The sequence below is a fragment of the Salinicoccus sp. ID82-1 genome, assembly GCF_021991715.1.
GTDB classification, from domain to species: Bacteria; Bacillota; Bacilli; order Staphylococcales; family Salinicoccaceae; genus Salinicoccus; species Salinicoccus cyprini.
This window is the reverse complement of record NZ_JAGFLY010000003.1, coordinates 285,266-342,936: the sequence shown is the minus strand read 5'-3', so window position 1 is coordinate 342,936 and position 57,671 is coordinate 285,266. Positions and strand designations below refer to the sequence as shown.

At 48.8% G+C, this 57,671-nt stretch carries 57 protein-coding genes and 3 pseudogenes (2 of these 60 running past the window's edge); 45 read left to right on the top strand and 15 right to left on the bottom strand.

All coding sequences use genetic code 11. The features are described 5' to 3' along the window. Positions 1-817, top strand: the 3' portion of a protein-coding gene (locus J4760_RS09515) for an MFS transporter (protein ID WP_145290455.1). Its footprint begins 332 nt before the window's first position; 817 of the gene's 1,149 nt are visible here — the last part of the coding sequence; its start codon lies beyond the left edge, outside the window; the stop codon is at positions 815-817. Between the two features lie 29 nt (positions 818-846). Then, the gene (locus tag J4760_RS09510; protein WP_237605530.1) at positions 847-1,758 is read left to right on the top strand and encodes a Rossmann-fold NAD(P)-binding domain-containing protein; all 912 of its coding nucleotides are present in this window, start codon (positions 847-849) and stop codon (positions 1,756-1,758) included. A 56-nt stretch (positions 1,759-1,814) separates the two neighbouring features. Here J4760_RS09510 and J4760_RS09505 read toward each other — a convergent pair whose 3' ends face one another. Then, on the bottom strand, positions 1,815-2,972 hold the full coding sequence (locus J4760_RS09505) for a LysM peptidoglycan-binding domain-containing protein (RefSeq protein WP_237605529.1): 1,158 nt from the start codon (positions 2,970-2,972) through the stop codon (positions 1,815-1,817). Between the two features lie 263 nt (positions 2,973-3,235). Here J4760_RS09505 and J4760_RS09500 point away from each other — a divergent pair, with 263 nt between their 5' ends. The 7 genes from J4760_RS09500 (at position 3,236) to J4760_RS09470 (ending at position 9,371) form a co-directional block, all read left to right on the top strand. Further along, positions 3,236-3,850, top strand: a complete 615-nt coding sequence (locus J4760_RS09500) for a Bax inhibitor-1/YccA family protein (RefSeq protein ID WP_145290464.1) — start codon at positions 3,236-3,238, stop codon at positions 3,848-3,850. A gap of 54 nt (positions 3,851-3,904) precedes the next feature. Continuing rightward, positions 3,905-4,624 carry a YebC/PmpR family DNA-binding transcriptional regulator gene (locus tag J4760_RS09495; RefSeq protein ID WP_145290466.1) on the top strand — a complete coding sequence of 240 codons (720 nt, stop codon included), beginning with the start codon at positions 3,905-3,907 and terminating at the stop codon, positions 4,622-4,624. A gap of 20 nt (positions 4,625-4,644) precedes the next feature. Next, positions 4,645-5,418 (top strand): SDR family NAD(P)-dependent oxidoreductase, encoded by a 774-nt coding sequence (locus tag J4760_RS09490; RefSeq protein ID WP_237605528.1) that lies wholly within the window; start codon positions 4,645-4,647, stop codon positions 5,416-5,418. A gap of 88 nt (positions 5,419-5,506) precedes the next feature. Continuing rightward, positions 5,507-5,899 carry a GntR family transcriptional regulator gene (locus J4760_RS09485; RefSeq protein ID WP_145290472.1) on the top strand — a complete coding sequence of 131 codons (393 nt, stop codon included), beginning with the start codon at positions 5,507-5,509 and terminating at the stop codon, positions 5,897-5,899. Beyond that, positions 5,883-6,788 carry an ABC transporter ATP-binding protein gene (locus tag J4760_RS09480; RefSeq protein WP_145290476.1) on the top strand — a complete coding sequence of 302 codons (906 nt, stop codon included), beginning with the start codon at positions 5,883-5,885 and terminating at the stop codon, positions 6,786-6,788. Before J4760_RS09485 ends, J4760_RS09480 begins: the two co-directional genes overlap by 17 nt. Further along, complete coding sequence (locus J4760_RS09475) at positions 6,760-8,766, top strand: ABC transporter permease (RefSeq protein ID WP_237605527.1); 2,007 nt, start codon at positions 6,760-6,762, stop codon at positions 8,764-8,766. Before J4760_RS09480 ends, J4760_RS09475 begins: the two co-directional genes overlap by 29 nt. Positions 8,767-8,843: 77 nt before the next feature. Further along, positions 8,844-9,371: a ribonuclease FAU-1 family protein gene (locus J4760_RS09470; RefSeq protein ID WP_237605526.1), complete on the top strand. Its 528-nt coding sequence runs from the start codon at positions 8,844-8,846 to the stop codon at positions 9,369-9,371. A 55-nt stretch (positions 9,372-9,426) separates the two neighbouring features. Here J4760_RS09470 and J4760_RS09465 read toward each other — a convergent pair whose 3' ends face one another. Beyond that, positions 9,427-10,305: an SDR family oxidoreductase gene (locus tag J4760_RS09465; RefSeq protein ID WP_237605525.1), complete on the bottom strand. Its 879-nt coding sequence runs from the start codon at positions 10,303-10,305 to the stop codon at positions 9,427-9,429. A 137-nt stretch (positions 10,306-10,442) separates the two neighbouring features. On the opposite strand from J4760_RS09465, the gene J4760_RS09460 reads away from it, so the two are divergent. The 3 genes from J4760_RS09460 to J4760_RS09450 are packed head-to-tail and all read left to right on the top strand — an operon-like array spanning position 10,443 to position 13,026. After that, a complete protein-coding gene (locus J4760_RS09460) occupies positions 10,443-11,300 on the top strand; it encodes a LysR family transcriptional regulator (protein ID WP_145290488.1) in 858 nt (285 codons plus the stop codon). 35 nt (positions 11,301-11,335) lie between these two features. Then, on the top strand, positions 11,336-12,541 hold the full coding sequence (locus tag J4760_RS09455) for an MFS transporter (RefSeq protein ID WP_145290491.1): 1,206 nt from the start codon (positions 11,336-11,338) through the stop codon (positions 12,539-12,541). Further along, positions 12,541-13,026: a DUF456 domain-containing protein gene (locus J4760_RS09450; RefSeq protein WP_145290494.1), complete on the top strand. Its 486-nt coding sequence runs from the start codon at positions 12,541-12,543 to the stop codon at positions 13,024-13,026. Before J4760_RS09455 ends, J4760_RS09450 begins: the two co-directional genes overlap by 1 nt. A gap of 38 nt (positions 13,027-13,064) precedes the next feature. Here the strand turns inward: J4760_RS09450 and J4760_RS09445 are convergent, their stop codons facing one another. The 4 genes from J4760_RS09445 to J4760_RS09430 are packed head-to-tail and all read right to left on the bottom strand — an operon-like array spanning position 13,065 to position 17,009. Continuing rightward, on the bottom strand, positions 13,065-14,159 hold the full coding sequence (locus J4760_RS09445) for an ABC transporter ATP-binding protein (RefSeq protein ID WP_145290497.1): 1,095 nt from the start codon (positions 14,157-14,159) through the stop codon (positions 13,065-13,067). Continuing rightward, entirely contained in the window at positions 14,137-15,153 is a 1,017-nt protein-coding gene (locus tag J4760_RS09440; RefSeq protein ID WP_145290499.1) for an ABC transporter ATP-binding protein, read from the bottom strand. The genes J4760_RS09445 and J4760_RS09440 overlap by 23 nt, the downstream gene beginning before the upstream one ends. A 16-nt stretch (positions 15,154-15,169) precedes the next feature. After that, the gene (locus tag J4760_RS09435) at positions 15,170-16,090 is read right to left on the bottom strand and encodes an ABC transporter permease (protein WP_237605524.1); all 921 of its coding nucleotides are present in this window, start codon (positions 16,088-16,090) and stop codon (positions 15,170-15,172) included. A gap of 10 nt (positions 16,091-16,100) precedes the next feature. Then, the gene (locus tag J4760_RS09430; protein ID WP_145290504.1) at positions 16,101-17,009 is read right to left on the bottom strand and encodes an ABC transporter permease; all 909 of its coding nucleotides are present in this window, start codon (positions 17,007-17,009) and stop codon (positions 16,101-16,103) included. A gap of 301 nt (positions 17,010-17,310) precedes the next feature. Between J4760_RS09430 and J4760_RS09425 the strand changes: the two genes are divergently transcribed. From J4760_RS09425 to J4760_RS09405, 5 genes are all read left to right on the top strand, one after another. After that, positions 17,311-18,972 (top strand): glutathione ABC transporter substrate-binding protein, encoded by a 1,662-nt coding sequence (locus J4760_RS09425; protein ID WP_237605523.1) that lies wholly within the window; start codon positions 17,311-17,313, stop codon positions 18,970-18,972. A gap of 171 nt (positions 18,973-19,143) precedes the next feature. Beyond that, on the top strand, positions 19,144-20,823 hold the full coding sequence (locus J4760_RS09420) for a glutathione ABC transporter substrate-binding protein (RefSeq protein ID WP_145290510.1): 1,680 nt from the start codon (positions 19,144-19,146) through the stop codon (positions 20,821-20,823). Positions 20,824-20,992: 169 nt separating this feature from the next. Further along, positions 20,993-21,253 (top strand): hypothetical protein, encoded by a 261-nt coding sequence (locus J4760_RS09415; RefSeq protein ID WP_237605522.1) that lies wholly within the window; start codon positions 20,993-20,995, stop codon positions 21,251-21,253. A 69-nt stretch (positions 21,254-21,322) separates the two neighbouring features. Next, positions 21,323-21,667 (top strand): hypothetical protein, encoded by a 345-nt coding sequence (locus tag J4760_RS09410; RefSeq protein ID WP_237605521.1) that lies wholly within the window; start codon positions 21,323-21,325, stop codon positions 21,665-21,667. 71 nt (positions 21,668-21,738) lie between these two features. After that, positions 21,739-22,299, top strand: a complete 561-nt coding sequence (locus J4760_RS09405) for a GNAT family N-acetyltransferase (protein WP_237605520.1) — start codon at positions 21,739-21,741, stop codon at positions 22,297-22,299. On the opposite strand, the pseudogene J4760_RS09400 reads toward J4760_RS09405, so the two are convergent. Both J4760_RS09400 and J4760_RS09395 read right to left on the bottom strand, forming a co-directional pair. Then, positions 22,296-22,886, bottom strand: a pseudogene (locus tag J4760_RS09400) (LOG family protein). The gene J4760_RS09405 and the pseudogene J4760_RS09400 overlap by 4 nt on opposite strands. 44 nt (positions 22,887-22,930) lie before the next feature. After that, a complete protein-coding gene (locus tag J4760_RS09395; RefSeq protein ID WP_237605519.1) occupies positions 22,931-23,899 on the bottom strand; it encodes a hypothetical protein in 969 nt (322 codons plus the stop codon). A gap of 134 nt (positions 23,900-24,033) precedes the next feature. On the opposite strand from J4760_RS09395, the gene J4760_RS09390 reads away from it, so the two are divergent. Next, on the top strand, positions 24,034-24,720 hold the full coding sequence (locus J4760_RS09390; RefSeq protein ID WP_145290527.1) for a DUF542 domain-containing protein: 687 nt from the start codon (positions 24,034-24,036) through the stop codon (positions 24,718-24,720). A gap of 71 nt (positions 24,721-24,791) precedes the next feature. On the opposite strand, the gene pnpS is transcribed toward J4760_RS09390, so the two are convergent. Next, the gene (pnpS, locus tag J4760_RS09385; RefSeq protein WP_237605518.1) at positions 24,792-26,573 is read right to left on the bottom strand and encodes a two-component system histidine kinase PnpS; all 1,782 of its coding nucleotides are present in this window, start codon (positions 26,571-26,573) and stop codon (positions 24,792-24,794) included. Further along, positions 26,570-27,274, bottom strand: coding sequence for a response regulator transcription factor (locus J4760_RS09380; protein ID WP_255695387.1), 705 nt, complete (start codon positions 27,272-27,274; stop codon positions 26,570-26,572). The genes pnpS and J4760_RS09380 overlap by 4 nt, the downstream gene beginning before the upstream one ends. 223 nt (positions 27,275-27,497) lie before the next feature. On the opposite strand from J4760_RS09380, the gene J4760_RS09375 reads away from it, so the two are divergent. The 12 genes and pseudogenes from J4760_RS09375 to J4760_RS09325 all read left to right on the top strand — a co-directional run bounded on the left by J4760_RS09375 (position 27,498) and on the right by J4760_RS09325 (position 39,470). Beyond that, positions 27,498-31,169, top strand: a complete 3,672-nt coding sequence (locus J4760_RS09375; RefSeq protein ID WP_237605517.1) for a nitrate reductase subunit alpha — start codon at positions 27,498-27,500, stop codon at positions 31,167-31,169. Beyond that, entirely contained in the window at positions 31,159-32,712 is a 1,554-nt protein-coding gene (gene narH / locus J4760_RS09370) for a nitrate reductase subunit beta (RefSeq protein ID WP_237605516.1), read from the top strand. The genes J4760_RS09375 and narH overlap by 11 nt, the downstream gene beginning before the upstream one ends. Next, positions 32,705-33,283: a nitrate reductase molybdenum cofactor assembly chaperone gene (narJ, locus tag J4760_RS09365; RefSeq protein ID WP_145290540.1), complete on the top strand. Its 579-nt coding sequence runs from the start codon at positions 32,705-32,707 to the stop codon at positions 33,281-33,283. The genes narH and narJ overlap by 8 nt, the downstream gene beginning before the upstream one ends. Beyond that, complete coding sequence (narI, locus tag J4760_RS09360) at positions 33,276-33,950, top strand: respiratory nitrate reductase subunit gamma (protein WP_145290543.1); 675 nt, start codon at positions 33,276-33,278, stop codon at positions 33,948-33,950. Before narJ ends, narI begins: the two co-directional genes overlap by 8 nt. A gap of 32 nt (positions 33,951-33,982) precedes the next feature. Further along, positions 33,983-34,444 (top strand): GAF domain-containing protein, encoded by a 462-nt coding sequence (locus tag J4760_RS09355; RefSeq protein ID WP_237605515.1) that lies wholly within the window; start codon positions 33,983-33,985, stop codon positions 34,442-34,444. Next, positions 34,437-35,468, top strand: coding sequence for a sensor histidine kinase (locus J4760_RS09350; protein WP_237605514.1), 1,032 nt, complete (start codon positions 34,437-34,439; stop codon positions 35,466-35,468). Before J4760_RS09355 ends, J4760_RS09350 begins: the two co-directional genes overlap by 8 nt. A gap of 11 nt (positions 35,469-35,479) precedes the next feature. After that, positions 35,480-35,861: pseudogene (locus J4760_RS13320) on the top strand (response regulator); the annotation flags it as partial. A 65-nt stretch (positions 35,862-35,926) separates the two neighbouring features. Continuing rightward, positions 35,927-36,130: pseudogene (locus tag J4760_RS13315) on the top strand (response regulator transcription factor); the annotation flags it as partial. A 15-nt stretch (positions 36,131-36,145) separates the two neighbouring features. Beyond that, positions 36,146-36,679 carry a hemerythrin domain-containing protein gene (locus J4760_RS09340; protein WP_145290555.1) on the top strand — a complete coding sequence of 178 codons (534 nt, stop codon included), beginning with the start codon at positions 36,146-36,148 and terminating at the stop codon, positions 36,677-36,679. Between the two features lie 96 nt (positions 36,680-36,775). Next, a complete protein-coding gene (locus tag J4760_RS09335) occupies positions 36,776-37,960 on the top strand; it encodes a nitrate/nitrite transporter (protein WP_237605513.1) in 1,185 nt (394 codons plus the stop codon). 4 nt (positions 37,961-37,964) lie between these two features. Next, positions 37,965-38,966: a ThiF family adenylyltransferase gene (locus J4760_RS09330; RefSeq protein WP_145290561.1), complete on the top strand. Its 1,002-nt coding sequence runs from the start codon at positions 37,965-37,967 to the stop codon at positions 38,964-38,966. Between the two features lie 9 nt (positions 38,967-38,975). Continuing rightward, a complete protein-coding gene (locus J4760_RS09325) occupies positions 38,976-39,470 on the top strand; it encodes a MogA/MoaB family molybdenum cofactor biosynthesis protein (RefSeq protein ID WP_237605512.1) in 495 nt (164 codons plus the stop codon). Between the two features lie 19 nt (positions 39,471-39,489). Here the strand turns inward: J4760_RS09325 and moaC are convergent, their stop codons facing one another. Further along, on the bottom strand, positions 39,490-39,972 hold the full coding sequence (gene moaC / locus J4760_RS09320; protein ID WP_145290567.1) for a cyclic pyranopterin monophosphate synthase MoaC: 483 nt from the start codon (positions 39,970-39,972) through the stop codon (positions 39,490-39,492). A gap of 62 nt (positions 39,973-40,034) precedes the next feature. Here moaC and J4760_RS09315 point away from each other — a divergent pair, with 62 nt between their 5' ends. The 9 genes from J4760_RS09315 to J4760_RS09275 are packed head-to-tail and all read left to right on the top strand — an operon-like array spanning position 40,035 to position 48,172. Next, a complete protein-coding gene (locus tag J4760_RS09315; protein ID WP_145290570.1) occupies positions 40,035-41,291 on the top strand; it encodes a molybdopterin molybdotransferase MoeA in 1,257 nt (418 codons plus the stop codon). Then, positions 41,288-41,755, top strand: a complete 468-nt coding sequence (mobB, locus tag J4760_RS09310; protein WP_237605511.1) for a molybdopterin-guanine dinucleotide biosynthesis protein B — start codon at positions 41,288-41,290, stop codon at positions 41,753-41,755. The genes J4760_RS09315 and mobB overlap by 4 nt, the downstream gene beginning before the upstream one ends. Further along, positions 41,742-42,185 carry a molybdenum cofactor biosynthesis protein MoaE gene (locus J4760_RS09305; RefSeq protein ID WP_145290576.1) on the top strand — a complete coding sequence of 148 codons (444 nt, stop codon included), beginning with the start codon at positions 41,742-41,744 and terminating at the stop codon, positions 42,183-42,185. Before mobB ends, J4760_RS09305 begins: the two co-directional genes overlap by 14 nt. 1 nt (position 42,186) lies before the next feature. Next, positions 42,187-42,420 carry a molybdopterin converting factor subunit 1 gene (moaD, locus tag J4760_RS09300; protein WP_237605510.1) on the top strand — a complete coding sequence of 78 codons (234 nt, stop codon included), beginning with the start codon at positions 42,187-42,189 and terminating at the stop codon, positions 42,418-42,420. Beyond that, positions 42,417-43,025 carry a molybdenum cofactor guanylyltransferase gene (locus J4760_RS09295; RefSeq protein WP_237605509.1) on the top strand — a complete coding sequence of 203 codons (609 nt, stop codon included), beginning with the start codon at positions 42,417-42,419 and terminating at the stop codon, positions 43,023-43,025. Before moaD ends, J4760_RS09295 begins: the two co-directional genes overlap by 4 nt. After that, positions 43,000-44,025, top strand: coding sequence for a GTP 3',8-cyclase MoaA (gene moaA, locus J4760_RS09290; RefSeq protein ID WP_145290586.1), 1,026 nt, complete (start codon positions 43,000-43,002; stop codon positions 44,023-44,025). Before J4760_RS09295 ends, moaA begins: the two co-directional genes overlap by 26 nt. A gap of 50 nt (positions 44,026-44,075) precedes the next feature. Next, positions 44,076-45,644 carry an ATP-binding cassette domain-containing protein gene (locus J4760_RS09285; RefSeq protein WP_237605508.1) on the top strand — a complete coding sequence of 523 codons (1,569 nt, stop codon included), beginning with the start codon at positions 44,076-44,078 and terminating at the stop codon, positions 45,642-45,644. After that, the gene (locus tag J4760_RS09280; protein WP_237605507.1) at positions 45,644-47,260 is read left to right on the top strand and encodes an ATP-binding cassette domain-containing protein; all 1,617 of its coding nucleotides are present in this window, start codon (positions 45,644-45,646) and stop codon (positions 47,258-47,260) included. Before J4760_RS09285 ends, J4760_RS09280 begins: the two co-directional genes overlap by 1 nt. Before the next feature lie 60 nt (positions 47,261-47,320). Beyond that, complete coding sequence (locus tag J4760_RS09275; protein WP_237605506.1) at positions 47,321-48,172, top strand: DegV family protein; 852 nt, start codon at positions 47,321-47,323, stop codon at positions 48,170-48,172. Between the two features lie 17 nt (positions 48,173-48,189). On the opposite strand, the gene J4760_RS09270 is transcribed toward J4760_RS09275, so the two are convergent. Continuing rightward, a complete protein-coding gene (locus J4760_RS09270) occupies positions 48,190-48,633 on the bottom strand; it encodes a MarR family winged helix-turn-helix transcriptional regulator (protein ID WP_237605505.1) in 444 nt (147 codons plus the stop codon). 356 nt (positions 48,634-48,989) lie between these two features. Between J4760_RS09270 and J4760_RS09265 the strand changes: the two genes are divergently transcribed. Beyond that, positions 48,990-50,321: a hemolysin family protein gene (locus J4760_RS09265; protein WP_145290601.1), complete on the top strand. Its 1,332-nt coding sequence runs from the start codon at positions 48,990-48,992 to the stop codon at positions 50,319-50,321. A gap of 33 nt (positions 50,322-50,354) precedes the next feature. On the opposite strand, the gene J4760_RS09260 is transcribed toward J4760_RS09265, so the two are convergent. Next, a complete protein-coding gene (locus J4760_RS09260) occupies positions 50,355-53,234 on the bottom strand; it encodes a DEAD/DEAH box helicase (RefSeq protein ID WP_237605504.1) in 2,880 nt (959 codons plus the stop codon). A gap of 135 nt (positions 53,235-53,369) precedes the next feature. Between J4760_RS09260 and J4760_RS09255 the strand changes: the two genes are divergently transcribed. Beyond that, the gene (locus J4760_RS09255) at positions 53,370-53,672 is read left to right on the top strand and encodes a hypothetical protein (RefSeq protein WP_145290606.1); all 303 of its coding nucleotides are present in this window, start codon (positions 53,370-53,372) and stop codon (positions 53,670-53,672) included. 27 nt (positions 53,673-53,699) lie between these two features. Here the strand turns inward: J4760_RS09255 and J4760_RS09250 are convergent, their stop codons facing one another. Then, positions 53,700-53,960: a GlsB/YeaQ/YmgE family stress response membrane protein gene (locus tag J4760_RS09250; protein ID WP_237605503.1), complete on the bottom strand. Its 261-nt coding sequence runs from the start codon at positions 53,958-53,960 to the stop codon at positions 53,700-53,702. A gap of 99 nt (positions 53,961-54,059) precedes the next feature. Continuing rightward, on the bottom strand, positions 54,060-55,262 hold the full coding sequence (locus J4760_RS09245; RefSeq protein WP_237605502.1) for an MFS transporter: 1,203 nt from the start codon (positions 55,260-55,262) through the stop codon (positions 54,060-54,062). Between the two features lie 397 nt (positions 55,263-55,659). On the opposite strand from J4760_RS09245, the gene J4760_RS09240 reads away from it, so the two are divergent. The 4 genes from J4760_RS09240 to recQ all read left to right on the top strand — a co-directional run. Beyond that, entirely contained in the window at positions 55,660-55,872 is a 213-nt protein-coding gene (locus J4760_RS09240; protein ID WP_145290615.1) for a hypothetical protein, read from the top strand. Positions 55,873-55,897: 25 nt separating this feature from the next. After that, positions 55,898-56,155, top strand: a complete 258-nt coding sequence (locus tag J4760_RS09235) for a hypothetical protein (protein ID WP_237605501.1) — start codon at positions 55,898-55,900, stop codon at positions 56,153-56,155. Continuing rightward, positions 56,152-57,093 (top strand): 5-oxoprolinase subunit C family protein, encoded by a 942-nt coding sequence (locus J4760_RS09230; RefSeq protein ID WP_237605500.1) that lies wholly within the window; start codon positions 56,152-56,154, stop codon positions 57,091-57,093. The genes J4760_RS09235 and J4760_RS09230 overlap by 4 nt, the downstream gene beginning before the upstream one ends. Positions 57,094-57,246: 153 nt before the next feature. Then, on the top strand, positions 57,247-57,671 hold the 5' portion of the coding sequence (gene recQ / locus J4760_RS09225; protein WP_237605499.1) for a DNA helicase RecQ. It continues 1,366 nt past the right edge of the window; the window shows 425 of its 1,791 coding nt (coding positions 1-425); its start codon is at positions 57,247-57,249; its stop codon lies off the right edge, out of view.

Sequence of the window (57,671 nt, the reverse complement as noted above, 5' to 3'; positions counted from 1 at the left end):
CCTCGTTGCCGATATATCGAAAAAGTCGGCCATCGGCCGCTCCATGGCGCTGACGGGTGTATCAATCGGAGTCGCTGCGGTCCTCGGTCCTGCACTCGGCGGTATCATCTCAAGCCAGGCAAGCTATCAGACCGTCTATTTCATCATGGCGGTCATCTTCGTCTTTGGCACCACTTTGATTCTTGCTGCGGTAAAGGAGAGCACAACTGAGCATAGCAGGGAAATCCACTACAGAACAAACTTTGGTCAGATCATTACGCGTCCTTCACTGATTGTAGCGTATATATCTGCGTTCACTCTTATGGTTTCCAACGGCTCCCTGGCTTTCGGCCTGCCGTTGAAAGTTTCAGGGATCGGCCTGTCCGAGCAGTCGACAGGGGCCATGCTGAGTGTCTTCGGCATTGTTGCCATACTGATTTTTGCCACCCCCATCAATCGTATATATTCAAAGTACAGTCCAGTGGCGCTCGTCTCGTCCGGCATTTTCATAGTGGGTCTGGCAATGGTGCTTCTGCATGTGGTGCCGACAGTCGGCCTCATCTATACTGTGATGGTGATCTATGGCGTCGGATTCAGCTTCATCTTTCCATCCATGAATAAGATCATCGGACAGAACACGGAAATGCACGAAAGAGGAAAGGCAAATGGCGTCTTCTACTCTTTCTTCTCACTTGGCTCTGTGGCAGGCTCCTATCTTTCCGGAATATTTGCCACCTACTTCGAGACACCATTTCTGTTCATCGGACTGATTCTGATCATTCTGCTCGCTGCTGTCCAGATCGCCCACAAAAAAAGTGGATTTACGCATTCCCTTTAGGGGAAACATGAAATGAAGGATGTGATACAGTGAAAAATGTTCTATTAATGGGAGTGAACGGAAGAATCGGCCAGAACCTCTATAGGGAGCTGAAAGATGTTTATAATCTCTTCGCATTCTCAAGTTCCAACCAGGATGATACCAATCTGGACATCACTTTTCTTAAAAAGGATCTTTTCATACTGCCGGAAGTTGAGAAAGCACTGGATGGCATAGATATCGTAATATTTTTCGAAGATCCCATCATGCGGCTCAACAGGCAGACCCAGGGACGGTTTGACGACCTCTATGTACTTCTGGCTGACAACATCGCCCGTGCTTCCTACGCCAATGAAGTGGAACAGATCATTTTTGTAGGGGATGAAGTCAGCAGTGACTATACTGCCGAAGTGCTTGGTGCATATGGCACAGAGGTCAAAGTTACAGAGACGCCCATCAAGAGGTACGGCAAAAACCTGTCCTATAAAGCATCCGACTATAATAATGTCAGAAGTGTGCAGAGAGCACCATTTCCGGAAGGCTGGCACATCAAGGATGTAGGCAGATACTACTTTGAATGGCTGAACAGCATCCTTTCTGATATGATCAATGTCGAGTATGAAGGGCAGTTGATCAAAATTCATTTTGCAAAAAGAAACCATCCGGCACTGGTTGTCGAATATGATGCAGAAAGCAGCTATGATGGTGTGGAAATATACAGAATCAAAGGTGGGGGTCTGTCCAGGAAGGAAATGAACAAGACACCACGGTTTGAATTCAGAGAACTTCCCGGCTGCAAGGAATTCATCATGGCATTGCACGATTTCGAGCCGAAGTCATCCTGGAGCACCTATCTGCTTACACAGGCACCACTGTATGCTCTGGTCAACCGCATCTATCAGGTGGAAATGATCATAAATAGCCAGGCCCCAAGATCAAATAACCAATCAAGCACTGATTGAACATGAAAAAGGGAGCGAAATCTTTAAGATTTCGCTCCCTTTTTCATATATGTCGACTAGTGGATGAAGTTATGGCTTGAAACTTGGGAAGCACTGATGGTTCTGAAAGCTTTGACGCCTTGTCCGCTGCCGAAGTTCATTTCGGATACGAGGATGGAACCATTTGAATTGATTCTTTCAACAACTGCAACGTGACCCATGCCCCAGGCATAGTTTGTCCATGCATTTGCCTGCATGATTGCGCCGACGGATGGAGAGTTGTTCACTTTGTATCCATCACTTTTCGCGCCTGTATCCCAGCTGTAGGCATTGCCCCAGCCATTGCCCACAGGTTTGCCAAGCTGCTGGCGACGTTCGAATACATACCATGTGCACTCGCCCCATGTATAGTAGTTCTTACCGTATGAGACGTTTGTTGGTGCTGGCGCAGATACATTCTGTGTCACTGTCTCTTTTGATTCGGAAGCACTTGAATTACTGCTTGAAGCATTTGAACTGCTGCTGGAAGTGCTTGCAGTACCGGAAACCTTCAGCTTTTGTCCCGGGTGAATGACTGTGGAAGACAGATTGTTCAGGTTCATGATATTTCTATATGTAGTGCCATGTGCTCTTGCAATTTTGCTCAATGTGTCGCCCGCTTTGACGCTGTATGAGCCTGTTGAAGTGTTTGATGAGCTGTTTGAAGCACTGCTTGAATCGTTTGAAGTCTCACTAGTTTCCTTCTTGGATTCGGATTTTTCAGAAGCATTGCTGGAGCTGCTGGAAGCATTTCCGCCGAGTGACAGCTTCTGACCTGGATGTATGATATGTGAAGATATGTTGTTGATGCTCATCAGTGTTCTGTAGTTCATTCCGTTTGCTCTTGCAATCTTGCTCAGTGTATCTCCGGATTTAACAGTATACGTTCCACCTGCAGAACTTGAAGCACTGCTTGAACTGCTGGATGACTTTGAAGAGCTGGACGATTTTGAACTGCTTGAATCTGAACTGCTGGAGCTGCTGCCGCTTGTTTTCAGATTCTGGTTTATGTAGATAAGGTCTGAAGAAAGGTTGTTCCAAGATTTCAGCTGGGAAACGGATACGCTGTTCTGATTTGCAATCTTCCAAAGTGTATCTCCACTCTGGACTTTGTATGAAGAAGCTTCCGCCTGATCCGCAAGACCGTATGTAGTGAGTGCTGCTGTCGCTGTCAAAGCAGTAATAATCTTTTTCATGAATGTAGTGACCTCCTGGATTATGGGTGTGATGTATGTATTTTATATTATTGTAGGTTGATTACACAGTTGTATTTGATTACAGAATATATCTTAGCAAATAATCGAATGGGATAGTGCGATGTAATATAACTGTAATAGAAATAAAACAATTCAATAATATTCAGAATAGTCTTGTAATAATATGAGAGCCCATGTGGTTGATTGGCTTCGACAGGGGTATAGAAGATGTATTCTTATTTTTGAATCAGGAGGTCATTTGAATGGCAGCTCGGCATGACTACAGAAAAGTCTGGCTCTACTTTCTATACTATTGGGTGATATTCGGCATCGGTACATATTTCGGACAGTACCTGCCTGAAGCGTGGCGTCCGACTGCATCGGCTGTACTATTCGGCCTGATGATGATCTCCCTGTTCGTCCGGGGGTTCAATCGGACCGGTCTGATCATCAGCCATCTGTATGCCATACTGATCGGTCTCGTTTCTTTTGGTCTGTTCGAGTCGTTCATTGCAGATTTCGGTTCGGATACCTTCTACCGCATCGTGCTGCTCGGCATCCTGGTGTTCATATTTTTCGGGTGCATCGGCTATTTCCTGCTCAAGGATATTACGCATTGGGGCAAGTACCTCTTCATTGCGCTGCTCATCGTAATCTTTGCCTCACTGCTCAACTTCTTCATCAATCTGCCCTACCTGACACTCGCACTGACGATCATCGGTCTGGTACTTTACATTCTTTACACGATGTATGACTTCAATCGTATGAAGAACAAGCGGTTTGGTCCAAGGGAGATGGGGTTCAATCTGTTCATCAACCTGCTGATCATCATCAAGCGGCTGCTGCAGCTGTACCGTTATGTTAACAATAGGCGCTAAATGATATAAAATGATATATTATAGATAAACCAATGTAATGAAGGAAGATGAAGAATGGGACGTAAATGGAACAATATCAAAGAGAAAAAAGCACAGAAGGATAAGGATACGAGCCGGGTCAATGCAAAGTTCGGCCGTGAAATATATGTAGCCGCCAAAAAGGGCGAACCGAATCCTGAAAGCAACCAGGCACTGAAAGCAGTGCTTGACCGCGCCAAAACATACTCTGTACCTAAGCACATCATCGACAAGGCCATCGACAAGGCGCGGGGCAACGATGAAGAGACGTTTGATGAACTGCGCTATGAAGGCTTCGGACCTGAAGGTTCGATGCTCATCGTGGATGCACTGACAAACAACGTAAACCGCACAGCTTCCGATGTCCGTGCCGCTTTCGGCAAGAATGGTGGGAACATGGGTGTCAGCGGTGCAGTGAGCTACATGTTCGATGCGAAATCCGTTTTTGTATTCACCGGCTTTGATCCCGAGGACACGATGATGGATCTGATGGAAAAAGACGTGGATATCGAAGATGTTGCCGAAGAGAACGGCTACACGGTCGTCTATGGTGCACCGCAGGCATTTCATGAAATCAAACAGGCACTCGATGAGATGGGTGTTGAAGAGTATGAAGTTGCAGAACAGACGATGGTGGCACAGAACGAAGTATCACTCGAGGCGGAAGCAGAAGAGCAGTTCGAGAAACTGATCGATGCTCTTGAAGATCTCGAAGACGTGTCGAACGTCTACCATAACGTCAATCTCGGTGCATAGATAGAGGAGGAGAATGGAATATGGACTTCGGTTATCAGGGGAAAGTGGCAGTAATTACAGGCAGCAGCAAAGGCATCGGCCGTAAAACAGCGGAACAGATGGTAAAGCTCGGAGCGAAGGTCATGCTTGTAGCCAGAGGAGAAGAAAAGCTCATCGAAGCGAAAGAGGCACTCTCCGAATACGGTGAAGTGGATTATGTTGTGGCAGATGTAAAGCAGGATGCATCGGCAGCACATATCATTGAACAGACGATTGACAGATATGGACGTCTCGACATCCTGGTCAACAACGCAGGGGGCTCGTTTGCAAAATCATTTGAAGAGATATCCATCTCCGACTGGGAGCAGGACCTCGACCTGAAGCTGCTGGGTGCTGTCAGAATGTCCAATGCGGCCCTGCCGCACCTGAAAAAGCAGGGGGGCGCCATAGTGAATCTGACAGCGGTGCTTGGCAAGACGCCCCCTGCCTCGTCGCTGCCGACCACGGTTTCACGTGCTGCAGGCATGGCGATGACAAAGGCGATGAGCAAGGATCTCGGAAAATACAATATCCGGGTGAATACAGTCTGCATCGGTCTTATACGCAGTGATCAGATAGAGAAGAAATGGAAGAAGGAAGCACCTGAGTTGGGCTGGGATGAATATGCGAGACTCGACAAACACAACATTCCTCTCGGCAGAATCGGCGACACGGCGGAAGCTGCCAATGTCATCACTTTCCTCTGTTCCGACCTCGCCTCATATGTCAGTGGAGACGCAATCAATATAGACGGCGGCGCCGGACATGCATTATAAAATATAACGCCTTCGGGCGTTTTTTTATTGCCATAGTGCCGTATTAACTGTATTATTGTAATTAATACAGAACAGAGGAGGTGGCCGGATGATCAATTTGGACCTGAAAAGTCGCATACCGATTTATGAACAGCTTATAGATAGAATCAAACAGCTTATTATACAAGGGGTCATAAAGCCGGATGAGAAGCTTCCCTCGGTCAGAAATCTTGCACAGGAACTGACGATCAACCCGAACACAATTCAGAAAGCCTACCGCGAACTGGAAAGAGAAGGATATATCTATTCCCTGCCGGGCAAAGGCAGTTTCGTAAGCGAAGTGAAAGCGCAGGAAAATGATCTGAAGATCCAGGAGCTGACGCAGGATTTTAAAAGAATTGTCAGCGAGCTGCTTTATCTGGGCACATCGAAAGAACGCCTGATCGCGCTGATACAGAAGACAGTAGAAGAAGGGAGAAAGAAAGATGAAACTCGAGACTAGACAGCTTGATAAATCCTTTGGCAGGAAGAAGGCAGTGGATGCAGTGACATTGACAGTCGACCCAGGAACAATCCATGGACTCCTCGGATCAAACGGCGCAGGAAAGACGACATTCATGAAAACCCTCGGGGGCATCTATAAACCGGACGCCGGTGCAGTATTGTTTGATGATGCATCCATATTTGAGAATCCGACCGTCAAAAATGATGTCCTTTTCATTAATGACATTCCCTACTTTTTCAACGGAGCAACTCTCGGTTCGATGGCCACCTTCTACAAGTCGATGTATCCCAAATGGTCGACGAAACGTTTCAAGCAGCTGTCTGAACACTTTGGGCTGGAAGCAAAACAGCCGCTTTCACAGCTTTCCAAAGGAATGAAGCGGCAGGCATCCTTCATACTGGCCTTCTCCGCGCGACCCCAGGTGATGCTGCTCGACGAACCTTTCGATGGACTCGACCCGATCATCAGGCGCCAGGTCAAGAACATCATGATGCAGGATATCGCCAATCACGGCATGACTGTCATTGCATCGAGCCATAACTTGCGCGAGATGGAAGACCTGTGTGATTCGGTATCCATCATGCACGAAGGCAGACAGCTCTTCCACCGCGATCTCAACGAAGTCAAAGGCAGCCACTGCAAACTGCAGATCGCTTTTGAAAATCTGCCAGGGGACCAGTTCTTCAAAGAGATGGGCGTCGTCCAGCATGAAGTGAAGGGCAGGGTCATCACATGCATCATCAAAGGCGACATCAGCCATATTGAAGAGAAAGTGACGAAGTACGACCCGCTCATGTATGACATACTGCCGCTGACGTTGGAAGAAATATTCGCATATGAAATGGGGGACAAAGGCTATGAAATCAGCAACATCATTGTTGAATAGAACACTACTATCCCACTTCATGGGTGGCATATTCTGGCTGACAGTCCTGTTTCTCATCGGCAACATACTGATCCAGCCACTCTACCTGTGGATTGCCTCGGTCAACTACGAGACGATAAGCAACATCGAATTCATGTCAGACAATCCTCTTGATACGACTTTCCCATTCCAGCTTGCAGGAGGCATGGTCTATATCGTCTTCATGGTGATGTTCCTGTTCAGCTACAAGAACAAGGAAGCATCAATCGATTTCATGCACAGCATGCCAGTGAAAAGAAGGAAGCTTTTGACCCATGCACTGATTGCAGGTGTGATCAACATCATCGTTCCGCTTGTGGTTACGGCAGTGGTTCTTTTCTTCCAAAGGTATTTCCTGGTATTCGATATCACCGTAATGAATATTGTGGAATGGTTCTTCTATACTTCGTTTGCATTACTTGTTGTCTTTGCCATTTCGGTATTCGTCGGTTTCCTCGTCAACAGCATGTTTGTCCATATGCAGATGGTCGTCATTGTGTTTTTCCTGCCGCTGGTGTTCTGGGGTCTGACGGTCACTGTCGCCGAAATGTTCTATGAGGGCATTACAACAGTACCTTCAGCAGGTGAGGGCGGACTGATGGGAATTGTCGTCAACAACACTTTCCCGATTTTCGCCATCCAGCAAGTGTATGAAGGCATCGTATTATGGAAGATGGTACTCTGGTCTGTAATTGCACTTGTATTCATCATTCTGACCTACCTCTACTACAATAGAAGCAGAAGTGAAAACGTCCACTATACATTCAATAATGGGTGGGTCAGGGATATACTACTTTCCCTGATTACAATTTCCGGAATGCTGCTTGTCGGACTGATCATTTCGTTCGCCCTTCCGAACTTGACGGTCGTGTACGTATTGGCATTCATCATTGGTGCGATCTTCTCATACATCACCCAGGAAATGTTCTTCCAGGGCACAGCAAAAATAAAATTCAGCAGAAAATCTGTGCTGGTGACCACAATATCCCTAGTCGTATTCTGGGTGGCATTCATCATCGGCTGGCAGCAGTACAGCTCGTATGTGCCCAACGAGAGCAATGTTGAGAGTGTCAGCATCAACGGCCAATGGAACAGCAGCACATGGATGACGGGCCGGGGCGAAAGCATAATGAAAGAAGAGTACTTGTTCATCGATGATCCGTCCATCATCAGCGAGGGCATCACGCTTCATCAGGAAGCAGTTGATACAGAGAACATCCCTGAAAATGGAGAAGCACAATCTTTTGAAATCATCTATCGCATGAAAGATGGCTCCTATGTAAATAGAAGCTACGACAATATTCCTCTGGAGAGCGAGCAGTATGGTACCATCATGGAGAGGCTGAACAGCGGTGAATTCTCGAAAACATATGATGTGATCTACAATATAGAGGATGCGGACCAAATCAGCAGCCTCGAACTATATGGTACTGAAGGTAACACGACTATTGAGAATCGTGACGACATTGCTGAATTCATAAATGATTATCAGCAAGCAGCACATCAGATTGATGCGCAGGTGCCGGTACTGGTTAATAGCTGGAACAACTCAGTTATCAGTGCATCAATAAACTCGGACAACTCCTACCACAATGGGATTGTTTCCATATACAATTCTGCTCTGATCGACAAGGTGATGGAAGACCAGGAGCTGGCGGACTTCCTTGGCATGGAAAGCAGCCAGAAGATGTATACTATATCGCTGTCTGGAGATCAGAAGGAAGAATTCTTCAGAGATTACGAAACAACTCCTTTTGATGCGCTTGCCGACATGTATGATCTACAGCCATTGGATGAAGAAAAAGATGAAGTGATGGCGAGCATAGACGATGGTGAACTGGATCCGGACGGTGATAGAATCCTTCTGTATTCCCCTGAATATATGCAGGCGCAGGATATGGGTACGGCAGGGGAGCAGGCAACAGCTGCAGATGAGTATTTTATACTTGGTATCGAGTAGGATGGCAGAAGGATAGTTTCAATTTCTTCACATTCTTTCCCCTAATTTTGTATAATTGGGGGAAGGAGATGAACGTTATGAAAACCAAATATCTCGATAAACGAGGGTGGAGACGTCTCCTCCAATCGGACTACAAAGAGAAGATCATAGATTACAATGGCGAAAGAATACTGGTGGGACTGATAGATATTCATAAAGTGCGCTCCCCGCTGACAGTGCCGATACTCGGTGAGAGGGTGCGGGTGTGCGATAACCACTATAAATGGCTGCAGGTGATGCCTGAAGAAAGAAACTACAGCATCACCGTAATGTATGATGACAAAGGTGAAGTGCTGCAGTACTACTTCGATATCAATGTCGAGCATACCCTTGAGCTCGGGAACGCCCGCCGCAAGGATATCTACCTGGATGTACTGGTCCTCCCGGATGGACGGTATGAGCTGGTGGATGAGAGGGACCTGAAGCGGGCAATCAAGAGAGGGCATATCACGAAAGAGCAGTACGACTATGCCTATTCTGTGGCAGCTGAAGTGATCGAGGAGATCGACATGGATTTCGGCCGTTTTGAAGCGCTTGTCCAATACTGCAGAAAATCACTTGCATAATAGAAAATACGAACGACCAGATGATGGTCGTTCGTATTTTTGGTTTCTGCAAATTCTAGGTTGTGATGAAGTCTCCGCCATTGACATGGATGACCTGGCCGGTCATATAGCTTGAGTCATTACTTGCCAGCATGACGTAGCTTGGCGCAAGTTCACTCGGCTGTCCGCGACGACCCATCGGTGTGCTGCCACCGTGCTTTTCCACTTTCTCAGCGCTGAATGTTGCCGGAATGAGCGGTGTGTAGATTGGACCCGGAGCGACGCCATTGACCCGGATGCCTTTTTCCGCCAAGTTGCCTGAAAGGGAGCGGGTGAATGATGTGATGGCACCGTTTGTCGCTGAATACTCGATAAGTTCCGGTGAACCTCTGTATGCAGTGACGCTTGTCGTATTGATGATGGCATCCCCCTTATTCAGATGCGGTACTGCCGCCTGTGCCATGAAGATGAAGCCATAGATGTTCGTTTCGAATGTTTCCCGGATCTGCGCTTCCGTAATATCAAGGAAATCATCCGTCGGATACTGGACACCGGCGTGATTGACGAGTACATTCAATTTGCCGAAGTTATCGATGGTGAACTTGACGAGCTTCTCACATTCTTCCTTCTTCTTCACATCGAATGCATATGTTTCACAATGCACACCGTATGACTCCGCAATCTCTTTCGTTTTTTCAGCATCATCGTGTTCATCGAGATAGCCGATGACAATATTGGCGCCTTCCTTTGCGTAGGCGATCGCAACGGCACGCCCGATTCCGGAATCGCCGCCTGTAATGATGGCTACCTTATCTTTTAATTTTTCGCTGCCTTTGTAGTTTTCATCTTCAAATACCGGTTTTGGGTCCATATCTTTTTCTATGCCTGGCTGGCGATCTTGTGTATATCCTTCAACTGCTTCATCTACACGTTCGTATTTGTTCTTTTCGGTCATGATCATCGTGCCTCCTATTGGAAAGATGTAATAGCCATATACCCAACCCTGCAATTATTTACACTTATTTGTATTCATCCATCGTATGGCCTCTTATTTATGATAGTATTTTCTTATTGATGAAAGGATGTTGCATAATGAAAGTCGATGATTATAAACTTCTTGTCACTCTGGATGAAACACGGACACTAAGGCGGGCGGCTGAAAAACTCTTCATCTCGCAGCCTGCTGTCAGCCAGCGTCTCAAGTCCATTGAAGATGAGTGGGGGGTAAAAATATTCATCCGAACAAAAAAAGAACTGTATGTAACCGGTGAAGGGGAAAAAATTATCGAGCATGCCAGGAGTGTGGTGGAACGCGAGACGCTGGTCAAGGAGTATATCCGGATCAATCAGAATTCCATACAGGGAAATCTGTCAATCGGTGTATCTTCTCTGATCGGTCATACGATTCTTCCGGAAATACTGGCACAGTATCTGAAACTCTATCCAAATGTAAATATCAAGATCAAAGTTGGATCTTCCCAGCAGATCATCGGGGAACAGAACGACTTTCATATATCGATTGTGCGTGGGAACCAGATGCTGAACAAGCAGAATGAACTTTTGTTTGTAGACCGGCACTACCTCGTGGCGCCAAAAGAGAATGATGATAGATCCAGACTGCCGATCATAGAGTTCCAGGCGGATCCCATGTACATCAGTGAAATCGAGCAGTTCTTCGAACACCGCTTCAGCCGCAAGTATGACGCGCAGATAAAAGTCGATCAGATCGCCACCTGCCGGGCACTGCTGCTCGAGGGCATCGGAATGACGGTGCTGCCTGAAATAGTCGTGGAAGGCTTTGACGAGGACCGGTTCAATATTGACGAAGTGATGGTGGCTGGGCGTCCGATTACAAGGGATACGTATATCGCATTCGATAGAAGTGTACTTGAACTGCCACAGGTGGAGGCGTTCCTGACTCTTGTCAGAACATTCGTCAATGCAAACTGAACATAACAACACTACATACAGAAAGAATGATTAACATGATGCGCGAACTTTTCAAGATACAGAACTACCGGCTATTTCTGATCAATATGGCACTGCTTGGAATGGCCGTCTCCCTGACGGCCCCTTTTCTGGTCATTTTCATGACGGAGACGCACGGCATGTCGACTTCGGCCTACGGCGTATTCATGGCCACAGCAGCAGTGGGCAGCTTCCTGATGAATACGGTGATCGGCAGGAAGAGCGATAGCCTGGCCTTTGACCGCAAGTACCTGATCATCGGTGCGTTGGTAATGATGATCATTGCTTTTGGCAGCTATCTTATCATCGGCAATGTATGGCTTTTGGCACTATCCTATATCGTCTTTGCAGCACTCGGTGCACCAGCGATGCCGCAACTCTACGCTTCAGCCAGGGAATCGATCAATGCCTATAGGTCCAATATGGCAGTAATGGCGAACACAGTGCTCAGATCCATGTTCTCTTTCGGTTTTCTTTTCGGTCCGCTGATCGGTTCCGTGCTGATTGGGATCTATGGCTTCAACGGGCTTTTCACCGGGACGGTCATAATGTTCATGCTTGTTCTGGGACTGTCGATTCTGATAAAGCCCGCTCGGCGGGTTGCTCCACAGAGTGCTGCCAACATAAGGTCCTATGAAGAAAAGAAGGCTCCCAATATTCTTAAGACACCGGCACTGCTGTTGCCATTTATGGCATTTACCATGCTGCATGTGGGACAATGGATGTATCTTCTGAATATGCCTCTGTATGTGACGAATTTTCTGGGAGAGCAGGAGCGGGGTGTTGGTATACTATCAAGCCTCTGTGCAGGGCTTGAAGTCCCTTTCATGATTTTCATGGGCTATATCGCAGGCAAGGTCAGTTCGAAGTCTCTGCTGATCATCGGTGCGTTTCTTGGCAGCCTGTTCTTCCTTTCAATCGGCATATTCAATGACTTTACAGCGATGGTTATCGGCCAGTTGCCTCTGGCCATTTTCCTGGCAGTACTGCTCGGTCTTGGCATCAGCTACTTTCAGGACCTGCTTCCCGATTTTCCGGGATATGCTTCGACACTATTCGCCAATGCCATGATCATCGGGCAGCTGCTGGGCAACCTGCTTGGTGGAATCGCCAGTGATGTTGTAGGCTTGGAGTATTCATTCTTCATCGCAGGTGCATTCGTGTTTACAGCGTTCATCTTATTTTTCTTCACTCAGAGTGAAATCAGGAAAGGAGAAGTCTAATGGAAATCATCTGGTGGCTCATTGTCATCGCTTCATTCATCATCGGATTTGCAGGTCTGTTTTTCCCGGTCGTGCCTTCGGTACTGATGTTCTGGATCGGCTTTCTTGTTTATCAGTTCTTGATCAATGGCGAAACCCTGTCTTGGATGTTCTGGATTATCGTATTCGTTCTGACAGTGCTGGTCCTCTTCAGCGACTTCATCGCAAACAGCTACTTTGTCAAAAGGTATGGAGGATCGAAGCGGGGTGAATACGCCGCAATCATCGGTGTGCTCATCGGCATGTTCATCTATCCGCCAATAGGAATCATCGTTGTTCCCTTTGTACTTGTTCTGATTGTCGAGCTTCTTAATTCAAAGGACGTCAATCAGGCACTGAGAGCATCTGTCGGATCACTTCTTGCATTCCTTTCGAGTGCAGTATTCGACGCAGTCGTCTTTACGGTAATGGTAGTATGGTTCCTGCTCGATGCACTTGTCTTCTAGCATTAAAAATGCCCCTCATCGAGGGGCATTTTTTCGTTCTATGCGTTTTCCAGCTGTTTTTCCTGGCTTTTATTATCGGTACCCTCGTCATCAAGGTTCCTACGTACGTCTGTCATATTGTACTTCGGCTTGTGCTTGCCCTGCTGTATATCAAGCGCATAGTGGCAGGCGACACTATGCTTATCCTTGTATATTTCATCCTTTTCTTCCAGTACAGGTACTTCGTCCCGGCATTTATCCGTCGCAAATGGACATCTTGTATGGAAACGGCAGCCCGTCGGCGGATCGATCGGGGAGGGGACGTCCCCGCGCAAGAAGATCCTCTCGGATTTCTTTTTCGGGTTGGGTACTGGGATTGCGGACAGCAGCGCTTTCGTATAAGGGTGCTGAGGATTTTCGAATATGCTTTTCGTTTCTCCCATTTCTACAATCTTCCCCAGGTACATGACAATGATCCGGTCCGATATGTGACGGACGACACCAAGGTCGTGCGCGATGAAGAGATAGGTAAGTCCCATTTCGCGCTGCAGACGTTTCAGCAGGTTCAGAACCTGTGCCTGGATGGAGACGTCGAGTGCACTGACTGCTTCATCACAGATGATGAGCTTCGGATTGACCGAGAGGGCACGTGCAATACCGACACGCTGTCTCTGGCCACCAGAGAACTCATGAGGAAAGCGATCGATCTGGTGCTTCTGCAGACCGACTGTTTCCATCAGTTCGATAATGCGTGCATTGCGTTCCTTTTTAGGGACGACATTCTGGATCTCCATTGCTTCGTTCAGCGTCTGGCGTACGGTTTTGCGTGGATTGAGAGAGGCGTAGGGGTCCTGGAATATGATCTGCATCTCGCTTCTCATCTTCCGCATCTCCCTGGCGTTCATGCCGAGGACATCCCTGCCTTCAAATTCGACTTTACCTTCTGTCGGTTCATCAAGGCGCAGTATCGCGCGTCCGGTAGTGGACTTTCCGCAGCCGGACTCACCGACGACAGATACAGTCTCTCCCTTGCCGATGGTGAAAGAGATATCATCAACGGCTTTGACGTGGTTGACGGTACGTCCAAGAAACCCACCCTTTATCGGGAAATACTGCTTCAGGTTTTCAATTTTAAGTAGTGTGTTCTCTGTCATAGACTGCTACTCCCTTCTCGCCATCCCATTCTTCGGTATAGATCCAGCATCTGACATCATTTCCGTCTTCCTGGGTTTCAAGTTCAGGAAGCTTGCTGCATATATCCGATGCATGCGGACATCTTGGTGCAAAACGGCAACCTGTCGGCATTTCATCCGGAGCAGGGACACTGCCTTTAATCGGTATCAGCTCATCCTGGTCGACATCATGGCGCGGAAGCGAGTTCAGCAGACCGACCGTGTAGGGATGTCTGGGATTTTCAAATAAAGTTTCAACATCCGCGTACTCGACCACTTTTCCGCAGTACATGACAGCGACGTAGTCGCAAGTTTCCGCTACAACCCCGAGATCATGCGTAATCATGATGACACTCATGCCGATATCATTCTGAAGTTCCTTGATGAGTTCCAGAATCTGCGCCTGGATGGTGACATCAAGAGCGGTCGTCGGTTCATCGGCAATCAGAAGTTCCGGTCTGCACGCGAGAGCCATGGCAATCATGACACGCTGGCGCATGCCGCCCGAGAGCTCGTATGGATACTGGTCGACACGCTTGGCAGGAGACGGGATGCCGACAAGCTCAAGCATCTCGATTGCCCGCTTCGTCCCTTCCTTTTTACCGAGCCCCTGGTGGATCTTATACGACTCCCTCAGCTGCTGTCCGATGGTGTAGACCGGATTCAGGGAGGTCATCGGTTCCTGGAAGATCATGGAGATTTCATTTCCCCGAATATCCCGCATACGGGCATTCTTTGCTTCTGTAAGTTCTTCCCCTTTGAAATTGATGCTGCCTCCGACAATCTCACCAGGTCTTTCTATAAGCTGCAGGATGGATAGGGCGGTGATGCTCTTGCCGGATCCGGATTCTCCGACAATGCCGAGAGTTTTTCCTTCCGGTACCTGGAAAGTTACGCCATCGACTGCTCTCACTTCACTTCCTTCCACAAAGAAGGAAGTTCTCAAATCTTTTATATCAAGAATATTTTCTGACACATGTGTCACTCCCAACTTAGTTCAGGTCCACGCGTTTGTTGAGGAACCTGTAGGATATATCAACAATGAGATTCACTATGACGAAGGATACCGAGACGACAAGTACGGCACCCTGTACGATAGGGAAATCCCTCTGCAGGATGGCGTCGATGATGAGCCGTCCGAGTCCATTGATTGCGAAAACACTTTCGGTAAGGACCGAGCCGGCCAGGAAGTAGCCGAACTGCAATCCTATGACGGTCACTACAGGAATCATGGCATTCTTCAGCGCATGTCTGAAGATGACCACGCGTTCTTTTACTCCTTTTGCCCTGGCCGTTCTGATGTAGTCCTGTGATATGACATCAAGCATGCTGCTTCTCGACATACGTGCGATGATCGCCGCCCCGGCTGTTCCAAGTGCGATGACGGGCAGGACAAGCTGGTCAGGGTCTCCCCATCCGGTCGGTGACAGCCACCCAAGATTGATTGAAAACCACTGGATGAGCATGAGTCCGAGCCAGAAGTTCGGCATGGACAGACCGAACAGCGCCACGACCATGATTGCAACATCAGAAAAAGTATACTGGCGGACAGCTGAAACGATACCAGCCAGCAGGCCGAGCACAATGGCAAAGATCATGGAGTATATTGTCAGTTCCAAGGTGATCAGAAACCTTGGCTGTATGTGTTCAAATACAGGGATATTATCTCTTATGGATGTACCGAAGTCCAACTGCAGCGCGTTGCCCAGAAAATTGAAGTACTGGACGTGGAGCGGATCATTGAGCCCGAGACGCTGTTCGATCGCCTCGACAGTGGCCTGTGGTGCACTTTCTCCGGCCATGATCACTGCCGGATTACCCGGAGTCAGATGCATCAGACTGAATACGAGTATGGTCACCCCAAGCAGTACAGGGATCAGCTGCAGTAGTCTGCGAATGATAAATGTAGTCATGTGATGCCTCCTATTTTCTCATTTTCGGATCAAGTGCATCTCTCAATCCGTCTCCGAATAGATTGAATGCAAGCACGACGATGACGATCATCATGCCAGGGAACAGTGTAATATGTCCTGCCTGGTACATATAGTTCCTGCCATCATTGAGCATGGCACCCCATTCAGGCGTCGGCGGCTGTACACCGAGACCAAGGAATGAAAGACCAGCTGCAGTCAGAATCGCCGTTGCGATGAAAAGCGTCGTATTGACGATGATCGGTGACATGATATTCGGCAGTATATGCTGGAATATGATTTTTCCGTCACGCGCTCCGAGTGCCCGGATGGCATCGACATATTCCAGTTTCTTTGTCGTCAGAGTGGAGCCCCTGACGATGCGTGCGAACTGGGGAATGGCTCCGATTGCGATGGCAATCGTCACGTTGATCGTACTGCCGCCAAGAACACTGACGATGGCCAGCGCCAGCAGGATGCCAGGGAACGCCAGCAGGATGTCCATGAGTCTCATGACGACGGTATCAAACCATCCACCGTAGTATCCCGCAAGAATACCGAGTGGCACACCGACAAGTCCTGCCAGAAATGTTGCTGCAAATCCTACCCCTAATGTTATGTACATGCCATGCAGTATTCTTATGAAGATATCCCGACCCAGATGATCTGTTCCGAACCAGTGGGCACCGGATGGGCCTTCCAGCTTGGAAGTAAGATTTGTGGCATTCGAACTGATGCCTGTCAGTCCGTAGTTGGCATCGATTGCACCAAATATCGATACCACGAAAAAGAATGCGAGGACATAGAAGCCGACAAGGGCGGATTTATTCTTTTTGAGACGCCTGAATGTATCTTTAAGACTTTTTACCCGCGGATTAACCGGCCTGGTATCACGAATTCTTTCTTTGGATGCAACTACCATGGTTTGACCTCCTAAAAATCATGATTGAATTTTATGAAAATTCATGAATTGCTAATCATTATGATACATTCCTATCGACAATATATCAATATTTATAAAAGAAACCGGGACCCTTCCTTTCGCTTGTTGGAGAAATACCTTTATAAAAGTGTAATAAGAGCATTGCGGCGTGCTTCTCATATCCATATATGTATAAGAATAAATTTCACAAGGAGTTGAACAATTCGAAATAATACTATAACATGAAAATATACTTAATGCATACTTATTTGGTAGGAAAATGATATGAAGGAGTGTATGGATGAAGAAAACAGCAGTGACGATCATGATGCTTTGTATTCTGATACTCGCAGGATGTACCGATGATAGCAATGTTGAGCCCGATGCCGGAAACGAAAGCCAGAGTGGAGGGGACTTCATACTTTCCACAAGCAGTGATCTTGTATCGCTCGACCCCCATGGCAGCAATGATCTCCCTTCGGATAAAGTACGGAACACAATCTATGAAGGTCTGGTTACACAGAATGAAGACTTGGAGATTGAACCGCTACTGGCTACGGAATGGCAACAGGAAGACGACGTGACATGGACATTTACACTGCGTGAAGACGTGACATTCCATGACGGCAGCCCTTTCAACGCGGAAGTGGTCAAAGCCAACCTGGATAGGGTGCTGGATCCGGGAGTCGCTTCACCCAGAATGAATCTTTTTGAAATGATAGAATCGGTCGAAGTGGTGGATGAATATGAAGTTGAAATTGTCACATCCTATCCATTTGCGCCGCTACTCCATCATTTGACACATGATGGAGGCGGTATGATAAGCAAGGAAGTCATCGATGAGGACTACAGTAATGCCCTGGAGGAAGCCGGGGTGGATATGACAGTTTCGGAACTCTACAGTCTAAGGCAATCCGATGCAGAAGGATATGAGGAAGTCAGCAGTGATATTTCCGAATATCTCCATTCGGTAGTGGAGCAGAATCCTGCCGGTACAGGCTACCTGCAGCTTGAGGAGCGGAATCCGGGCGAATCGACAGTCCTGTCCAGGTTTGATGACTACTGGGGCACGCCGGCAAACCTTGACACTGTCACCTTCAAAGTTGTGACGGAGACAAGCTCACAGGTCGCAGAACTGGAAACAGGTGCCTCGCATATGATCAGTGGATTTGACGCAAGCAATATCGAAAGAATCGAAAACAACCCGGAAACCCATATGTATACGTTCCATTCGATCTCGATGGAATACGTGGGCTTCAATACCAGCAAGGCGCCTCTCGACGATAGGAGGGTCCGTCAGGCCATCACCCATGTGTTCGACAAGGAAGAAGTGCTTGAAGGAATATACAATGGTACAGGCAGAGCACTGGATGGACCATTGCAGCCTGAAGTGCTGGGCTATGATGAGAGTATTGAAGGGCTGGAATATGATGTGGACCGTGCCAAAGCCCTTATGGCGGAGGCAGGGTATGAAGATGGATTTGAAATATCCATCATTACAAATGATACGCCTGAAAGAGTCGATGTCGCTGTCTACCTTCAGGAGGCGCTGCAGCAGCTCAACATTGAAGCCTCGGTGGAACAGATCGAATGGGGCGCGTATCTTGAAAGAGCCAGTACAGGCGAGCATGATATTTTCATACTGGGCTGGCCGAATACAACAGGAGACCCGGACCAGGGGCTGTGGCCGCTGTACCATTCTTCCATGATCGGTAGCCAGGGGAACCGTTTCTTCTTTGAGAATGATGAACTGGATGCTCTTCTTGAAGCAGGCAGGCAGGAAACCGATACAGAAGAACGGAGGAGAATCTATCAGGAAGCGCAGCAGCTGCTGATAGAAGAAGCACCTTCGATATTCATGCGGCAGGCGGAAAGTACAAATGCTTACAGGGATGAAGTCGAAGGCCTTTCCATAGACCGCTATAACAAGCCGGACTTCAGGAATGTCACTCTGGAAAATTGATGGGCACAAAGTCATATGGATATGCAGATTCGGCATATCCATATGTTTTTTACCAAAACATTTCTGAATATTCCTTATTGAAAGAAAAGTCTTACTGTTATAAGATATATTTATCCCAAATATACATATAAACTGGATGATGGGAGAAGATGACTACAGGGGGAATAATGAATGAAGAATTACTTGAAGTTGCTGCTGCTCAGCATTATTGTGCTTGTGCTTGCGGCCTGTACCGATGATAGCAATGTTGAACCTGGTGGAGACACTGGTGGTGAGGAAGCATCCAGTGGAGGCGGGGATATGGTCCTGTCCTTCCCGAGTGATGCCGTGTCCATGGACCCGCATGGCAGTAATGACGTGCCATCCGAACAGGTGAGGGATACGATGTATGAAGGGCTTGTAACCCAGGATGAGAATCTTGAAGTCGTTCCATTGCTTGCAACTGAGTGGGAACAGACTGATGATACGACATGGCTGTTCACTCTGAGGGAGGATGTCACTTTCCATGATGGCAGTGAGTTCAATGCAGATGTCGTCAAGAAGAACCTTGATCGTCTGCTTGATACTGCTGCAGCTTCTGAACGTGCATTTGTTCTGGAAATGATTGAAGAAGTGAATGTTGTGGACGACTATCAGGTGGAAATCGTCACCGAGTTTCCATTTGCACCCATCATCAACCACCTGACACATGGTGCTGGCAAGATGATGAGTGGCGATCTGATCGATGAAGATTATCAGAATGCGATCGATGAAGCAGGACTTGATATGACTGCCGAAGAATACTACGAACTGCGCGCAGAAGGTGGCGCAGAATATGAGGAAGTGTCCGGATCGATCAGTGAATTTATCGGTACTGTCGTAGAGCAGAACCCGATTGGTTCAAACTACATGCAGTTCGAAAACAGAAATCCTGGAGAGAGCACTGAACTTGTAGCTTATGAAGACTACTGGGATGGTGCACCGACAATCGATTCTGCAACATTCAAAGTAGTTTCCGAAACAGGCTCCAGAATTGCAGAGCTTGAAACGGGCTCTTCCGACTTCATTGCACAAGTCGAGTCCAGCAATATCGAACGTATGGAAAACAATGAGGATGTAACTCTGGAGCGTACGGATTCCGTATCCATCGACTATATCGGCTTCAATACGGAAAAAGAGCCGCTGAACGACCCGCAGGTCCGTCTTGCAATCACTCATGCATTCGACAAGAATGCTGTACTGGCGGGTGTGTATAATGATTCCGGTACACCTGCAGTCGGTCCGCTTGCGCCAGGCATACTTGGACACAGTGATGATCTGCAAGGTCCCGAGTACAACATGGACAGGGCACGTGAACTGCTTGCCGAAGCAGGATATGAGGATGGATTTGATGTCAACCTGATGGTCAATGACGATAACCCGGAACGTGTGGATATGGCTGTATGGCTCCAGGAATCTTTGGCTGAACTTAACATCAACGTCAACATCGAACAGGTGGAGTGGGGTGCATACCTCGAAATGACCGGAAATGGAGAGCACGATATGTTCATTCTCGGCTGGTCCAACTCTACTGGTGACCCTGACAATGGTATTTCACCATTGTTCCATTCATCCATGGTCGGTGCAGAGGGTAACCGCTCATTCTATCAGAATGAAGAGCTCGATGCATTGCTGGATGAAGGGAAACGGGAATCCGATCCTGAAGCAAGAGAGGAAATCTATCAGCAGGCCCAGCAGATTCTTGTAGACGATGCACCTGCCATCTTCGTCAGACACTCGGAGAATCTCAATGCCTACAGTAATAACGTGGAAAACATCGGCATCAACCGCTACAATATTTATGACCTCAGAGACGTGACAATCAGTGAATAGCCACCTCTGAAAAAATGATATTCATGAACCGGGAAACATTTCAAATGTTTCCCGGTTCTTTATTCTTCCTGGGAACGGTATTGAATCCGCGTTCCTATCACGCTATTTGAATTCTCATGATCAGTTTAAAATGATATAATCGACAACAGAATGAAAAAAGGGTGATCGAATGAAACGTCTAACTGCCATCGCACTAGTAGTGCTTCTCGCAGGATGCGGAGAGGATGAAAGCCAGGCGGCGAAAGATCTTGAAACAGTCAATCAGGAGAATAAGTCTCTGGAGAATAGAATTCAGAATATCAAAGAGGAAAATAGCCAGCTCGAAGAGAATATCAGCGCCAAAGAGGCGGAACTTGAATCGCTGAGAGAAGAAGAGTCCGGTGCATCGGAGCAGGACGATGAGGAAGAAGCTGAAAATCAACAAGAGTAGTCTGGTAGGATTAAATGCTTTTCAAAAGGGAATACATGAAGTAAACATTTTGAGAGCGAGGAGATTTTCATGCATGAGGATAAGTTCAACATCATTGAAGGCAGGGAAATGACACTTGAATCACTGGGTTATGAAATAGAAGAAATCACCGGGATGGCAGTACAGGACTTTGAAGGCGATACTTCCCGCTTCGTAGCCAAAAAGCCGAACCTTGACCAGGAGTTTGAAACGTTCAATGTGAGATATGATTTCAAGGAATCCCATGATTTTGTGGATGTAGTGTTCACTACCGAAAAGAAAGATCATCTCGAAGACTATGATTTCGATGATAAAGAAGTGAAAGTGCAGCTCATTACCTATAAGAGAATGGATGCACCGATGGATAATGAAAGTGATAAAGTGGAAGAACAGTAGAATGTCTGCACTTCTATCTCTTTCAATTCTTTTTAGGCAAAGAGCATCAATAATTGAAAGAGTGGTTGGAAATGAGCATGAAATACATCAAAACCAAGCGTTTAATTTTGCGTGATTGGCAACAGAGCGACATCACTCATTTTATCAGAATGAACCAGGATCCTGACGTACGGCGCTACTTTCCGGATCTTCTGTCGGCAGAAGCATCCAGGCAATATGTCATCGATGCCCAAAAGGATATTGAGGACAGAGGGTTTGGACTGTTTGCTGTAGAGAGAAGAGATACAGGTGAGTTCATCGGTTTCACAGGCATACAAGTACTGGAGGAGGATGGTCCCTTCAGATTGGACTTCCTGCCCTGCATCGAAATCGGCTGGCGACTGATGAAGAAGCATTGGAACCAGGGATTTGCCACAGAGGCGGCGATAGGTGTACTCAAGTTCGCAGAACGCCATACGGATATTAAAGAAATATATGGCCTCGCGGCCGAAAAGAACTTTCCCTCCATCCATGTGATGGAGAAAATAGGCATGTCCCGGGTGGAAGCATTTGATCATCCTCGCATCATAGATGGTCACTCACTGAAGAAACATGTCGTATATAAGCTTGAAATATCAAAACGGCGTCCCTAGGGGCGCCGTTTTGATTTATCATATGTCCTTGCTTCAACAGGTTCGAATGTCTCGAAACTTTTAAGGATTTCAGTAGCATCGTCACTGATGAAAAGCAGACCCATATATTTTTCTTCGAGGAAGCCTTCAGCAATCAGCTTCTCGAAAAGGTGGGTCAGCGTATCGAAGAAATGATTGACGTCAAGCAGTCCAATCGGTTTCTTCTGCAGTCCAATCTGTCCTCAAGTAAAGATTTCAAAGAATTCCTCCAAGGTGCCGGCACCCCCGGGCAGCGTAAGGATGGCATCACCGAGTTCTTCCATCTTCGCTTTTCTTTCGTGCATGGTTTCGACGATTTCCATGTGCTGAACATCCGGATGTGCCATTTCCCGTTCAACCAGGAACTTCGGGATGACGCCGGTTACAGTGCCTCCTTTTGAAAGTGCACCATCAGCCACAGCGCCCATCAGTCCGATGGCACCACCACCAAATACAACACCGATGCCCTTTTCTGCCAGCATTGCACCAAGTGCATAGGCTTGTTCTTCATAGATGGGGTCATCTCCCGTCCGAGCACCACAGAAGATGGTAATGTTTCTGATCTTCATTATCATGACACCTCTCTTTGTTAAAGATGGGTATGATCCACTTATCAGTTATACTGCTTCTTTTTATGCTTTTCGATTTTCTTCTCCAGCTTCTTCTGTCTTCTGGACTTCGTCACTGCGCCGGGTTCTCCTGTCTTGCGTCCTCTGGCAGACACTCTCGTCTCCTGTAGGCCCCGATGCCTGTTGAAAAGCGAATCCTCCTGAGCTGTTTCCTTCTTTACAGATACTGCGTGCTTCGGATCGAGCTTGTTCTTATGCTTCGTGAACAGATCTCCATTTTCATATCCGTCCGATTCGTGACCTTTTACTTTCTTGTCAATCCAGTAGTTGATGTTCTGATCCATGTGGTCAAATCTCTCCTGTTCGTTATTGTCTTCGGTACCATCCGTCATTTCGGCATCGATATCGAGTCTTTTTTCGTCGTCATCCGTCAGGCTTGAACGGTTGTTTTCCTGATCCTCACTGTATTCGGTGGCAATACCATAGTTGTCGGGATTGGTTTTCATTTCGGCCTTTGTCTCCGGTGTTTCGTTCTCAGGCCCCCTGTATGCATCATCGATGGTCATGGCTTTCGACTTGTCGTCATTATCATCCATCTGATCGGATTCCGCCTGCAGAATTTTAGGTACCGGAATTGAAGATTGTTCTTTAAGGCGCTCTTTTCTATGCTTTTCCTTTTCCTTTTCAAACTTTTTGAGCAGGGCTTCTTCCTGCTGAAGGTTTTTCTGGTACTGCTTCTGTTCCTTCTTGTAAGTATGGTGGACACGTCTGTCGGCGACAGCATCACCGACTTTCGTAATTGCCGTCCTTCCTGTCCTATATGTGGTCGTACTTGCACTTTTGACCGACTGGGCGGCGCTCACGCTCTTGTCTTTGGCAGAATGGTATATAGTGCTCGATGTCGCACTGACCTTCTGTACGTCAGGATGCTTCTTGATGCGGTTTCTTTCGTTAAAAAGGGGAACGAGTACTACAGGCAGCAGCGTTACGGCCTTTTTCACTTTATCATTCATTACTTAACCTCCAGCGTGTTCGTATAGGATGATTATAATATACCCTCGCCGCTGTTTCATTAAACTGTAAACAAAATCGTTTAGAAACCCAGTGATAAAGGTATGATTGAAGTAATAATGAGGAGGAATGCAGGGTGAAAACAATTACTGGACAGATGACGCTTGGTAATATCGTAACAGAAATTCCGAAATCAGGGGATATTTTCAGGAAACAGAGGGTTGATTTTGCCAACGATGGAAATAGGACACTGGATGAAGTCGCTGAAAATCATCATCTGCCACTGGAGAATCTGCTGTATGAAATCAACAGGTTGGGCACTGAAAACCAGGACGGCATCGATATCAAATATATGGATGAACAAAGCATAATCAGCTATATCCAGAGAAAATACCACGAAGACCTGAAGGATGAACTGCCGATTCTGGAGTCCTACGCAGAGAAGATGGTCAAAGAGAACGGTGATCTCGAAGTAATTGAGGATGTATTCCTCAACCTGAAGACTGCGTTGCTCGATCATACCCGTGATGAAGACGAAAATGTATTCCCGATGCTGTCTTCATTCCTCGAAGACCCTTCCGAAAATAAAAAAGAGGCGCTCAAACCGCATGTGACCGAACTTGAAGACGAGCACCGCAATGCAGCAGAGACTTTCTGGCGTCTCCGTGACTTCACAAATGACTATACGCCGTCAGAAGAGGATTCCGGTACGATCCGTCTCGTCTATCGAAGACTTGAAAAGCTCGAGAAGGATACTTTGGATCATGTCCATCTTGAAAACAATATACTGTTCAAAAGAATGAGGGAAAAGCACTACGATTGATCCGATCAGCAGAACAGGCCTGCCTCCATGTGGAGGCAGGCCTGTTCTGCTTTATGAAATTGATGTGCAGTCTAGTCCACTTCCTGGTTTTTCGGAAGGATTACGGTAATTGTTGTCCCTTCGCCTTCACGGCTTTCTATTTCTATTTCCCCATGATGGGATTCTATCAGGTGCTTCACTATGGCCAGTCCAAGACCCGTCCCACCGGAATGGCGTGCACGTGCCTTGTCCACGCGGTAGAACCGTTCAAAAATTCTGGGCAGACTCTCTTCAGGGATGCCGATGCCGTTATCCTTGACGATGAGACGGACGGTATTGATATTCTCCTTCAGTGAAATATCGACTCTGCCCCCTTCGGCAGTATAGTTGATGGCATTGCCGACCAGGTTGAGGATGATCTGCCTGATACGGTCCTGATCCCCTTGAAGATATATCTCCTTTGACGCTTCAGGCAGGGTGAGCCGTGTCTTCCTCTTTTCGACGGAGTTGTGCAGTGTTTTGGCAACCTCATGGACAAGAGCGGTCATGTCCATGATTTCAAGGTCGAGCGGCATCTCCTGCTTTTCGATCTTGGAGAGGTGCAGCAGATCACTGATCAGCCTGTCGAGTCTTTGGCTTTCATCATATATGATCTGCAGGAACTGCCTTGTCGTCGCTTCGTCCGTCACTTCACCACTGAGCAGTGTTTCGGAGAATCCGCTGACGGAGGTGACAGGGGTCTTCAGTTCATGCGATACATTGGCCACGAAGTCGCTGCGCATCTTTTCAAGCCTTCTGATATTTGTAATATCATGCAGCACGACAATGGCACCTTTCTGCTGCCAACCCTGTCCGTAGTATGGTGCCAGATGGGCGTCCATGATGCGTTCCTGCGGGAAGTACGAATGAACTTCCTCGTGCACCTTCTGGCTGTTTTCCAGAACAGCCTGGATATGAGGCGTGAGAGCAAAGCGTTCTCCCACCTTTTCATAGGATTGTCCGATGATATTATCCTTATGCTGGGAAAGGAAGCGCTCCATCGCCGAATTCAGCAGGACGACCCTGCCTTCTTCGTTGACCAGCATGACACCACTGACCATGTTGGAGATGATGCTGGTCAGCTGGTGCTCATTCTCCTCGATCTCCTTCATCTGCTTCTGCAGACTTGCAGCCAGTGCATTGATGGACAGGGCAAGATCACCGAACTCCCCTTTGGCAGAGACGTTTACACGGCTGCTGTAGTCCTTCTCCCTCAAACGGTATGTGGTGTCCATGATATTGTCGATCGGACGCGTGATGCTCCTTGAAAGCATTGCACTTGCAATGCCGGACACGAGGAACATCAGACCGAGCAGGATGGATAGGCTGGCCCATAGTCTGGACAGGGCTTCATCCACGACCTGTAGAGAGAGTGATGTCCGGATGGCACCGACTGTTTCTCCCTGTTCAACAAGCGGCAGCGCTACATACATCATATTGAACTGCTGTGTTGTACTGAAACGTACGGACTCGCCCAATGCGGTACCGTTACGGATGACATCCTGGATTTCCGGCCTATTGATGTGATTGTTCATCGTTGCAGGATCATTTTCCGAATCGGCAAGGACCACACCTTCTTCATCCACGACGGTAAAGCGCATTTCAATCGGTTGGTTGAAATGCCGGATCATACCCTGCAGAGCTTCCGGGTCATTATGTGTGTCTGCAGTCTCAATCAGCTGTGAAACCATCTGGGCATTTTCCACCAGATGGTCTCGAGTCATATCTGTATAGGCATCTTTCATGATAGCGGTCAGGAAAAACCATAGGATGACGACAAGTATGAGGATCAGGATGAAGAAGGAGAGTGCAATCCTCGCCCATAGGCGTTTCATTCAGCAGGCACCTCGAGCTTGTAGCCGAATCCCCTTATGGTCCTGATATAGGTTGGCCGTTTCGTATCCGCTTCGATCTTCTCGCGAAGATGGCTGATATGTACATCGACAATCCGTGTATCTCCATCGTAATGGAAATCCCATACACCGTTCAGAAGCTGATCGCGGCTGAGTACTTTATTCTTGTGATTGGCCAGGTAGAGCAGCAGTTCATACTCCTTCGGCGTCAGCACAAGCTGCTTGCCACGGGCATAGACATCATACGTGTCTGTACGTATTTCAAGATCACCAAGACGCAGGATGGTGGAATCATCCGCCTCCTCATCCGGTTTCACCGTCTGTGTTCTTCTCAGTATCGCCTTGACGCGTGCAACGACTTCGCGTGGACTGAAAGGTTTTGTCATATAATCATCCGCGCCGAGTTCCAGGCCGAGAATCTTATCGAACTCTTCGTCTTTGGCCGTCAGCATCAGGATGGGTGTATCCATCTTCTCCTGTCTCAGCATTTTGCACACATCCATGCCGTCCATACCGGGCAGCATCAGATCCAGGACAATCAGGTCGGGCTTTTCGGTCAGGGCAAGATCCAGGCCCTGTCGTCCATCCTCCGCTGTCATCACTTCATAACCTGCACTTTCAAGGTTGAATTTCATAAGTGTAACAATAGATGGTTCATCATCAACAACGAGGATTTTATACAAAATAATAACTCCCTTTCATTTATCTTTCAGTCAATTATGTTTATGTCAGCCGTTACATTTTACCATACACACATGGAAAATTTAAAAACTTTACATACTTGTCACATTCTTTTCGAGCCATGTGAAAAAAAGTAGGAATTTCCCTAATATCTTTCCATCCCCTCCAGGCAGATAATGAAGATATCTTAAAGATACAGTAGTTATTCTGATGGGAGTGGCACAGATGGAGAGATTGTTCGGCCTGAAGTTTTTCAAACCGACGGAAAAGTTCAATGGCAACTGGTCAATAATGGAAGAGAAAAGCAGGGGATGGGAGAAGATGTACCGTCAGCGCTGGAGTCACGACAAGGTCGTCAGAACCACCCATGGTGTAAACTGCACCGGCTCATGCTCATGGAAGGTATTTGTCAAAAACGGCATCATCACATGGGAGAATCAGCAGACGGACTATCCGTCATGCGGTCCTGATATGCCTGAGTATGAACCGAGGGGATGTCCGCGCGGGGCTTCATTTTCATGGTATGAGTACAGTCCGATGCGCATCAAGTTTCCATATATGAGAGGAAAACTATGGCGCCTATGGCGGCAGGCACTGGAAGAGACAGGGGACCCGATCCAGGCATGGGCGAGCATCATTGAGGATGAAGAGAAGGCGAAAACATACAAGCAGGCCCGTGGCATGGGCGGCCATGTCCGTGTGACTTGGAAGGACGCCACCCAGCTGATTGCAGCCCAGCTCATCTATACAATTAAAAAATATGGTCCTGACCGCATCGCAGGGTTCACGCCGATTCCGGCGATGAGCATGATCAGCTATGCCGCCGGTTCGAGGTTCATCTCACTGCTTGGTGGCGAGATGCTCAGCTTCTACGACTGGTATGCCGATCTGCCGAATGCCTCCCCGCAGATCTGGGGCGAGCAGACGGATGTCCCGGAATCGGCGGACTGGTACAACTCGAACTATCTGATGATGTGGGGTTCCAATGTTCCATTGACCCGGACACCTGATGCCCACTTCATGACGGAAGTGAGGTACAAGGGGACGAAGATCGTCTCCGTCGCACCGGACTATGCAGAAAACGTCAAGTTTGCGGACAACTGGCTGGCACCGAATCCAGGTACGGATGCCGCACTGGCACAGGGCATGACCCACGTCATCCTGGATGAATTCTATCATCAGAGGCAGGAACCGATGTTCATCGACTACGCAAAACGTTTCACAGACATGCCTTTCCTCATCATGCTGGATACATTCGAGGATACTTTGAAAGCCGGCAGGTTCTTGAGGGAAAGCGACCTTGGGGTGGCATCGGAGCATGCCGAATGGAAGCCGGTCATCCTGGATGCGAATACGGATGAGATGCTGGCACCGAACGGCACCATGGGCCAGCGCTGGGAAGAAGGCAAGAAGTGGAACTTGAAGCTTGAACGCGAGGATGGTGCCGCGATCGATCCGGCTCTGACTATCGAGGACGGAAAATCCGAAGTTGTAGAGATTGCCTTCCCGTACTTCGACAATGCCGGCAACAGCGTGTTCAGACGTCCGATTGCTGCACGCAGAGTCACATTGGCTGACGGTACTGAAAGGTATGTCGCAACCATTCATGATCTCATGCTCAGCCAGTATGGCGTCAACCGCTTCGGTACTGAAAATGAAGCAAAAGGCTACGATGATGCTTCGTGCATCTACACACCTGCCTGGCAGGAGACGATTACAGGCGTCAAACAGTCGCTGGTCGTACAGATTGCACGGGAATTTGCACAGAATGCCGTCGAAACCGACGGACGGTCCATGATCATCATGGGTGCCGGCATCAACCACTGGTTCAACTCCGATACCATCTATCGTGCCATCCTCAACCTCGTCATGCTGTGCGGTTGCCAGGGCAAGAACGGTGGCGGCTGGGCGCACTATGTCGGTCAGGAGAAGGTCCGTCCATACGAAGGCTGGGGCCAGGTGGCATTTGCCAAGGACTGGCAGGCGCCCCCACGCCAGCAGAACGCAACGAGCTGGTTCTATTTTGCAACCGAGCAGTGGAAATATGAGGAATCGGGTGCAGATGCGCTGCAGTCGCCGACAGCTGAAAAAATCAATTATAAGCATCCGGCCGACTACAATGTGCTTGCCGCCCGCCTCGGATGGCTGCCGAGCTATCCGCAGTTCGATAAGAGCAGTCTCGACTTTGCCCGGGAAGCTGCAGAGAAGGGGGATGACTCCGATGAAGCGATCATCAATCTGGCAGTCGATCAGTTGAAAAATAAAGAAACGAAGTTTGCAATCGAAGATCCGGGTGCCAAGGAGAATCATCCGAAAACGCTGTTTATCTGGCGCTCCAATCTGATCTCCTCTTCCGCCAAAGGGCAGGAGTACTTCATGAAGCACCTGCTTGGCGCAAAAAACGGTCTTTTGGCAACGCCGAATGACGAATTTGTGCCCGAGGAGATTACATGGCGCGAGGATGTCGAAGGCAAGCTTGATCTGATGGTTGCACTCGATTTCAGGATGACGGCAACGCCGATCTACGCCGACATCATCCTACCGGCAGCGACATGGTACGAGAAGCATGATATTTCCAGTACCGATATGCACCCATTCATCCATCCGTTCAATCCGGCGGTCAACCCGCTCTGGGAATCGAAATCCGACTGGAACATATTCAAGGATCTGGCGAAGCGGTTCAGCGACATGGCGAAGACGCATCTGTCCGGCAAGCACAAGGACCTTGTGACGTCGCCCCTGGCGCATGATACAAAGCAGGAGATTTCACAGCCGCTCGGTCACGTGAAGGACTGGTCGAAAGGCGAGGTCGAGGCTGTTCCGGGACGTACGATGCCGGGAATGAAAGTGGTCGAACGGGACTATACGGAAGTCTATGACAAGTTCATCACTGCAGGTCCGCTGTTCAAAAATAATATCGGCGCCCACGGGGTTGCGTTCAATGTATCGAAGCAGTATGAGGAACTGAAATCGATGCTCGGTGTCTATACCGACGGCACGATAAAGGATGGCCTGCCGGTCATGGATACGGCGAGAAATGTGGCGGATGTAATTCTGCATGTCGCCTCATGTTCAAACGGTGAAGTATCGAGGAAATCCTACGAGAATCTGGAGAATCAGACGGGCATGCCGGTGCAGGACATCCCAGCAGATCGGGCGCACGAGAAGATCACATTCAAGAACATTACGGCACAGCCTCGGGAAGTGCTTCCGACTGCCGTGTTCCAGGGCTACAACAAGCCGGGTAAGAGATATAGTCCATTTACGATAAACATCGAGAAGCAGGTACCGTTCAGGACCATTACAGGCCGCCAGTCCTTCTATATCGATCACGACATGTTCCTGCAGTATGGCGAGGCACTGCCGGTGTACAAGCCGACGTTGCCGCCGATGGTGTTCGGTTCGCGGGACAGGCAGATAAAAGGTGGCGTGGACAGTCTGGTGCTGAGATATCTGACACCGCATGGCAAATGGAATATCCATTCCACATACCAGGATAATCTGCATATGCTGACGCTCTTCAGGGGCGGACCGACGGTATGGCTGTCGAAACTTGATGCAGAAGCACATGATATCAATGATAATGACTGGCTTGAAGTCTATAACCGCAACGGTGTCGTCAATGCACGGGCGGTCGTATCCCACAGGATGCCGAAAGGGACGATGTTCATGTATCACGCACAGGACAAGCACATCGAAATGCCGGGGTCGGAGATCACCGATACGCGCGGCGGCAGCCACAATGCACCGACAAGGATACATCTTAAACCGACACAGATGGTGGGCGGCTATGGACAGCTGAGCTATGGCTTCAACTACTATGGCCCGATCGGCAACCAGCGGGATGTATATGTTGCAGTAAGAAAAATGAAGGAGGTCGATTGGCTTGAAGATTAAAGCACAGATCGCAATGGTAATGAATCTCGACAAGTGCATCGGTTGCCATACATGCAGTGTGACATGCAAAAGTACATGGACGAACAGACCGGGTGCCGAGTATATGTGGTTCAACAATGTGGAGACGAAGCCGGGCATCGGGTATCCGAAAAGATGGGAAGACCAGGAGCACTACAAGGGTGGCTGGAAGCTTAAAAACGGTCGTCTGGAATTGAAGAGCGGTACGAAGCTTTCCAAGATTGCGCTCGGCAAGATCTTCTATAACCCGGATATGCCTGAAATGAAGGAATACTATGAACCATGGACATACAGCTATCATGATCTGATTACGAAACCGGAGAGTGAGCACAGTCCTGTGGCAAAGGCGCATTCCGTCGTCTCCGGTAAGAAGATGGACCTTGAATGGGGACCGAACTGGGAGGATGATCTTGCAGGCGGCCATATTACAGGACCGAAGGATCCGAATATCGAAAAGATCGAGGAAGAGATCAAATTCAACTTCGAGCAGACATTCATGATGTATCTGCCAAGACTATGTGAACACTGTCTGAATCCGAGCTGTGTCGCAAGCTGTCCATCAGGTGCGATGTACAAGCGCGACGAGGATGGCATCGTGCTGGTCGACCAGGAGGCGTGCCGCGGCTGGCGCTACTGCATGACCGGCTGTCCTTATAAGAAGGTGTACTTCAACTGGAAGACGAACAAGGCTGAAAAATGCACATTCTGCTTCCCGCGTGTGGAAGCGGGTCTGCCGACAGTATGCTCCGAAACCTGCACAGGCAGAATGCGCTACCTCGGTGTACTGCTCTATGACGCAGACCGCGTACTCGAAGCCGCTTCTACCGAAAATGAAAAGGATCTGTATGAAGCACAGCTTGATCTGTTCCTGGATCCAAGCGACCCGGAAGTAATCGAACAGGCGGAGCGCGACGGCATCTCAGCCGACTGGATCGAAGCGGCACAAAGTTCACCGGTATATGACCTTGCCGTGAAGTACAAGCTTGCCTTCCCGCTGCACCCGGAATATCGTACGATGCCGATGGTATGGTACTGCCCGCCACTCAGTCCGATCATGAACTACTTTGAAGGCCGTGATTCCATCAAGAATCCGGATGCCATCTTCCCGGCAATAGAGGAAATGCGCATCCCGCTTCAGTACCTTGCGAATATGCTGACTGCCGGGGACGTCACACCTGTCAAAGGGGCACTGCAGAAAATGGCGATGATGCGCCAATACATGCGTGCCATCTCAAGCGGCAAGGATTTCGATGAAACAAAGCTCGACCGCGTCGGCATGTCGGCCAATGAAACGAAAAGAATGTACCGCCTACTCGCGATTGCCAAGTATGAAGACCGCTTCGTCATTCCGACGTCCCACAGAGAGCAGTATACGGATCCATACCGGGCGCAGGGCAGCAGCGGTTTCGGCTTCGGTGGTTCCGACTGCGATGGATGTGGGCCGTCATTGTCACAGGCTTCAATGGCGAAGTCCGGCAAGGCGGTCTATGAAGAGAATTTCTATGGAGGAATCTGGCGTGATTAACCTTGATAAACTATACGACTACAAGCAGTCATTCGGCTTTTTTGCCAATCAGCTCACCTATCCGGAGAAGCTTGATTTCCACCCGAGGGAGTTCGAAGGGGTGTTCCATGAAGACCATCCTGCAAAGCCGTTCATCAATCAGTACTGGGAGGACATGCATGAAATCAGTCTGGATGAGATCCAGCAGGTGTATACGCAGACATTCGACTTCGACAAGCATACCAACCTTTACATGACCTACTTCAAGTTCGAGGATCAGAAGGAGCGGGGGCAGATGCTTGCCAAGCTCAAGGTGCTGTATGAAATGTTCGGACTCCAGATGCCTGACAATGAACTGAGCGACTATCTGCCGCTGATGCTCGAATTCCTCTATGCTGCCGACTGGCGTGGGGATGACCGGGCAAAGGAGAGCATGACGCTGCTCATCATGGTACTGGAAGATGGCACCTATCATATCATCCAGGCACTTGAGAAGAATAAAAGTCCGTATTTCAACCTGATCAAGGGGCTCAGGGAGACATTCAAGGCATGTGTGGAAGTGTCTGAGAAAGAAGGCGTGGAAAATGATTGATCAGTTCCTATGGGTCATCTTCCCATATCTATGCGTCGCAGTTTTTATCGTCGGCCACATTTGGCGCTACCGTATCGACCAGTTCGGCTGGACAGCCAAGTCCAGTGAGTTCATCGAAAAGAAGCAGCTGATGATCGGCAGCATTCTTTTCCACTTTTCGGTCATTCCTGTATTCTTCGGTCATATTGTCGGCCTGCTCATACCGGCACGCTGGCTGGAAGCCATCGGCGTAACGGAACATCTCTATCATATCGGAGCGGTATACATCGGTGGATTTTTCGGTATCGTCATGCTCGCCGGCATGATCATGCTGACTTTCAGGCGCATCACCAAGCAGGCGGTCCGCCGGTTGAGTTCGGCTTCCGACATCATTGTCAATTTCCTGCTGCTCTTCATTACGTTCATGGGTGTCTATGCGACACTCGTCACGAATGCAGTGGTGACGGATTTCGACTATCGGACGTCCATTTCCGTATGGCTGAGAAGTCTATTCGTCTTCTCGCCGGACGCAAATCTGATGACAGATGTGCCATTGAGCTTTAAAATACATGTATTAGCCGGATTTCTGATCTTTGCCTTATGGCCTGCAACACGTCTTGTGCACGCATGGAGCCTGCCGTTCAACTATGTAGGTAGAAGCTATATCGTCTACCGTAAACATAAGTAGCAGAGGGGATCTCCTGGAAATGGAGGCGTATTATGAACGAGATTAGCATTGAAGTGACATTATCGGATATTCAAAAGACATTTGATTTCGATCTTGTGGCGCTGACTGATATCAGAGTAAGACAGACCAACTACATGATCCGATGGAAGTACAGCATCGGAAGCCTTGGTGACCAGTGGAAACGGATTGCACTGCAAAGGGGCAAAGGCGTGCCGGGAACGGTGATGAAGACCGGCAAATCGATGATCATCACCGACATCACCGGAACGGATATGGAACGCGACCTTTTCCGCTATCCCATACTGAAGACGGAACAGCTGCAGAGCTTCATCGCCATGCCGTTATGGAATGATGATGAAGAAGTCATGGGCATTCTGCTGATGGGCAACAGGGACAGCCGGATGTATACAAAGGCGGAATATGAAATGGTCAAGCAGCATGTTGAAAAGACACTCAGACAACAAATATTGAAAGAGCTGATGGTCAATGAATGAATCCAACCTGACTTCTCTGCTTGAGGCGATGTTTCATCATTCCAAAGAGATGATCCTCTTTGTCAATAGAAGTGGAGAAATTGTCCATATGAACGCACACGCTGCAAATACGCTGGATGATACGGACTATGATAGAAGCCAGTTCCAGCACATATGCAATCATTGCCAGGGCATGTACATGGAAGGTGGACGCGTGGCATGCACCAACTGCTATCTCCATCAGGAGGAGATCGTCTCCTTCCAGGTCTATATGCGCACACGGGACGGCGAAGTGGTACCTTTCATCGCCAATTTCCAGCGCATCGATCCGGAAAATGAAATCAGTGTATTCACTCTGAACTCGTTGGCGGAGCAGTTGAAGACACAGGAGATCGAGCATCAGAAAAGACTGACCCAGCGCATCATCCAGGCTCAGGAGGACGAGCGGAAACGCATCTCGAGAGATCTGCATGATGGTGTGACACAGGAACTTCTGAATGTGCTGCTTGAGATGAGGCTGCTCAAATATGTCGATGACCGCGAGATGCTCAATGACAAGATGGTCAAATCCGAGGAATCCCTGAGTCAGCTCCTGGACTATGTCAGAAACATTTCGGTGGAGCTCAGGCCGGCAAGCCTTGACGATCTTGGGATAGAAGCGGCACTCAAAACCCATTTCAAGTGGATTGAAAGGCAGTATGGCATCAGCGTGGACTTCATTTTTGATGTCGATCAGAAACGCTTCAATCCGGAAGTGGAGACGGTACTGTATAGAATCATCCAGGAAGCCATATTCAATGCAGCAAAATATGCCGAAGTGGATTCCATCGATGTCGCACTCGAAGAAACAAAGGATGGAGAAAGCCATCATATCAAGTTCGCAATAGAAGATTCAGGGCTCGGTTTCCATACCGGAGACACACCGGTCGGGACGGGTCTCGGTCTTTTTGGAATGTCTGAACGGGCCAGCAGTGTCGGTGGCACTGTCAGTGTGGACAGTGTGCCCGGCGGAGGGACGAAGGTATTTGGTTCCATTCCAGTATAGGAGGAGATTGGATGAAGATTGTCATTGCGGATGACCATGCGGTGGTGCGGACAGGATTCAGCATGCTGATCAACTACCAGAAGGATATGGAAGTGATCGGCACAGCAGCGGATGGCAGGCAGGCTTTCGATAAGGTGAAGGCACTCGAACCGGACGTTCTCCTGATGGATCTCAGCATGCCACCGGGTGAATCGGGTCTTTTTGCCGCCAGCCGCATCAACGATGCATTTCCGGAAGTGAAGATACTGATACTGACGATGTATGACGACGAGGAGTACATCGTCCACACATTCAAGAGTGGTGCCAAGGGCTACATTTTGAAAAATTCACCGGATGACGAACTGATCCGGGCAATAAGAAAGGTGCATGGCGGCGATCGGTATGTCGATCCTGTACTGATGGATGAAAATATCGAACGGCTGCTCAACAATGAAGTGATGCCGGAACAGTTGGGCGAACCGTTCAGCGTCCTGACACGGCGCGAACTGGAAATACTGCCGCTGATCGCCAAAGGATACGGCAACAAGGACATTGCAGAGATGCTTTTTGTTTCGGTCAAGACGGTGGAGGCCCATAAATCGAGAATCATGGAGAAGCTCGAGCTGTCCAACCGTCCGGAGCTTGTGGAGTATGCGATGAAGAAAAAACTGATAGATTTCTGAATGTAGGTGGATAGGATGGATCAGGATAAGTTTCAATTCAGAATCAAAGCGTTGCGCGTACTGGAAAACGAGCACCGCTACCTCAAATATCTGATGGACGACTGGTTTCAGCTGGTTCTGAAATTTGAGCATGGCGACGTCAGAAGCCGTCTCGAAGGCCTGATGGTGATCAAGGATCTGAGGGAGAAGCTGAAAGCATTCGAAGCACCGCTGAAACGTCATCAGGCCAAGGAGGAGAATTATTTCTTCCCGATGCTCGGGGCGTATATCGGGCTTGAACAGGGGCCGATCCTTTCAATAGAAGAGGAGCACCAGGAAATTGATGCCTATATCGAACACTTTTTCCACCATACCATGCACGACATGAATGACATGTCGACTGAACGCATGAACGAAATGGTCAAAGATGTGATGGAGGCATATGAAGTGCTGATGGTACATATGGTCAAGGAAGAATCCGTACTCTTCACGATGGCGGATAAAGTATTGAAGACAGTTGATGAGGAGATACTGCTCGAGCAGGTCAATACACTGATTACAAGCGCTTGAAATATAGGGTTTTCCCTCCTTACTTGGAGTGATATGCAGATTATATAATATATTTGTAAAATAAATCACAATCTAAAGTAAATGAGGTTGATCCGTATGAATGAAAAAATGGGCAAGAAACAGCTTATCCTCCAGACATTCAGCCTGCTGGCCGGGTTCATGGTGTGGACCCTGCTTGCACCCCTGTTCCCGGAGATCGTCAAGGACATACCGGAAGCTGCCGACCAGCGTGCGCTCATTGTGGCACTGCCCGTAATACTCGGTTCGGTGCTGCGTATTCCTTTCGGCATATTCGCCATTAAGATGGGGGGACGGGTGGTCTTCCTGTTCAGTTTCATTTTCCTGCTGATTCCAGTATTCTATCTGAGCATCGCCACGACACCGATGGATCTGATGATTTCTGCTGTATTCCTCGGCGTCGGCGGGGCGACATTCAGCATCGGTGTCACAAGCCTGCCGAAGTACTACCGGAAGGAGAAGCATGGATTCGTCAATGGTGTGTATGGCATGGGGAATATCGGTACTGCGGTGACGAGTTTCGGTGCGCCGGCACTGGCACTCTCCTTTGGCGGCTGGCAGGCGGCGGTCCAGACGTATCTTGTTGTACTGGCACTCTTCGCCATACTGCAGTTCATCATGGGAGACCGCAATGAACGCAAAGTCAATCTGCCGCTGGCAAAGCAGTTCAAGGAAGTCACGCGGGACTACAAGTTCTACTTTTTCAATCTATGGTATTTCATCACATTCGGTGCGTTTGTTGCATTCGGACTATTTTTACCGGCATTTCTGACAGACGAAGCACTGTTCAATCTAAGCACACTTGATGCCGGCATCAGAACAGCGGTATTCATCATCATAGCGACGGTGCTCAGGCCGATAGGGGGATTGATCGGGGATAAATTCAATGCACTGCACGCCCTGATCATCACGTTCATCGGTCTGGCGCTATCCGGACTGCTGCTGGCATTCACGTACAACTTCATCTTCCTGTTTACAGTAGGCTCCCTGCTGGCGGCGGTATGTGCCGGTATCGGCAACGGTCTCGTATTCAAATTCGTGCCGACCTACTTCTCGAAACAGGCAGGTATCAGCAATGGTTTCGTTGCCATGATGGGCGGGCTCGGCGGATTCTTCCCGCCGATCGTCATAGACCAGGCCCATAGCATGACCGGCAGCTATGCCCTTGGATTCGTACTGCTGTCCGTCTTCTGTATCATCAGTCTGTTTACAATGTTCCATATGAATAGTAATCTTAAGAAAAATCAATTGGTGTCGGAGTGATGAAATGGAGCGTTATTCAAGGCAGGTACTCTACAATGGAATAGGTGAAGCGGGACAGCATCTCATTTCAGGAAGTACGGTGCTCATCGTCGGAATTGGTGCGCTCGGTTCACTGTCTGCTGAAATGCTGGCCCGTGCCGGTGTCGGGAAGCTGATTCTGATCGACCGGGACTATGTGGAATATTCCAACCTTCAGCGCCAGACATTATATAGAGCCCAGGATGCAGAAGAAAAGCAGCCGAAAGTGATAGCAGCAAAGGAACGGCTTCTGGAAATACGGCCGGACCTTGAAGTGGAGGTGCATATTGCGCATTGTGATGCCCCGCTGCTTCAAGGTCTTGCGGAATCCGCAGATCTGCTGCTTGACGGGACGGATAACTTCGACACCCGTCTGCTGATCAATGACGCTGCCTACAGGCTCGGCAGACCGTGGGTATACGCCGCCTGCGTCGAGGCATCCTACAGCAGTGCCGGCTTCATGCCGGGTGAGACGCCGTGCTACCGGTGCCTTGTACCGGTGCTTCCGGCGACGACACTGACATGTGACACCGCAGGAATCATCGCGCCGGCTGTACATATGGCGGTTGCCGAACAGGTGACGATGGCCCTGAAGATACTGACCGGGCAGTTCGGCCCTCCGCACCATATGCATATCGGCAGCGTCTGGGACATGGAGCACATGAAGTATCGCATCGATGGAATGAAGTCGGATGAATGTGAAACATGCGGCAAGCACCCGGTCTATCCGTCGCTTGATGACCGTGCCGACCACGCCATGCGGCTATGCGGCAGGGACACGGTGCAAGTAATGGATGCACGCATTACGGCTTCGGCTGTCGATAGCGCACTGGCCCGTCTCGGCACAGAGATCAACCGGACACCCTATTTTCAGGAGTTCCATTACGAGCACTTCCGTTTTGTCTGCTTCCATAATGGACGCATGCTGATCCATGGCCTGGATGATATGAATAAGGCAAAGACGCTCGTCAATCAACTATTCGGCTAGGAGGCTGCTATGAGCATCATGGGCACAATCGATCGGGATATAAGGGTAGGTGTCATCACCGTCAGTGATACGCGCAATCAGAAAACGGATAAAGGGGGACGTCTGGTCATCGACCAGCTGGCACCGCTCAACACGGTGATCGATGACTATCGCATCGTGAAGGATGATGCTGCAGAAATTTCGGGAGCTGTACAGCATCTGGTGGATTTCGGCATGGATGCCATCATCACTACAGGCGGGACCGGCATCGCCCGCCGGGATGTGACAATCGAAGCGCTGCGCCCTCTATTCGATAAGGAGATCGAAGGGTTTGGCGAGATCTTCAGAATGCTCAGTTTCACTGAAGACATCGGCTCGCGCAGCATGCTGTCGCGGGCTGTGGCAGGTACAGTCGGACGTACAGTCATCTTTGCGCTGCCCGGCTCGACCGGTGCAGTGAAACTTGGCATGGAACGGCTAATCCTGCCCGAATTGAACCACTTCGTCCATGAACTGAACAAGTAGAGCGTGCCATTGGCACGCTCTACTTGTCTATATGATAGTCTCCGGATTTGCCGCCGGTCTTTGATACAAGCGCAGTTTCGTGGATGACCATGCCTTTGTCGATTGCTTTGCACATATCATAGACGGTCAGGGCAGCGGCGCTTGCAGCAGTCAGTGCTTCCATCTCGACGCCTGTACGGCCGGTCGTTCTGACAGTGGCTTCGATATGGAGGAAGTATCCATCTGAACGTACCCAGCTAAAGGAGATGTCGACACCGGATAGTGGCAGGGGATGGCACATCGGAACGATCTGATGCGTGTTCTTGGCAGCCATGATGCCTGCAACCTGGGCAACCGAGAGGACATCCCCCTTCTTAACCGTACCGCGGGTGATAGCCTCATGGATCTCTTCTGTGACACCGAGTATGCTTCTGGCCACTGCTGTTCTGGTGGTCACTTCCTTATCGGAAACGTCCACCATGCGCGCTCTGCCTTCCTGATTGAAATGAGTGAATTCGGACATTTTCAACTTCCTTTCTAGTACAATGAGTATAACAGAATCTGCAAACCGAAAGTAGTGATGATATGAACTTGAATCGCACACCGATTGCCGTGACGGAGGCGGTCGAACGAGTGGTCTCGGGGATAGCTCCCCTGCCTGTGGAAACAGTATCCTACACAGAAAGCTATGGACGTATTCTCGCGCAGGACCTTGAGGCATCGATGGACGTCCCGAGGTTCGACAAGTCCGCAATGGACGGCTTTGCCATCCGTGCTGAGGACAGTGCAGGGGCTTCGGGTGAAAATAGAATCTCCTTCAAAGTTGCTGCAGAAGTGCCGGCCGGTGCCACAAGTGACTATGAACTGAAAGAGAATGAAGCGTTCCGCATCATGACTGGCGCACCTGTACCCAAAAGCGCAGATGCCGTTGTAATGTTCGAGCAGACAAGGCAGAATGGGGGTTCATTTTCAATCAGAAAACCGTTCGAACCGGGGGAAAATATCGCCTTGCAGGGTGAAGAGTGCCGGTCCGGGGATATCATCGTGCCTGCAGGGACATTCATCAACCCGGGTACGGTGGCGGCACTTGCCACATTCGGCTATAAGGACGTTCAAGTCCATCGGCAGCCTGTCGTCGGCATACTGGCAACGGGCAGCGAACTGGTGGATATCGAAGCACCGCTTGAAATTGGAAAGATCCGCAACTCGAATGGTCCGATGGTGGAGAGCCAGCTGCAGCGCATGAATATCGAAGCCCGCCGGTATGCATTGGAAGCGGACGATTTCGAAACGCTGCTGCAAAGAGTGCGGGAGATGCTCGATGAAGTCGACGCCATCATCACGACCGGTGGTGTATCGGTCGGTGACTACGATCATCTGCCGAAGCTGTACGAGGCGCTTGGTGCCAAGGAGCTGTTCAATAAAGTCGGCATGCGGCCGGGCAGTGTGACGACCGTCAGTATGCTCGGGGATATTCCGATGTTCGGTCTGAGCGGCAACCCATCAGCCTGCTACACAGGTTTTGAACTGTTTGCACGACCGGCTTTCCTGAAAATGATGGGCCACGACCGCATCTTTGCGCCTGTACTTGATGCGGTACTCGATGGCGATTTCAAGAAGGCGAATCCGTTCACCCGATTTGTCCGCGCGGAAATCGACTATATTGAAGGCCGCGTCCACGCAAAGCCTGCCGGTTTCAATAAATCGAACGCCGTCACTTCCATCGCGAAAAGCAACGGCATCATCGTGCTGCCGGGCGGTACGAGGGGCTTCGGGAAAGGGGACGGTGTCAAGGTCATGATGACGGATATGACGACAGGCATCGACCACTTCGATATATGAAGATCCTCCAGGTCGTTGGATTCAAAAATACAGGCAAGACAACGCTGCTTGAAAATATGGTCAGACTGCTCAAGGCAAAGCGCATGAAAGTGGCGGTCATAAAGCATCATCATCTGGATGACGGCATCGTGGCAGAGGGCAATGATACCAGCCGGTTTGCTGGAAGCGGGGCGGATGTGACGATTCTCAACACCCCAAGCAGAAGCATGTGCATCAAGAACCGCACACCGGATCTCGGGAGCCAGATCGACCAGCTTGAGGGTGCGGTCGATGTCCTGCTGATAGAAGGGTACAAACATGCAGCCCATCCTAAAATCGTATTAACCTATTCGTTTACGGATGGACACACAAATGTCGATGATATGGAGTTTGTGAATGTTTTAATATATGCCGATATGCGGTATGATGAGAGTAAGATTATCGAATGGTTTGATGAATGGAGTTCTGATGATGAAACAGTTTGAAGTAGTGGAAGATCCGATTGATATCCATCAGTATCATGAATTTGCCATAAACGAGAAGCAGGGTGCAGTATGCATGTTCACGGGCCATGTGAGAGAGTGGACGAAGGGGACGCGTACGGTTCATCTTGAATATGAAGCGTACAGGCCGATGGCGGAGCGTAAGCTCGCTCAGATCGGTGAAGAGATCAGCGAACGCTGGCCGGGCGTCATAACAGCCATTGCCCACCGCATAGGCAAGCTCGAAATCTCCGATATTGCGGTTGTCATCGTGACAAGTGCACCCCATAGGAAAGACAGCTACCGTGCGAACGAGTACGCCATTGAACGGATCAAGGAAATCGTCCCCATCTGGAAGAAGGAAATCTGGGAAGACGGCGCAGAATGGATGGGCGACCAGCGCCAGTATCATCCGGACTTGGAGGAGAAATGATATGAAAGTGATGCTTTTTGCAGGACTGAAGGAGAAGACGGGTGAAGGTCGTATCCAATTGGAGACGCCATCATCACTGACTGCCGGTGAACTGAAGCAGGAAATATACATGCAGTACCCTTCACTTGAAGGGGATGTATTCCAGATCGCCTGCAACGAGTCATTCGTGAAGGACGATCATATTGTTGATGAGAACGATGAGGTTGCGCTGATTCCACCAGTGAGCGGCGGATGACAAAAACGGTCGGGGTCGTGCTGGCCGGTGGCAATTCGACGCGATTCGGAGAGGACAAGGCTTTTTTCAAGCTTGAAGGCAGGCCGATGTACAGTCATGTAGCGGGAGTGCTTGAAGCGTCCGGTATGGTTGATGAAATCATCATTAGTACGAATCAGCGCCTTGCAGGCTGTTTTGGTGGATCAACCGTCATTATTGACGAAGCATTCCAGGATGATGGGCCGCTCGGTGGCCTCTATGAAGTGGCGAGCGCTTTTCCAGAAGACCGGCTGCTTGTCGTATCGTGCGACACGCCGCATGTCTCATCGGAATGGCTGCGTATTCTCTGTCGTCAGGCAATCGGCAATCCGGAGGCGCTGATCATAACGAAGGCAGCGGAGCGATTGCATCCGCTCATCGGTGTATATCAGGGCGCGGATCTGGCACAGACCATCAGGCAGCTGCTGGATGCACGGCGGCTGAGCATGCGTGCACTATTTGAAGAAAGAACAACGATTGAAGTGGATGCAGAGTGCTACGGCATTGATGATGAAATACTCGTGAACATAAATAGGAAGACGGATATCCGCTTGAGGGGGTATGAAAGTGGAGAGCATAACAGATAAATTCGGACGACCGATCAGGGACTTGAGGATATCGGTGACGGACCGCTGCAATTTCAGATGCACCTACTGCATGCCGAAGGAGATCTTCGGCGACGACTTCGAGTTCATGAAGCGTGAACAGCTGCTTTCTTTCGAAGAAATAGAGCGGATTGCAAAGATCTATGCATCGCTCGGTGTGAAAAAGCTCAGAATAACAGGCGGAGAACCGCTATTGAGACGGGATCTTCATGAATTGATCCGCAAGCTCTACAATATAGAAGGCATTGAGGACATCGGCATGACAACAAACGGGCTGCTTCTGAAAAAGCATGGCCGGAAATTGTATGATGCAGGGCTGAGACGGCTTAATATCAGCCTTGACGCAATGGATGACGAGCTGTTCGGGCAGATCAACGACCGGGGCATCGGCACTTCGAGAATCATCGAGCAGATCAGATATGCCCTGTCGCTCGGTTTTGATATCAAAATCAACATGGTGGTCCAAAAAGGACTGAATGATCACGAAATCCTGCCCATGGCGCGTTTTTTCAAAACGTTGCCGGTGACTTTGAGGTTTATAGAGTTCATGGATGTGGGTAATGATAATGGCTGGAACTTTGATAAGGTCATTACAAAGAAGGAAATCGTATCGATGCTCGAGGAAGAATTCGATATCGAGCCGCTCGATCCCGCCTATTACGGGGAAGTTGCCAAAGTGTACCGCCATAAGGATGCAGATTCCCATCTCGGGTTCATTACGAGTGTTTCTGAGAGTTTCTGCTCCACATGCACGCGTGCACGGCTATCCTCCGATGGCAAGTTCTACGGCTGCCTGTTCGCTGTAGACGGTTTTGATGTCAGGAAGCTGATCAGGGAAGGCATCTCGGACGCTGAACTGACCGACGTGCTGACAGGGGTCTGGAACAGGCGGGATGACCGCTATTCCGACCTCCGGACGGAAATCACATCCGAAAATCGGCGCAGGCGCAACAAGATCAACATGAGTTATATCGGAGGCTAGGAAAACGTGAAGATCATCTTCACGTTTTTTATTGCTGGGAAGGATAAAATATGAAGCTGAATATGCCAAAAAAATATATCATCCTGTACAGTGTCATGTCTGCACTCGGCGTGCTGGCATTCATACTGTTCGGACACTATCTGTCACTGCTTTTGAGTGATATCGTGATCGAGGGCGAGGCACCTGCTGCTCGCGGGCTGGTGTGGGTTGCCGTGTTCTTCTTTCTATATGCGCTATTGTCTTTCATCTACAGGATAGTGGGTGCAGGAGTGGCGAATGAAAGGATCGAGAATCTGACACATAGGGTGGTCGCGAAAATTGATGATCACACAAGAAAGCATTCAGAATCCATGCTCAATGCCATCTTCGTCCATCTTGAGAAATACCGCCCGTTCGAAAAGGTATTCATACCGACAGTCATACAGACGACAGTCAAGATCACAGTCATCATCGCAGCAATGTTCTTCATCCATAGGAATGCGGCTTTCATCATGATCTTCACCGCCCCTTTCGTCCCGCTCTACTATATACTCGTCGGTCTACGGACGAAGGACGAGTCGGAGGCACAGGCGACCCAGTTCGACGAACTGGGAACTTTATTCCTCAATCTGATCCGGGGCAAGAATACCGTGCAGTATACCGGGTCTGAACGTACCGTGATTGCCAGATTGAAGCATTACAACGAACAGTACGTCAAAGATACCATGCATATACTGAAGTATGCCTTCCAGTCGACCCTGATGCTCGAATTCATTACAATACTCGGCATTGGTCTGATTGCACTGGAAGTGGGTCTACAGATCATCATATTCGAAAATATCACATTCTATGCCGCGTTCTTCACCCTGCTCCTGGCTCCGGAGTTCTACAACGCATTGAAAGTGCTCGGCATCGAGTTCCACAACGGCAAACTGTCCCAGGGCAACCTGGAACGCATCGAAGAATGGCTCGAGAGTGAAAGCAATGGGACCGACTACCGCAATTTCAATGCGTCCCAGGCAGTCAGTCTTGAAAATGTCTCCATCGGCTATGATGATGATATGCTGCTTGAAAATGTGGACCTCTCCCTTCCCGATACAGGGTTTACAGCCATCACCGGACCTTCCGGCATCGGTAAGAGTACATTCGTACGCATGCTGCTCGGTCTGCATCGTCCGAAAAACGGTACAGTTGCACTGTCCGACGGGGATATCGGATATATTTCCGATGAAGTCTACTTTTCCGACACGACCATATACGAATATGTTTCAGGTGGTGAGTATGCGGAAGCGGATGTCGTTGCGATACTCGAAAAACTCGGTCTCATGGACAGCCTGGGCAATCTTGACAAGGGCATCCATGCGCCGATTGTCAATCATAATATTCCATTGTCCGGCGGTGAAATCGTCCGGCTGAAGATGGCAAGGGTGCTCATACGGCGGCCGAAGATCATTCTGATGGATGAACCGACCGAGTTCCTCGATGCCACGACAGAAGAAATGATCATGGCATACCTTGCTGAACTGAAGCAGGACTCGGCCATCATTGCAGTGGTCCACCGGCGCAAGCTACTGAAAATTGCCGACCACCACTATACTTTCAGCAATGGACAGATCGTCCTTCAGAAAGGAGGGGCATGATGGAATACTTGAAAAGTGAAAGGAAACAGATCCTCTACAGCATCCTGCTCGGTCTTGTCGGCGGTCTTGTCGGTATCGCGCTGTTTGGTCTCAGTGGATATATGATCAGCCTCAGCTTCTTCGATCCACCATTCTTTGTCATTATTCTGATCATTGCGGTCATCAAGCTTTTCGGCATGATGAAAGGGGCCTTCAGATATATTGAAAGGCTGCTTTCCCATGAAGCGACATTCAAGCTGATCGGCCGGCTCCGGCTGAACTATTTCAAAAGTACAATCGGGTCTGGACAGAATACACACAGCGTCAAATTCATCCAGAAGCTGAACCAGTATTTCGAGCAGGTGGAGAACTATTATATACGCATCATCTATCCGTATATTGTGGCGGTGCTGATCTCCCTATTGCTCATGGTGCTTGCCATATATGCAGGACTCGGTTTTGCGGTAATGACCGCAATCATTGCACTCATCCTGCTGTTCGTCATCCCCAAGCTGTTTGAAGGACGGATGTCCAGAATATTGGAATCCCGCGACCGGACCGATGATGCCCTCTATTCCAGGTTCTATCACTATATCCATGACTACACCAACCTTTTTGTGACAGGGAAGGCAGAGTCCGAAAAAGAAAAACTTGCACCCGGAGTCCGCAAAATAAGGGAAAATGAAAACAGGATGGCCATGAACGAATCACTGATGCAGTTACTGGGTCAGCTGCTGCAGCTTGCGGCCATCATTCTGATCATCGTCATGCTGTATGAACAGACGCCGCTATGGGTGCCGATGATCATGCTGATTGCCCTCAGCTACTTTGATCTAGCAATGCCGGTGATGAATCCAGCAAGCCAGTACAGCACGGTAAAATCGGCAGTATCCGAGCTCGAGCTTGATATTGCGGATGCGGCCATCCCGGATGCGTCTGCCGAAGTCTCTGCCATCGAGGTGGATCACTTGGACTTCCGATACCCGAATGCCTCCCTTGATGTGCTGAAGGATATCTCGCTGACTGTAAAAGAAGGGGAGAAGCATGCGGTCATCGGCAGCAGCGGGTCCGGCAAAACGACACTGATCGACCGGATCATCGACGGGGATGCGGCAGTTAAGCTATACGATGACAGCGGACAGGCAATACCGCAATCATCCATTTCCCAGGTTTCCGTCATGCCCCAGCAGCTCGACTTCTATAATGCTTCAGTAATGGACAACATCACCATGTTCGGCCATCTGGATAGAGATCGGACAGCCATTGAAGAAGACCTTGAAGCATTCGAGATGGCCCATTATACGCCGGATACCATGGTGGAGTTTACCGGCAGACTATCCGGTGGTGAACAGAAGCGGCTCCAGTTCATACGCATGCTTGCCGAAAATAAGGACTGGTGGATCATGGATGAACCGACTGCACGTCTCGATGATCGTCTGAAACAGAAGATATGGGATCATATTCTGGCGAGACCGACACTCATCGTGAGTACACACGATCTCAGCAGACTCGGGTCATTCGATCATATCCACTATATGGAGCAGGGTGAGATCATCGAGTCGGGCACCTACGAGCAGCTGATGCAGCAGCGTGGATCTGTCTATCAGGCAGTCCAGCGCTTCAGGGACTTTCTATAGTAATGAATGCGAGTAAATGCTACACTGGTTTAAATTGTGGAGCAGGAAAGAGGAATTTATATGAAGAAGATTGCAGTAGTGACGGATTCTGCGTCCGGTGTGGATAAAGACTATATGGAAACGCATGATGTCCGGGTGCTTCCGATGTCGGTCATCATCGATGGCGTTGCCTACAGGGATGGCATTGATGCAACGACCGAAGAAATATACAGTATGCTGAAAGAAAGCGGGGAAGGAGCAAAGACTTCCCAGCCGACGATCGGAGAATTCATGGAAGTATATGAAGCGCTTGAAGCGGATGACAATTATGAAGCCATCATCGCAATCCATGCCTCGAGCGAACTGACAGGAACTTATCAGAGTTCCCTCAGTGTTTCTGAAGACATGACCAAGCCCGTATATGTCATCGATTCAAGAATCGGAAGCTATCCGATGAAGCAGATGGTGGAGCATGCAGTGGAAGCGAGGAATTCCGACAGAAGCATGGAGGAAGTAGTGCAGGATATCAGAGCGATGCGTGAACGCGCCCAGTTGTACCTGCTGCCGCAGAGCTTCAACCAGATGCGGAAGAGTGGCCGCATTTCAGCATCGCAGTCGATGCTGGCCTCTGTCCTCAATATTCACCTGAAACTCAAGTTCGATGATGGTAAGGTGGTCATCGGAGAAAAGCTGCGTACGAAGAAGAAGATGGTCAACGCTGTACTGAACCGGCTCGAGACGCACGTCAAGGAAGACGCGGTAAAGACGCTTGCCATCGTACATGCCGGCAATGCAGACCTTACAGAAGAATGGAAGACGAGGATCGAAGAGAGAATGCCACAGCTGGATCTTGTGATGGAACCACTGGTGACAGTGGCAGGTGTGCATACTGGACATGGGACCGTCGGATTCGGCTTTACGAAAAACCAATAGAAAAATGCGTTTCGGATTCAGTTCCGAAACGCATTTTTTGTAAGCATTGCATCGATGTGCTGTATATGTTCAAGAAGCGCCTTCTCATCTTCAGGATCGATATCGATCGCTTCGCTGAATGAGTCGAAAGCCTTCTCAAGTTTTTCTTCCAATCCTTTGCCTCTCTCCGTTGCCTCTATATAAACAAGACGCTGATCCTCCGCATCTCTTTGGCGGCGCACCAGGTCGAGCTTTTCCATCCGTCTGATCAAAGGCGAAATTGTTCCCGTATCCAGTTGCAGCATCTCAGCCAGTGTCTTGATGTTCACCTGTTTCTTATCTTGCAGAATATTAAGTACCAGGAATTGGGGATAGGTGATGTTCATCTCGTTTAGAATGGATTTATTATAGAAACGGTTGATTTGTCTTTGGAGGTTATATAAGTTGAAGCAGAGGCGCTCGTCCAAAGTGGACCTGATCATGAAAACGCCCTCCATTCTGTAGTGTCATGCAGAGTGATATGACTATTATAATACTATATTATATGCAAATTCAATATAAATATATATATGTCCGAAATATGAAGGACAAATGACAAAAAGCTTCATATTATAATGATTCGTCTGATAAAAGTGGCATAAGTAAAAAATACTGTGATAGAATGGCTATAACTATTATCTTCCGGGAGGTGGCTGCAATTGGGAAGGCGAATTTGAAAATATACGTGCCGCATGAGATGTTGAGCACGAATGAAGACACTCTGTTTCAGGAAGCATTCGACGCAAAGATTGTAGTCAATCATTACCGGAGGTGAATCCCTTCTGGACAAGGGAACTAATTGGACATAACCACAATATGGAACTTGATTTTATTTGTAATTCTTATAGTACTGACAATGCTCTTTGTCGGGTCGGAATTTGCGCTCGTGAAAGCAAGGCATTCCCGTATCGAACAGCTTATTGAAGAAGGAAACAGGAAAGCGCGCCGGGTGCGCAGCATGACAAATGAGCTCGACTATTATCTGTCTGCATGCCAGCTCGGTATCACCGTAACAGCGCTTGGACTTGGTTGGATCGGTGAATCGACCTTTGAAGTCCTGCTGCACCCTCTCTTTGATTTTCTGGGTATACCTGATCAGATGACGACCGTACTGACGATTGCTGCAGCATTCATCATCGTCACTTTCATCCACGTCGTCATTGGCGAGCTGGCACCAAAGACAGTCGCAATCCAGTATTCCGAAAAACTGGCGCTGCTGCTTTCAGGACCATTGTATTTCTTCGGAGTCATCATGAAACCATTGATCTGGATAATGAATGGATCAGCAAGGATGCTTGTCAGGCTCATCGGCCTGAAAGAAGCTCCGGTAGAGCAGGGGCACTCTGAAGATGAACTTAAGATTATAATGACACAAAGTTATCAAAGTGGAGAAATCAACCAGACAGAGCTGGCTTATATGCAGAATATCTTTTCCTTTGATGAAAGACTGGCGAAAGATATCATGGTGCCGAGGACGCAGATGATTACACTTACGGATCCCGTGCATATTGATGATGTGCTCGAGAATGTCAAAGAACATAACTATACCCGCTATCCTGTCACCGATGAAAGTGGAGATAAGGACCAGATCATCGGATTCCTGAACGTCAGGGAGTTTCTGACCAATCACGTATCCGATGAAGAGGTCACGCCGGAGGATCATATCCACGAAATACCGATGATCACAGAAGTCTCACGCATCAGTGATGCACTGATCAAAATGCAGCAGGAACGTGTGCATATTGCACTGATCATCGACGAGTACGGTGGGACAGCAGGGATGATCACAATGGAGGATATCCTTGAAGAGATCGTCGGTGAGATCAGGGATGAGTTCGATGAAGACGAAGAGCCCGATATCGTCAAGGTGGAGGATGACATCTACCACATAAACGGTCGCGTACTGCTGGATGATCTGGAAGAGAAATTCGGTATCACATTCAGCGATAGTGACGATATCGATACGATCGGCGGCTGGCTTCAGAGCAACGATACCGATATTGGAAAAGACGACTATTTCAATACAGAAGAAGACAAGTGGATCGTCCTTGATATGGACAACCATCTGGTCAAGCAGGTCGCCCTGCTCAAAGGATACAACCGCTCGAAAAATAACGAAGAAGAAGAATAAGAATAGGAGCGGCCCCCTGGGAGGGGTCCGCTCCTATTTTTGCATGCTGGATTCCAGATACTTGTATATTTCATAATCCACTGGTCTTTCCATGACCATATTCATCATGACGACCGGTTTTCCAAAACCGTCATTCATTTTCGTTTCGTGAAGTGAATCATAATCGATCCGGCCCTGTCCAAGATAGTAGAAGTCGGTGCCTTCATCATCATTCTTCTTTACGAAGATATGGATCGGTGCCCCTTTACTGTGTGCGTCGAGGATGGTCCTGATCTCTTTGGACTGCAGTGTCCGATTGCTCCTTGTAGCCCATCTGAGTGTACTCTGATCAAGAAACTGATCCTCATACTGTATGGTTTCCCCAATCGTTTCATCTTTATGGTAGGTGATGAAGATCGGACAGGTGCCATGCTTGTATTTATATCCATACATCGTGGATGATTCATCCTTGTCCCATTCAAGCAGCCGGCAGGCGTCTTTTCTCGAATACTTCTGATTGATTGTGAGGGGGGTCGTCTGATTGTACTGAGCACTGCTTTCCATGGAAAGTTCCAGCAGCTGAACAATATGGTCATATACGAGTGGATCTTCAAGTGCATCAGACAATGCACGCGTCGGATGGATGGTATCTTCCACGATTTCGACAAGCGGTTCCCCGTACTTCTTAAGGTCCTGCTGTGTATGGAACTGATGAGTGAGCATTCTGAGTACCGATCGCATTGTGTCATCCGTCATGTGATAGCCCTGTCTGTGCATCTCGAGCTGGAAGTCCTGCAGGCCTACCGGTGCCTTGATGACTGCCTTCAGCAGATGGGTTTCAATGATGCGTTTGCCTTCGGCGATTTCTCCAGAGAGAAAAGCGAGAATCTGTCGGCTGTTGTGTGTAATGTTCAGATCCGTCTCCTTGATTTTCATGAGAAACTCGAGGTAGTAGCTGTACTTATGCAGTATGACAAATGGATCGATGACATCGACATCCTTATAATAGTCGAGAAGTGTCGGCATGCGACCAAGTTTATTTTTCAAATATATATGCATTTCCTTGAGGAAACTCTGTCTGTTGACGGGTGTAGTATTGATCGACTGGTATATTTTCTCCTTGGCGACTGCTTCAAAATTGATTGTGGACACGCCGCTGACTGTATTGCGGTTGATCAGCGATTTTCTGAGCCTATCCTTGTTGTATGATTTATCTCCTGTCAGAGCGATGGGAATCATGTAGTTGTTCTTATAATTTCCAATAAAATCGATGACCGTCAAATATTCTTTGTCATCGTATTTTCTGAGGCCACGGCCGAGCTGCTGTATAAAGACGATGCTGGACTTCGTCTGGCGCAGCATGACCACCTGATTGATTGCCGGTATATCGACACCTTCATTGAATATGTCCACTGTAATGATATAGTCGAGTCCGCCGTTTTCAAACTGCCGCACTGCCTGCTGCCGTTCGGCCTGGGTGTGAAGACCCGTCAGTGCCTTTGTACTATAACCGCGGGCGTTCAGTGCTTCACTGAGTTCGTGTGCTTCCTGCCGATTCGAGACGAACATCAATCCATGCAGCACTTCTCCGGAATGGCCGTAATATTCGATCTTTTCCAGCAGGTGATCGATCCGCTCACTGCTTGTCAGCCGGCCGAGTGCTGTCGTATCATCGATTATTTGGCCGTCCTTCTCATAGTCGGTCACACCAAAGTAATGGAAAGGTGCGAGAATCTCTTCTTCCAGTGCCTGCTGCAGGCGGATTTCGTAGGCAATGTTGTAGTCGAACAGGCTGAATATTTCAGCGTCGTCCGTCCGCTCCGGAGTGGCAGTCATGCCGAGCAGAAATGATGGATTGAAGTGATCGAGTATCTTCGCATATGTATCGGCACCGGAACGATGGGCTTCATCGACGATGATGTAATCGAAATCGTCGGGGTTAAAGCGCCTCAGATTGCCCTCTCGTGAGAGGGTCTGGACAGTAGCGAACAGATATTTCGCATCGGCCGCCTTCTGATTGCCGCTGAAGATGCCGAAATCGGACGGTGATCCTTCCAGCAGATTCGAAAAGTCATTTCTCGACTTGTCGAGTATCTGTTCGCGGTGGGCCAGGAAAAGCATGCGCCGAGGCCTGAACTGCTGTACATCGAATGCAGCGAGATAGGTCTTGCCGGTCCCTGTTGCTGAAATTACGAGCCCTTTGTTCTTGCCGGTCCGTCGCAGCTGGTCAAGTGCGTTCAATGCTTCGTACTGCATTGCATTCGGTTTTATGACAGGACCTTCTGCGCCTCTATACCGGTACTTGGAACGATCCTCGATGACCTCGAGCACCGTCCTCTGCATCGGTTCCTCGACATATGACTGCGCATAGGCATCGACCCACGCGTCATCCACAGGTACAGAATCGTTCCATAATGCTTCGAACTGGTTGTTGAAATGCTGGATGACCGCACCATTCTCCAGGCTGGTCAGTTTGAGGTTGTATTCATAATTCTTCTTCAGTGCTGCATCGGTGAGGTTGGAGCTTCCGATGAACATGGAAGTGTAGTGCCTGTTCCTGAAGACATACCCTTTCGCATGGAAACCTTCCTTGCCGGTAACCCTGACATCGATGTTCGGAATGCCGAGAAGCGCCTTGAAAACTTTCGGCTTGTTGAAGTTCAGATAGGTGGAAGTGATGATGCGTCCCTTTACTTTCCTTTTGGCAAGTTCATGCAGTGTCGTCTTCAAAGTCGCCAGTCCGCCTTCTGTTATGAAGGCGACGGAGATGGAAAATGAATCGCACACTTCCATTTCATCGAGCATGGAAGAGAGGACATTCTCCTCCCTGGAATTGATGATCATGCGCGGAGGATGATGCGCGACCTTATCTATATTCTGATCTACAAAACCATGTTCATATGCATTCAGCAGATTCTCTTTATTTATTCCCATATATTTGCACCTCTTCAGGTCCATTATATTGAAGTGTGCCTCACTTTCCTAGATCCCGCCTTGATTTTTCTAAATTATTCAAAAAAGGAATCCAATTATGCTAAACTGTATGTAATAAAAGAGGGTGGTGTCCACATGGGTGTTTTTGAATTTTTGATTGCAACTGTCCCGGTAGTGCTTTTCTTTTCTGTTCCGCTCTATGCCATCAATCTCCGCCATAAGCAGAAGTCGCAAAAGCTGGATATAATGAAAATACAGGAAGAGAAGGAATTGGAGCAGCTTAGACAGGAAAACTTCATTATCGAGAATAAGCAGATGCAGCTGGAGCTCGATCGGATGAAGGAGGAACGGGAAAGACAGCGTCTTGAGGACGGCAGGGACTCGCGCTGGCTGATCCAGGATACTGAAGACAGGATGGCAGACAAAAAACCCTCGTAACTTCAAGTTACGAGGGTTTCAGTTCAATTATGCTTTTCTGCCGCCACCGAGTGCCTTCATGATGAATGAAACAATCAGTATCAGAATGATTGCGCCAATCAGGCCACCGATGATGCTTACGCCGCCGACTTCAGGACCGAAGCTCAGTCCGAGTGCATTTGCAATTGCAGCACCGACAAGTCCAGCAATAATGTTTCCGATAATACCGAATGGTACGTCTTTACCTAGAATAAGTCCGGCGAGCCAACCAATGATGCCGCCTACGATTAATGTAATAATCCAACCCATGGGTAATTCCTCCTTGTGTGTTCGTTTGTCTGTTTTAGTAAGTTAATAAAACATCGTTCTAGTAGAATGAATACCCATGGATTTGAAGTGTTAAACAACTTATGGCATTTTTTTCATCTGGGATTGTTCCTTTTTGTATCTCTGCATGATGAAGAGGAAGAGGATGAGTGCGATTGTCACACTGACTGCGCTGGTGAAGTAGATGGTGCTGTAGCCGAATGCTTCGGCGACGAAACCATAGCTGATGGCCCCGAGGCCGACACCGAGATCGAAAGCAGAAAAGAATGTGGCATTGGCCATGCCGCGCCTGTTGTTTTCAACACGGTTGACGGCCCACGCCTGAAGCGCGGGCTGGACACAGCCGAATCCGAAGCCATAGAGTGCTGCTGCAATGAACAGGTATGCCGGGCTCGGCAGGAACCCGAGCATGAGCATGGCGGCGATGATGGACAGGGAACCCGGAACGAATACGATGGCGATGCCTTTTTTGTCATACAGTCTTCCGGCAAGCAGGCGTGACAGCATCAGGAATGCCGCGTAAATGACGAAGTAGAACTGGATATAGGTGGAGTCGAATCCCTGCTGGTACGTGTAGACGGGCAGGAATGTCGCAATGCCGCCGAATGTGACAGTGATGAAGAAAAGCAGGGAAGCAGCCGGCAATGCGCGCATCTCGACAATGTCGAACCGTGGTACGTAGGTGCTCTTGTTTCTGACAGGCGCTTCCGTATCCGGCTTCTGGTAATTGATATTGGCGGCCAGTATGAGTGCGACGGCACCGAGTATGCCGCATAGTGAGAAAAGCATGGTGAATGAAATGTGATTCACGAGAAACAGTCCGAGTGCGGGTCCGAAAGCGAGTGCGATATTGGCGCTCAGGCCGTAGTAGCCGAGCCCCTCACCGCGCCGTTTCTTCGGTACGAGGTCGGTTGCAATCGTACCTGAAGACGTACTTGAAAGTCCCCATCCGACCCCTTGCATGATTCTGACCATCAGCAGCATGAATATGGTGAAACTCGCAGCAAGCGAAAACATGGAGATGACGAAGATGACCAGACCTGTCAGGAATATCGGTGCCCGGCCCTTCGTGTCGAGCAGTTTGCCTGCGCTCGGTCTGATGAGCAGGGCAGAGAATGTGAAGATGCCGACGACAATTCCGATCCAGCGGTCGCTTGCTCCGATCTCCTGTACAAAGAGCGGCAGTGTGGGCAGGGTCATCTGGAAGGCGGTGAATATGAAGAAGTTGACAATGACGATAAGAATAAAGTCCTTGGTCCATATTTTCTGATTTTGATCCGACATGTAATTTCAACCTTCTTACTATTTTTGTTTTTGTACTCGATAAATTTATTTCGATTTCCGAAAAAGTGATCATAATCATTCTACAGTACTGAAATATTTTTTTCATCCGCCATATAGCGTATATTTTGATTTTCTTTAATAAATTGCAATGTGGTAATATGGTGGAATGTGGATATAGGCGGGATGGGGCAGTCGGCCTGCATCATCAGTTGCAGTACCATCGGTGATTTCCCGGTCATTTTATATTATAATGGATACCAGCAAGCGGCCGGGTCTGATACCGGACGCATTCCATGAGATCATTTTCCTTATGCAGCAAGGGAATGATGCATGAGATCAAATGATCAGCAGCCTGAAGAACAGGCTGGGATAGATCTGAATATTTCGAGGTGAATGCATGCTAACTCTTTTTTTAATAATACTGCTGGTCGCGATTGTCATGTTCACGCACTTTGTAGTGAGCTATCTCATCGAGAATGATGTCAAGATTGTCGGTGTGCTCTTCGCTTTTGTCGGTGTCATCGCCGCCATTGTCATCGTCCAGTTCATCATCAGCGGCATTACCGACTTTGCCGCACAGGAACTGTCCATTTTCTACAATGAGAATTAGGAGAAATTTTTAGGAGGAACAAGTCATGATTTTTGCCAATGGAGACTGCCATATCACGTATCAGCAGCAGGAGCCGCTCAGTCCTGCAAGGCGTGAGGATCTGGAACAGTCTTTTAAAGATAGCAGCCATGTCTATCTGCTGGATATGGTCGCAACCGGAAACACACTCACCTTCTACTACTCCCCCATCAGGGTGATGGAGGAACACAACACCATTGAACCTGGTGATGTCGTCATAGAGGAAGTCAGAGAATTTCTCACAGGAATGGAGTTTTCAGTATGAGTCTAATCATTCAGGAAAGCGGCCTGCTGACAATTCTGCAGACGCTCGATCGCGAGGATTCAGCCAAAGGCAATGAATACAATGGTGCATGCGACCGCCTGGCGCACCAGCTGGCCAACCAGCTTGTCGGCAACGATCCTGATCAGCCGACCATTGAAATGACAGTGCGTCCCGGGGTCATCAAATTTACGGAACCGACCATCGCGGCATTCTCCGGCGCGGAATTCAAGGCGAAGTCCGGAAACCGCAGCATCTATGTGAATAGAATCTACCTGTTCGACCGTGGAGACGAGCTTGTCTTCAGCGAATCCACGAGAGGGAACAGAGTCTATCTGGCCGTTGCAGGCGGCATCAAGGTCGAAGGGTCGAACATACTTGCATCAGGTGATGAAGTTGTCATGTGCAGAAACTATACTGCACAGCATGATGAGCTGTTCAACATGCTGAAACAGCAGCATGAAGTGAGCTGGGGCGTGGATACATATGCCCTCGTTGAAGTCTATCTGTCGGATACGTACCATCTGGTCAAACGTCCCGACATACCGGATGCCGTCTACGCATCAATTGAAGCCGAGGAATATACGGTAAGAAATGAAAAATACCGGGTGGCCCTGTATCTCGAAGGTGACGAGATCGAAACATCGGACACTGGGATTGAACATCCCGGGATCAAAGGTGGCGTCTACATTGCAGACGGGCAGCCTGTACTTGCATTGAACGACTTCAATGCATATACGACTGCACCTCAAGTCGGCACCATCCCGTCCTATCATATGCATAAGCTTGTCCAGAAGCGTCCAGGTTCGAAGATCCGCTTCAAATGTGTCGAGGCGGATGATGCACACGCCAATCTGTATGCGCATCATCTATGGAAGAAGAGTCTGTTCAAGGCCATCGACTATAAACTGTCGAAGGAACTGATCAAGGAGAAAATGTAATACTTTCTGTTCCGGGGCCTGCCCCGGAATTTTTATTTTTTCATCTTAAAAGTTTAGTGTCTGCAACAAATCTGCAGGAAAATACGGTATAATGATATATCAGAAATAGAGGAATGATAGTGACGACTAGTGAACGGTGGGATTGGTTTCGATATGGAAAAAATTCTAAAACAGTATTTCGGATTTGAAAATTTCAGACCTAAGCAGAAGGAAATTATAGAATCGGTTTTAAAAGGCCATAATACGCTCGGTGTCCTGCCGACAGGATCAGGCAAGTCGCTCTGTTTCCAGGTGCCCGGGCTGAAACTGGAGGGTCTGACGCTGGTGATCTCCCCATTGATTTCCCTGATGCGGGATCAGGTGGGCACGTTGAACGCGCAGAATATCCCTGCCGCCTATTTGAATTCGACATTGAAGAAGAAGGAAATCGACACTGTCATGGCAAACCTGGAAGCAGGGCAGTACCAGTTCCTGTATGTGGCACCGGAGCGCTTCAACAATGATGATTTCAATGAGCTGATCAAGCGGCTTGATGTGTCACTGATTGCATTTGATGAAGCGCACTGCATTTCAAAATG

Excerpts from the sequence above, each read along its gene's own strand:
- J4760_RS09505 (WP_237605529.1), bottom strand. The coding sequence starts at position 2,972 with ATGAAAAAGATTATTACTGCTTTGACAGCGACAGCAGCACTCACTACA.
- J4760_RS09500 (WP_145290464.1), top strand. The coding sequence starts at position 3,236 with ATGGCAGCTCGGCATGACTACAGAAAAGTCTGGCTCTACTTTCTATAC.
- J4760_RS09495 (WP_145290466.1), top strand. The coding sequence starts at position 3,905 with ATGGGACGTAAATGGAACAATATCAAAGAGAAAAAAGCACAGAAGGAT.
- J4760_RS09490 (WP_237605528.1), top strand. The coding sequence starts at position 4,645 with ATGGACTTCGGTTATCAGGGGAAAGTGGCAGTAATTACAGGCAGCAGC.
- J4760_RS09485 (WP_145290472.1), top strand. The coding sequence starts at position 5,507 with ATGATCAATTTGGACCTGAAAAGTCGCATACCGATTTATGAACAGCTT.
- J4760_RS09480 (WP_145290476.1), top strand. The coding sequence starts at position 5,883 with ATGAAACTCGAGACTAGACAGCTTGATAAATCCTTTGGCAGGAAGAAG.
- J4760_RS09475 (WP_237605527.1), top strand. The coding sequence starts at position 6,760 with ATGAAATCAGCAACATCATTGTTGAATAGAACACTACTATCCCACTTC.
- J4760_RS09470 (WP_237605526.1), top strand. The coding sequence starts at position 8,844 with ATGAAAACCAAATATCTCGATAAACGAGGGTGGAGACGTCTCCTCCAA.
- J4760_RS09465 (WP_237605525.1), bottom strand. The coding sequence starts at position 10,305 with ATGACCGAAAAGAACAAATACGAACGTGTAGATGAAGCAGTTGAAGGA.
- J4760_RS09460 (WP_145290488.1), top strand. The coding sequence starts at position 10,443 with ATGAAAGTCGATGATTATAAACTTCTTGTCACTCTGGATGAAACACGG.
- J4760_RS09455 (WP_145290491.1), top strand. The coding sequence starts at position 11,336 with ATGATGCGCGAACTTTTCAAGATACAGAACTACCGGCTATTTCTGATC.
- J4760_RS09450 (WP_145290494.1), top strand. The coding sequence starts at position 12,541 with ATGGAAATCATCTGGTGGCTCATTGTCATCGCTTCATTCATCATCGGA.
- J4760_RS09445 (WP_145290497.1), bottom strand. The coding sequence starts at position 14,159 with ATGACAGAGAACACACTACTTAAAATTGAAAACCTGAAGCAGTATTTC.
- J4760_RS09435 (WP_237605524.1), bottom strand. The coding sequence starts at position 16,090 with ATGACTACATTTATCATTCGCAGACTACTGCAGCTGATCCCTGTACTG.
- J4760_RS09430 (WP_145290504.1), bottom strand. The coding sequence starts at position 17,009 with ATGGTAGTTGCATCCAAAGAAAGAATTCGTGATACCAGGCCGGTTAAT.
- J4760_RS09425 (WP_237605523.1), top strand. The coding sequence starts at position 17,311 with ATGAAGAAAACAGCAGTGACGATCATGATGCTTTGTATTCTGATACTC.
- J4760_RS09420 (WP_145290510.1), top strand. The coding sequence starts at position 19,144 with ATGAAGAATTACTTGAAGTTGCTGCTGCTCAGCATTATTGTGCTTGTG.
- J4760_RS09415 (WP_237605522.1), top strand. The coding sequence starts at position 20,993 with ATGAAACGTCTAACTGCCATCGCACTAGTAGTGCTTCTCGCAGGATGC.
- J4760_RS09410 (WP_237605521.1), top strand. The coding sequence starts at position 21,323 with ATGCATGAGGATAAGTTCAACATCATTGAAGGCAGGGAAATGACACTT.
- J4760_RS09405 (WP_237605520.1), top strand. The coding sequence starts at position 21,739 with ATGAGCATGAAATACATCAAAACCAAGCGTTTAATTTTGCGTGATTGG.
- J4760_RS09395 (WP_237605519.1), bottom strand. The coding sequence starts at position 23,899 with ATGAATGATAAAGTGAAAAAGGCCGTAACGCTGCTGCCTGTAGTACTC.
- pnpS (WP_237605518.1), bottom strand. The coding sequence starts at position 26,573 with ATGAAACGCCTATGGGCGAGGATTGCACTCTCCTTCTTCATCCTGATC.
- J4760_RS09375 (WP_237605517.1), top strand. The coding sequence starts at position 27,498 with ATGGAGAGATTGTTCGGCCTGAAGTTTTTCAAACCGACGGAAAAGTTC.
- narI (WP_145290543.1), top strand. The coding sequence starts at position 33,276 with ATGATTGATCAGTTCCTATGGGTCATCTTCCCATATCTATGCGTCGCA.
- J4760_RS09355 (WP_237605515.1), top strand. The coding sequence starts at position 33,983 with ATGAACGAGATTAGCATTGAAGTGACATTATCGGATATTCAAAAGACA.
- J4760_RS09350 (WP_237605514.1), top strand. The coding sequence starts at position 34,437 with ATGAATGAATCCAACCTGACTTCTCTGCTTGAGGCGATGTTTCATCAT.
- J4760_RS09340 (WP_145290555.1), top strand. The coding sequence starts at position 36,146 with ATGGATCAGGATAAGTTTCAATTCAGAATCAAAGCGTTGCGCGTACTG.
- J4760_RS09335 (WP_237605513.1), top strand. The coding sequence starts at position 36,776 with ATGAATGAAAAAATGGGCAAGAAACAGCTTATCCTCCAGACATTCAGC.
- J4760_RS09330 (WP_145290561.1), top strand. The coding sequence starts at position 37,965 with ATGGAGCGTTATTCAAGGCAGGTACTCTACAATGGAATAGGTGAAGCG.
- J4760_RS09325 (WP_237605512.1), top strand. The coding sequence starts at position 38,976 with ATGAGCATCATGGGCACAATCGATCGGGATATAAGGGTAGGTGTCATC.
- moaC (WP_145290567.1), bottom strand. The coding sequence starts at position 39,972 with ATGTCCGAATTCACTCATTTCAATCAGGAAGGCAGAGCGCGCATGGTG.
- J4760_RS09315 (WP_145290570.1), top strand. The coding sequence starts at position 40,035 with ATGAACTTGAATCGCACACCGATTGCCGTGACGGAGGCGGTCGAACGA.
- mobB (WP_237605511.1), top strand. The coding sequence starts at position 41,288 with ATGAAGATCCTCCAGGTCGTTGGATTCAAAAATACAGGCAAGACAACG.
- J4760_RS09305 (WP_145290576.1), top strand. The coding sequence starts at position 41,742 with ATGAAACAGTTTGAAGTAGTGGAAGATCCGATTGATATCCATCAGTAT.
- moaD (WP_237605510.1), top strand. The coding sequence starts at position 42,187 with ATGAAAGTGATGCTTTTTGCAGGACTGAAGGAGAAGACGGGTGAAGGT.
- J4760_RS09295 (WP_237605509.1), top strand. The coding sequence starts at position 42,417 with ATGACAAAAACGGTCGGGGTCGTGCTGGCCGGTGGCAATTCGACGCGA.
- moaA (WP_145290586.1), top strand. The coding sequence starts at position 43,000 with ATGAAAGTGGAGAGCATAACAGATAAATTCGGACGACCGATCAGGGAC.
- J4760_RS09285 (WP_237605508.1), top strand. The coding sequence starts at position 44,076 with ATGAAGCTGAATATGCCAAAAAAATATATCATCCTGTACAGTGTCATG.
- J4760_RS09280 (WP_237605507.1), top strand. The coding sequence starts at position 45,644 with ATGGAATACTTGAAAAGTGAAAGGAAACAGATCCTCTACAGCATCCTG.
- J4760_RS09275 (WP_237605506.1), top strand. The coding sequence starts at position 47,321 with ATGAAGAAGATTGCAGTAGTGACGGATTCTGCGTCCGGTGTGGATAAA.
- J4760_RS09270 (WP_237605505.1), bottom strand. The coding sequence starts at position 48,633 with ATGATCAGGTCCACTTTGGACGAGCGCCTCTGCTTCAACTTATATAAC.
- J4760_RS09260 (WP_237605504.1), bottom strand. The coding sequence starts at position 53,234 with ATGGGAATAAATAAAGAGAATCTGCTGAATGCATATGAACATGGTTTT.
- J4760_RS09255 (WP_145290606.1), top strand. The coding sequence starts at position 53,370 with ATGGGTGTTTTTGAATTTTTGATTGCAACTGTCCCGGTAGTGCTTTTC.
- J4760_RS09250 (WP_237605503.1), bottom strand. The coding sequence starts at position 53,960 with ATGGGTTGGATTATTACATTAATCGTAGGCGGCATCATTGGTTGGCTC.
- J4760_RS09245 (WP_237605502.1), bottom strand. The coding sequence starts at position 55,262 with ATGTCGGATCAAAATCAGAAAATATGGACCAAGGACTTTATTCTTATC.
- J4760_RS09240 (WP_145290615.1), top strand. The coding sequence starts at position 55,660 with ATGCTAACTCTTTTTTTAATAATACTGCTGGTCGCGATTGTCATGTTC.
- J4760_RS09235 (WP_237605501.1), top strand. The coding sequence starts at position 55,898 with ATGATTTTTGCCAATGGAGACTGCCATATCACGTATCAGCAGCAGGAG.
- J4760_RS09230 (WP_237605500.1), top strand. The coding sequence starts at position 56,152 with ATGAGTCTAATCATTCAGGAAAGCGGCCTGCTGACAATTCTGCAGACG.